Source organism: Agrobacterium sp. Azo12, from assembly GCF_029193765.2.
Taxonomy (GTDB): domain Bacteria; phylum Pseudomonadota; class Alphaproteobacteria; order Rhizobiales; family Rhizobiaceae; genus Agrobacterium.
The window spans coordinates 2,107,424-2,163,478 of sequence record NZ_JARFYO020000001.1 but is presented as its reverse complement, the minus strand read 5'-3'; the positions used below and the strand labels follow the sequence as shown (position 1 = coordinate 2,163,478).

Below are 56,055 nucleotides of genomic sequence, written 5' to 3'. Positions count from 1 at the left end.
CGCGTCATGTCAAACTCCAACGGCCACTGGTTTCGTATAATTATCGATCAGTTAACCACTTGGGTATAGAAGAACCACGTGAACATTCTGCTCGAAGAACTTAACACGAATATCTCCGCCCTGACCAGCAGTCTCGCTACTGCGCCGCGTTCGCTCGCCCGTGAGTGGTTCGCCCGGCATGATTTCTTAGGGCCGGCCTCTACAAATCAGGACACTCACAATCTGCCCTTCCAGCGCTGGTATCGCTTCAAGGAGGCCTTCGCTCCGCGAGCAGTCATCGACGCCTTTAGTAAACTCGAGACGGTGCCCCGAACCTGTATAGATCCCTTCGGAGGGAGTGGCACCACGGCCCTGACCGCGCAGTTCCTGGGCATCCGCCCCACGACTGTAGAGGTTAACCCATTTTTGGCTGACCTCATAGAAGCGAAGTTGCAGTCTTACAACTCGCAGTCGCTACTTGCTTCCTATAACCAGATATTGGACGTCGTTTCCTGCAGCACCACGGAGCCTAGCACGATCCTCGCGAACGCTCCGCGGACGTTGATCGCGCCGGGCGTTAATGGAAGATGGATCTATTCGGCGGCGGTCGCTGAGAGAATCCTGGCATACCGGACAGCAATCGAAGCGTTAAACGATCCGTCGCATGCGAGACTTTTTAAGGTCTTGCTGGGTTCAACGTTGGTAGAGTTGAGTAATGTGATCATCAGCGGCAAAGGCCGTCGCTATCGCGCTGGCTGGGAGCGCAGGATCGTTCACCCGTCGCAGGTGGGGCGAGCCCTCCAGACGGCCTTCCTAAATGCACTAGAGGACGTAGTCAGGTTCGGCGACCGGCCATGTCGAGACTATTCACTCCTGCGAGGCGATGCCCGGACTGCGTTAAACGAAGTCACAGAGGTGGACTTCGCCCTTTTTTCTCCGCCGTACCCGAACTCGTTCGACTATACTGACATCTACAATCTCGAACTCTGGATGCTGGGATACTTGAAGACTGCGGATGACAATCGCCGGCTTCGCACCGCGACACTGAGATCACATGTGCAAGTCAAGCGCTCCTTCGACGCAGTAGCTAGTTCTCCCATACTCGATCGCACCATGGCGCATCTAAGCGCCCGCCGTGGCGAGATGTGGAACAAGAACATTCCTGACATGGTACGCGCCTATTTCGATGACTTAGTCGCCATACTGACCGCCTTGCATGGAAAGATTACCATAGGTGGATCGGTTATGATGGTCGTTGGCGACAGCCGCTATGCCGGAGTGTCGATCGATGTCGGAAAGATTCTCGTTGAACTCGGCGGAGAAATCGGCTTCAAACTTGCGGATTTGTCTTCTATGCGTTCGATGCGATCTAGCGCGCAGCAGGGAGGTACGTATGACCTCGATGAAACTTTGGTGCACCTGATCAAGCGCTGACTGCCTGCGCGAGTTTCTGGCAGGTTACACTGACCTAGAACTCGCACACTCACAACCTGTGTGAATCGGCTTTCAAGGGATATTTCTCCCTTCGTCCTTCTTCGGCGGAGCGCATCAGTCGCCAACGCCACAAGTGGATTTTATTGTCGGTGGCATCCTCTTGGACATGAACGAAGCAAGTCTCGTCGTCGTTAGCAACGTCGCGCATGTCATACACACACAGGGCTCGCTCAAGGCTCTGCTCTATGTTCGAATAGGCAATGGTTTGGCGGACACCTTTGGTAATTGCATCCTCGCTATTCGTTGAACTGGAATTGTCGTTTGTCGTCCGATCAGCCAATGCCTTCAACTCTAACACCCAATCGCAACGCCTCGCCGGGTGCCCCTGCACAGTGCGGTCAGCATAGTGGATGGCGATATCGAGGTAACCGTCAGCGGTCGCACTCTGAGCTTGGGGGTCGTGGTCGGGAAACACCGCTTTTAGATGCCTCAAAAGCATACCTTCAATGGATTCCTCTGGACGAGGTTGAGGAATACCCTTTGAACTCTCCTTCCAAATTCGATCAGGAGAATGCCCGGCCGAGACGGTCATTGGTGTCCTGAGGGTGTTCTCGTAGAAGTCGTCCAGTGTCCCTTTCATGGTGATTTCGTCGATCGGTTGATCACCTACATATAGGGTCACCATTGCATCTAGATCACCACAACCGTTCGGAAAGAACTGGACCTGTGGCGATCTCTCCCTGTCTCTTAGGTCGATTGTAACCGCTGGCAGGTGGCCAAGACCAGCCTCGACGATCATGGCAAGACTGCCACCGGTCTCCCATTGCAACGTCAGTGCATGTGCATTGGCCAACTGGCCATTTACCAGCCACACATGGTCGCTGATTGGGTCGTTGCCGTTGATCAGAGTGGGTCTGGATTGACCATCCCGCCCGTTCATGGCGTCGGAGACCTTTTCAGCTAGCAGGAAGACGGCGCCGGTGCCATCTTCGCCAACCGCCCATCTCCTTGCTATCAAGTCGGAGAGCTTGCGCAAGAAACGAGTGGCGCGGCCGGCGCCCGCGTCGCCAGGAACACCCTTGGCTTCAAAGATTGCTGCGATTTCCTGCTCTGGGATACCCCCTATAAAACCGTTAGGCACCGGCCCTCCGGCGCATCAGGCTCATATATAACGAAGTTTGTTCGGCCGGGGTCAGCACTACACCGTTGGGTGCGTAGGCTTGGAAGCGACGGGCAGCTTCCACCGAATGATTGGGTACGATTCTTCCGGTTGGCGATCGACCATCTAGCTCAATGAAACGCCCCACAGAATTCTCAGGTGCCGACCATGCTGCATCCGCGCGTGCTGCGTCGTCACGCCGTCCTATTGGAATCTCTGCGAAGTTATAAGCCAACTCGGCTAGGAAACCTGCTAGCTCTTGATCTTCATCTGGCATCTGATCGACGATCGCGAGCCAAGCGTGGCTGCTCGCGATATTCAGCGAGAAGGTGATGTCGAGACGCCAACGACCACCACGGTCGTCCGGCGAGAGATGACTGACTGTCACAAGGCCGCGTCCCACGAGAAAATCCAACTCTCGTTGGAGGGCTGGGTAGTGAGGACCATCTTCATCCTTCAGTACGTCCCCCAAGGGCGGTAGATTTCCCCACACTGGGGCCAGCGCATCGGCAAAAAAGGCAAACGCGTGGAAATCCTCAAGCGTCACCTCCTCCATCCCAGCATCAATTAAAGCGCCTATGAGCCGAACAACTCTGATCTGCAGCTCCGTCCTCTCGTCCTCGGTCATGGTGTAGCACCTCTGAATAGCACTTCACTTAACTTCTCGGCGTAGGCGGTTCTGAGTTTTTCCAGTGCCGCCGTTGGCGTGGCGATAGTGAGAAGATCGATTGTACGAGCTGTGCGATCCGCTTTTTTGCGATGATCGTGCAGATAAAACGGTATGAAACCGCCTTCGACGACGTTGCAGGCCACAATAATCTGGCGGGTTGGAGTTGTGTCATCTCCCGACATGGCGAACTCGGCCAACATTGTGCCTGCACGCTCCGCGAAGACTACGTCGACCGATCCCTCAGGGCCGTCGAGCACTATGCTGCACTCTTGTCCGCCGAAGCTCTCCATCACGGACATTCGGAACGCGATGTCGAGGTATTCCCTCTGCGACAACGAGGCCTGCTCGTAGGTTCGGCGTACAAATACAGCCCCGGTCGCACCGCTCGTCATGTCGACTTCGAAGGCCGGGAACTCAAATTTTTGTCCAACTTGCGCAATCTTCTCGATGCGTGGCGCATAAACTAGCTGTATGTCCTCTATGAAGAACGATGTTCCGCGTTGCAGGAACGTTGACTCGATCGATTGCCTATAGCGCGCTACGCCTTCACGCAGCTTGGCTAGGAGCACGTCAACTTCTGTTTCGGCCACCTCGCGGTCATGCTCAAACTGCTCAGCGCTGGACCGAAGGCTATCGATCTCGCTCTCTACTCGCGCTAATTGGGCCCGATCAGACGTCGGCAGTCTTGCTACGAGGTTCCGTCGGTGACGTAGCAGTAGATCAACTTCTTCTCGGCAGCGTCGCAATTTGTCGATCAAATTCTGCTCTTCGCTCGTTACCGCATCAAGTCTCAATTGGCTTTCGGCAACTTTCACTTTCAGTTCTTTCAGCTCGCGATGTGCCTCCTTTGCTTGAGCTATTAGTGCCTCTGTTGTCGTCGTCGCATCCTCGTTAGCGAGCGGTGAACCGCACAGGATACATTTTCCACGAGACAGCCGATTCTGAACCTCGGTCGACATGGCATCAAGCCCGTGCGTGTCACACACTAGGCAATGCCCTTCGTCTGCAATCTTTAGGAACAGGTAATGTACGTCATTACTAACCTTTGGCAGCGCGTGCCTAAGAGCGCGATACTTAAGGTGGGCGTATCTGGCGGCGGCGGCGTCCTCGTCCGTCGTCGCCTTCCAGACTCTCGCTCGCTCATCCGCGACATTGATGCGCTTTCCATCGAGTTCTTGGACCAATCCGATTTCGAACTGCTGTGCGGCCTCGATCCTTGGATCTACTTCGGCGATGGCCGCCAGCACGTCCTCCTCCTTCACCAGTCGGCGAACCTCCTTCTCCCTGCGGTTTCGTAGCTTGTACATCGTAGCACGAATGTTGCGTGCCGCACTGTCAGCGCTGACGATTTGGGACTCGAGTAAACGAAGTCTCCGGGCATCTTCGCTCGACAACAATAGCGAACGGAATACTTCGTACTGGGCACGCCAGTCCCAGAGCAGTCGCTCACGGTTCTCTAGAAAGAAAACTACTCTGTCGCAGAGGCGCAAGACGTCGCCAAAGGAACTTACACCGGCGAGCCGGGCAAGGTCGTCGTTGTAGGAGCCATTGTCCTTGGGTTTCAATTCTTCGCTACCGGTGGCAATGCTATGGTTTATCAGCGATAGGTCGTTGAGGCGGCGCCGGATGCGAAGGCGGCTTGTACCGAAACGAACAATCAGTTCGGCTGTTGCATCAGCACCTCGATCGTCCGCGCGTACTGCGAACATGTTCGCGTCACCACTAAACCAGTCCGCCTGCCGTTCGCCCGCGAAACCTGGTGCACGCAATCTGACTGGCCCCTCAATCATCTGTTTAAGGAGAAGTAACAATGTGCTCTTGCCGAGACCGTTCACGCCTAATACGAGATTTTCGTCGCCCTTGAACGCGAAATCGAAGCCGTTATTGCCGTCGACACCGGGATATAGGTCGTAGTTTCGTACGGAAAGGCTTTCAAAGATTGGGAAATGAGTTGTCATTTGATGGGAGTAATAATTGGTAGGCACTCCATAGATACAAGCAAGTTTGCTAACTCAAAGACTGATGATACTCAAAACATCACATCGTTCAAGCAATTTCTACCTAAGGTATAAATTCTTGATGCAAATAACGTCCATAACCTGAAACGCCGTCATGCATCGATTCCCAGTAATATATCGCGCAAGGAAAGTGGACGAAAACCGATGCGCCTATGGCTCGCAACATCAGCATGTGATCGAAGTACCCGCACGCCACGAGATAGCCGGACTTTGAGGAAAACATCTCTCTCGTGAGCCACCGTCATCCCTCCTACAACGAAACCCAAAGCAGCATCGGCTTCTGGTCGTCTCGGGCGGTGGTGGCAAGGGACTGGATTTGTAACAGCAGGTGTGCTGCGTCATCTTCCGTCATGCCGCGAGCCATTGCCTCTTCCTGCTGAGACCAGGTTCTGGCGGTGGGGCCGAGGCCATCTGCTTTGAGGTTGGCAAGGTGGTCGCGCAGGTCGTTGGGCAGCACGTAAAGCCATGGTCCGTTTGCCTCGTCCTTAAAGGAATGCGGATCAAGCTCTTCAATGGCGATGGCCAGCGCCGATTGGCCGAGCGCTTCGGCAAGGTCTGACAGCACCAGCGCGTCTAGCCCTGTGGTTTGCAGCACTTGCCAGTTTTTTGCGCCGGGCCAGTTTTTCGCGCCGGGCCAGTTGGCAATAATTGCCGGTGCATCTTGTGTTGGGGCAATCAGGATATCCGTCAGAACAGCCATTGAACCTCGCAAGCGATACCTTGCGTGTATTCATAAAGCTTGACCAGCCGGATGCCTAGCAGATACCAGCAGCTTTAAATGCAAGAAAACGGATGATCGGGTGACTGATCTGCCGCGACAATGGAGAGCTGACATGATGAAGATCATGGTATTGCTGCACAGTGCTGTTGGCACGGGTTGGCAGGCACCCCCAAAAGGTTCGAGCCTCAAGACGCTTTATGAGGCGCAAGAGCAGGGTTATGTGGAAATTCGCGGAGAGTTTCAGAAACGGCAATTCCGCTTGACCGAAATGGGTGCGGAAACTGTTGAGCGTGACCGGCGACGCCTGAAGGCGCGCGAGAGCTGAGACCACGGCCTTTGCCGCGCTTGATTATCTGCGACGGGCTTTTGTCTGTGACGTGTTTTTTGTCGCCGGCACCATGTCATGCGGCAAGTCACAGCCTGGAAATATTGAGATGAATGGTCGGCATTGGCATGTACTGCTCCATCAAGTGGCACCACGACGAAAACCAGAAGAAGAAAAACGACGCCCGCGCCGCCCAGCTGGTGGCGGCTGAACACCCGCTTGGCGCGCCGGATGCAGCGGCAGGTGTTCGCTGATAAACCCGCCATCGCTTAAGGTATTGTGAGCCAGCAAAAGAAAACCCCTGTGACGGCCCGTTTACGGCGGTCATCAGGGGTTTTAGAAAACTGCCAGCAAATCTACTGACAATAAAGGCTGATCAAGCCGAAGGCTCTATCAAGCAGACTGGCGCAGTGCAGCCGTGCTTTCAGCGCGCGCATGCGTCGCGTTCAGCTGCTTGGCCACGATATCGTGGTTCAGCCACTGCACCGGACCGGTTGGTGCGGTGGACGAGCGGAAAATCAACTGTCCGGTTGCTTCCACCACCAGCGTGCTGAGATGGTCGCTGATCAGCGCCTTGCCATCGCGGTGCATCTGCGAAATTTCGTGCGAGGTGCTGATGGTCAGATCCGCCTGCGCCTGGCTGTTTGGCATTGGCCAAGCCGAGAAATTGTAGAACGGCGTCATCACATCGCTGGCCTGCATGGTGTGAATCTTGTCCATCACGTCATCAAGCGTAACATTGTCCACCAACAGCGCCTGGCAGGTGTTCCACTGTTCGTCTGCCCATTCTGCGCCACCTTCTTTTTTCAGGGCAGACAGCAGCGGGATCAACGGCAGTTCGATGCCGGTGAACACGTCAGACGAATTTGTGCGGATTTCCGGGCAGTTATAGACAGTGGCCTTGATGCCATTGTCCCATGCCTTTTCGGCAATGCCTTCCAGCCGCATCTTGGCATAGCCCTGCGTATAGTTGGTGTAGGTCTGCCAGCGGTACTGACCATCGATCAGGATTTCAGCGCCGTGGTAACCATAGGCCGTGTAACGAACCTGGTTGCCTGCGGCTTCGACGCGCTGGCGAATGGCAGCGCTGAACTCGATCAGGTGGCCAAATGTATCGGCCGACACGGCGTCGAAGTTCTTCAGGATCAGCTTGCCGAGATCGCTCTCAAGCAGCGCCTGCGACGACATGTGGCGGGCACCGGTACCCTTGTAGATACGGTTTGCGAGAACCAGGAACACCTTGGCCTTGGGAATGCCACCGGCCATGGTGTGGGCAAAGAACACGTTCTGCCCCTGCCCGATCATGCCATCCAGCTCTGCCATGACCTTTTCCAGCGCATCGGTGAAGCGCTTGGTACCAACCTCATGACACTGCTTTACATAATCCCAGTCCAGCTTGTCCTGTTCCCAGCTGCCAATGGTCATGCCGGACAGAAGGTCTGTCGGGGTCTTGCCACCGGCGGGCGCATCGAGATCAAAACCTGCCATCAGCGGAATGTTGATAATCTTGCCGCCCAGTCTTTCTTCTGCAGCGGCCAGTTCTTCGGCATCCAGCGGGCGCAGCGAATTGTCTTCGTTGCGGCGTCCAACGGTGATGCCAACGATTTTCATGCCGGCCTTGCGGGCTTCATCAATCAATCCCGTGGCGTAACCACGTCCAAAAAGTTCTCCGAAAAGAACGAAGACGTCGCCGCTTTTAAAGAGCTTGTTGTGAGGAAGCTGGCTGGGAGAGGACGAATTTTTCATTTTTTCTAACATTCTTGATTCGAGTCTTGGCGTCAGATTGCATTTCTTGGTGACGTGATGCCCAAATTCGCGCGAATTGGAAACTCATATTGGGTTACAAAACATTTCAATGCGTGAGTGAGATGCCTCTGCGACGCAATTTTCCCCAGAAAACCGGCATTCCTGCCACCTTATATGTCCACAACAATTAACGTTGCGTGCTGGTTTGGTCAGGCGGAATGCATCACCCGGCCGCTTGCCTCAATCCTCGTTCACCCAATATGTCTGTTGAAGGCGGGTCATTCGCCGCCAGTGCCGGCCAACTGCCTTGCCTCAACTGCCCACTTCCGCAAGGGCGCGGCGCAGCGGTGTATCACACAAAGCAGCCTGTTATCCTTTGCCACCACGTCTTTCTGACTGATGGGACCGTTTTGGGTGGCGGTGATGTGACTGGCCCGTCAGAATACATGTCTGCGCTCCAGTCCGGAGCGCCATCAATGATGAAATAGATGACATCATCAGGTGTTTCCACGAACCGAGGCGCAGCTTCGAGCGACATATCACCGCCGCTTGCAAGGCGCGCTTGCGAGGCTTCGTATCCAGGTGCTGCCATGAAGCTGGTCATGCCGTTCATGATGAATTTGGCACCGTCGGGCATTTCGATAAGTGTTGGTGAATAGCCCATGCGTATTTCGTACGCACGGCTACTGGCCTCGCGAACCGCGCGCGGCAGCGCAAAGGGACTTTCTTTCACGTCGGCAATCTCGCTGCCAAGACGAAAATTAATGTGGCTGGCCACAGGCGCATCGGCCTGAACACAGAGGAAGGCCTTGTCATAGCGCTCGCCGGAATGCGTTGTGACCTGACAGGGTGTGACGCGTCTTTCGCGGCCGTTGCCATACACATCTGGTGGAGTGGGCCCTATGCTGTCCACTGTTGCCAAGTTTGCAGCCGACAGCGTGATGGCATTCTCATTCCATGCCAGCACAAGTGGCAGCCGCTCGGGTTGGACATGCGTCAGATTGCCTGGACCTGCGTCCAGATACCAGACCTCGTTGCACACGCCACAGCGAAAGAGTTGTCCACGCCGTAATGTCTGCCATTCTCTGAACGTCGCGACGTGGTTCAGCCCATCTGCTGTCCCCCGCTCAATGGCATGGTGCCAGTTGAACGACAGCAACGAATTTGCACCACAAGCCTCGCATGTAGAGGCGGCTCCGAGGCGCGATGTTCTCAATGTTGTAACTGGAGAATCCGACATGCGAAATTTGTACCACCTTCTGTCACTCGCACGACCCGAAAACATGAAGCAAGACAACAGTTTCGGATTCAGAAATTGCGCAACAACTGCCTTGCCTCAACTGCCCACTTCCGCAAGGGCGCGGCGCAGCGGTGTATCCGAAATCTGGATGACGCCCTGGAATGGAATGTCCATGTCCAGCACCAGATGAAATGCGGTGGCGATGAGGCCGGCGCCCACGATAAATGACGTGACTACCACCGTATTGGCGGGTGCCCGGTACCCGAAACTGGCAAAGATAAGGGTGAGCCATGCCGCGACCAGCGCAATCAGCGGTCTTGGAATGGCGCCTTCGGCGTTTTCAACGATGCCCCATCGTTGTTCAACCACCCGGCGATATTGCTGGCGGATGTCCAGCAGCAGGGTTTGATGGAATTGATCCTTGGGTTCGATGGAAAGCAGCGCGTCTCCAACCGCGTCAAGCGCACGGCCTGCATTGTCAGGCATGGCCATGTCGGCCCTGGCTGGGTTGTTGATCGCGTGTTGTAGATAGTCGCGGATCCTGTCTCGCGTTTCCTTGCCCGCCAACCCGTAGGTTCTTAGTGACCTATCGAGAAGAATGACGTTGGTGGAAAAGGCATGCAGGTTATCGTCAATGCTCTCATAGGTGTTTTTGGCCGAGTTGATCATCAGGCCGAACACAAGCGATGACATGACCACGAAGATGTTGGCGATGAGCCGCACGACCGCGCTGGTTTCATCATCGCGATGCCGCAGGTGCATTTTTGGAGACAGCAACATCGCGCCAATGGATGCTGTCGACAAACACCCGAAAATGATCGCGGCAATCCAGACATGGTTCATCAACGCCCCCTCAGACAATGTCGCAACCGGTGCCATACAATTATGAGCAGATTTTTGCCAACCGCCAATAGCGCTCGTTGCAATCGAACCGCAGACAAGGCTACGATTGTCGGGCAGATGCCCAGAATGGCAAATCCACGCCGTGCGGTGACACGTTCACCGTGGCAATCCAACACAGACAGAGCGGGATGCTGACAATAGAGAATGAAGATTTCCACCTGCGCAAGGCACGTCTTGCCGATGCAGACGCCGTTGCAGAGGTTGGTCGTCGCTCACGAAAACACTTTTTACCTTATCTACCAGACCTGCATACCCTAGAGGAGGACAAGGCGTTTTTCCGGGCTGTTGTTCTCAAGGACAATCATGTCTGGCTTGTTGAGGTTGAGAATGAAATCGTCGGATTTTGCGCCTTTAAAGACGGATGGGTAGAACACCTCTATTGCCTGCCCGCGCATGTCGGCAAAAAGCTGGGCTCCAGGCTTGTGACCATAGCAAAGGAAGCCCATCCACATCTGCAATTATGGACGTTTCAGAAAAATACGCGGGCGATCAGCTTCTATCTGCGGCACGGCTTTATGCAGGTTAAACAAACAGATGGCTCCGGCAATGAAGAACGAATGCCCGATATTCTGTTTGAATGGCGAAAGCCATGATGTATCACCGACCGGTGACCATGCCGTTCCACACCAGTTGTTGCGCAGAACGGGCAGCGGAGATTGCATTTGATATTGGCAATCCTCTACGATGGGGCATTGTTGTCGTCTGAGATTGAACATCACCTTGCCAGCTGTGTCTTCTTATCTTTTTGCCCCTGCGGCCATGCTTCTTGGCATCTATCTGCTGGTGCGGTGCATCATCATGCTCGGCCGGATTATCTTTCCACGCTTCCGGGTTCGGTTTGCGGCCCGTGCCGAGCCATTCCAGCTGACCATACCGAAACAAGGGCGTTACGTGATCAATGTCTTGATACCGCCTTTGACCTTTTTTGCCGGCACGTCGCATTTCTCGTCCCGGTTCAGCATTTCAACATCGCCTGAGGGAAAGCTGCTGCCTTACCGGTCCTATCGACGGGGGCTTTTTCAGGTCAAACGCACGGATATGAGCGGTAAACAGGCCATGCCGCTTGGTTCCTTTGAATGCGCAGCACCCGGTGACATCACCGTTTCCTGCGACAATCCCGAGACGATCCGCAGCAATTACCAGCTCGAAGTTTCGCGCCACATTCCGCCGCTCAGGCTCGTATCTCTTGTCGTGGCAACGATTGTCTCATCGACCATGGCAATTGGCGGTTTTGTGATGACCATCCTGTGGATGGGCGGCAAGATCTGAGCGGTATAGGGCGGGCGTTAAACGCCCTGCCCCGACCTCTCCATGAAAATTGCCAGATACTTTTGCGCGTACCGGATGTAGGCTGGCGACGTCTGACATCAGGGAGGCGATGATGCCCCGGTTTCTTGCACTCTACACCATGAAGCACGAAGACTTTGCGGCCTTCCGAAACCTGCCGCAGGCCGAACAGGATGCGATCAATGCCGAAGGCCTTAAACAATGGGGGCCGTGGGAGGAAAAAATCTCCGCCGCCATTGTCGATCGCGGTGGCATGGTCGGAAAAACCACCCGCATTGACCGTGATGGTATTGCCCCGGCCAGCAACAGCATCTGCGGTTATCTGGTTGTGGAAGCGGACACCGCGGAGGCTGCGGCGCAACTGTTCCATGACAATCCGCATCTCACCGTCTTTCCCGGTGAAGCGGTTGAGATCATGCCAATCGTCACGTGATGGTCATCTCAATCAATTGATTTAAAATCATTGTCGAGCTTTTCCACCACCTCAACCCGTACCGGGTTGCGCAGGATTTTTGCATATTTGTATTTGAAAGCGCCGCCGGAGAGATCAACGATCTGATCTGCCGTCCAGCGCGGTTCCAGCATGGTGCTGGTGTCTTCGCCGGTGTGCTTCCAGAACGGTGTCTGGATGCCCGAGGGTGCCACAACCAGCACCTTGCCAAAGCCGGGGTCACGCACCAGCGATGCCCCAAGCATGGTCAAGCCGGCCTTGGTTGCGGCGTAAGCCGGTTCCTGTGGCCGTGGGGTGTAGCCGGAACTTGAGGTAATCAACATCAGTTTCAGCGGCGTTGGTGCCAGAGGTTTCAGCCGTGCGGCCAGCATCATCGGCGCGACAAGGCCGACATTGGTCATGGTCAGCAGCGCGTCATCATCCAGCGTGTCGATGGCGCCGCGCTGCAGAAAACCGGCAGCATAAACAAGCGTGTTGATACCAGTGAAAGACGTAACCAGACGGTCGATGCCCTCGGCCAGATCAGGCGCTGATGCGGTGATCGGCAGCGGGAAAAAGCGCGCATCTGGCAGGTCAGGTTCGGTGCGGCCGGTGACGCAGACATTATGCCCTTCGCTGACATAATGCCGGGCCAGTTCCAGCCCGACGCCTGAACTGCCGCCGACAATAAGGATATTCTTTTTCATCACGTCCCCCCGGTCATTGCTCCCTTAGCAATCACACAACCGGGGGCACTATAACCGGACAAGACAAGGCTGCAACGGCTTTAAAACAGCTGCGGCCGTTGCGATGTCTCAAACGGATTTGTCGAAGGCATCCGCTTCATCTTGCGTGGCGAAGGTGAAGGTGATCAGTTCACTGTCATCGGCCTGGCGGATGCCAATGGCGGTTACAATCAATCGCGCAATCTCATCCTGCGCTTGCGTGCCGGAGCGCGTCATCGTCACCACTTTTTCGATGGCGGGCGCAAAGACCTCGCTGATAACACCAAGGCGCATATTGTGCTTCATGATGATGTCGCGGTCTTCGATAATCGCAGCCTGTTCTTCCTTGGGCAGGCCAGCATTGTCCATGGCTGAAATGGTGGCATTGGTCGCAAGTTTGATCGGACCTTCGGCAAGCCAGCGCTCAACCATCTGATGGAACTGGCGCATGCGCGCAGCGGGAATTGTTTTTTCAACCGTGAAAGACATCAACATTCCTTTGTCCGTTTTCATGCATGCCGACACGCGCCCCTGCAAGGGAAGCTGATATTGCATGCATCAAGAACCTGCGCGAGTAGTGCGTCTGGGCAGGAAAAACAAGCTGCAATGCGTGTTTGCCTGATGTCTTCAACGGCCGCTTTCTGCGCGCCTTATGGTGTGTTCGATAATGATCTGTGCCGCCTCGCGCGACGGGATGGAGGATGTATCGAGATCAATGCGGTTGGGGTGGTCGATATCCAGCAGGCGATATTCCATGCGCTTTTTGGTGGCGGCTGCGACATCGGTCATTTTAAACCGTTCGGCGCGGTCTGGTGAGGGAACACGGCTTGCGTGAACCTCATCAGAGGCCGCCAGTATCACCGGCACAAACACACTGCCGCGTTTTTGCGACAAGGCCAGCGCGCGATCGAAATATGCCCTGTCGCGCGGGTTTCCCTCAATCAGACAATTGGTCAGCACAAAGCTGGCATCGGGTGCGGTAAATTCCTCAATCGCCAGAAAAGCCTGTTCGCGGATGACGCCAATCAGGTTCCAGATACGCTCCGGTATGGTCTTGGCGCCCTCCACGCCAACCAGCGAAAAGACAACATTGTTGGCGAGATGATTGTCAAACAGCTTTGCGCCGGTTGCGGCGGTGATTTCCTTGCCGATGGTATATTTGCCAACCCCGTAGTGGCCAATCAGATAGATAATTGCGTTGTTCACGGGCGCTCCCATTGATGAAACGACATTTGAATTCCGTTATTGCCAATACGTTCCGCGTAGCCTTGAAAATAAGCGGAGAAGAATTGCTTGTCACGCGATAGTGCCGCAAGCGGATGGGGCAGCCCGCATGGCTGCTGCGACACACATCTGGCGTTTTGCCATCGTTTCCATGGTGGAATGTCGCGCAAATCAGACTAATAACAGTGCGATCCCTTACGGGATTTTGCAGCTGGAAATGAAGGTAGATGACGTGAAAATTTGGGGCCGTATCAATTCAACCAATGTCCGCAAGGTGCTTTGGACCACCGAGGAAATTGGCGTAACCTATGAACAAATCAATGCCGGTGGCGCCTATGGCGTGGTCAATGATGCCGCGTATCTGGCCATGAACCCCAATGGTCGTGTGCCGTGCCTGGAAGACGGAGATCTGGTGCTGTGGGAATCCAACGCCATTGTCCGCTATCTCGCCCGGCAATATGGCCGCGAGCCATTTGCACCCGGCGATGCCGCCAGTTGGGCTGCCGCTGACAAGTGGATGGATTGGACATCATTCAGCCTTGCCGCGCCGTTTCGCGACCTGTTCTGGAACCTGGTGCGCTACACGCCGGAACAGCGCAACGAGGAGGAGCTGAAACGCGCCCAGGAGCAATGCGCGCAGCTGCTGGCGGTGGCGGACAAGGCGCTTGGCGAGACACCTTATCTCTCCGGTGAACACCTTGGCATTGGCGATATTCCCTTGGGCTGCATGGCCTATGCCTGGTTTTCGCTGCCCATCGAGCGGCCGGACCTTAAAAATCTCGCGGCATGGTATGAGCGCCTCTGCGCACGGCCAGCCTACCAGAAGGCCGTGATGACGCCGCTGACCTGACAGTCATCGGAATAAGGTGCGGAGAGTTTGCTCCCCGCACCCTGAAAAATTCAGCCGATCTTGATGACCAATTTGCCGAAGTGGCCTGCGTCACGCAGCGCGTCATAGGCGGCTTCCGCCTCGCTGAACGGGAAGACCTGATCAACCTGCGGCTTGATGCCGGTTTTGACCAGCGCGGAAAGCATTGCAACCGAGCCGACATATATGCCCTGCAAGGTGATGCGTTTTGACAGGATGACGGCCGTATCAATGTGGCCGTCAAAGCCGGTCAGAACGCCCATGAGCGAAATGCGACCGTCAAAACGGGTGGCGGCAAGGGTTTTGTTCAGTGTCGCCGGGCCACCCACGTCCACCGCCAGATCTGCGCCGATGCCATCGGTCAGTTTCAAGACCTCGTTCTGCCACTCTGGTGTGGTGCGATAATTGATGACCGCGTCGGCACCCAGCGCACGGGCACGCGCCAGCTTTTCATCGGAACTGGAGGTGATGATGACGCGGGCACCGGCCTGTTTGGCCAGTTGCAGCGCAAAGATCGAAACGCCACCGGTGCCAAGCAACAGCACCGTTTCACCCGGCTGGATTGGCCGGCGTTCAAACAGCGCGGCAAATGCGGTAACGCCAGCGCAGGGCAGCGTCGATGCTTCTTCAAATGTCATGGTGTCGGGAATGCGCACAATACTGTCGGCCGGCACCACGATCTGTTCCGTCAGCACGCCATTCATGCTTTGGCCGCCAAGGCTGGTTGCCTGTTTGGCCGGGGTGATCGGGCCATCCACCCAACCGGTCATGAAACCAATCACCACACGGTCACCGACCTTCCAGCCCTCAACGCCCTCACCCACGGCGGAAATAACGCCGGCGCCGTCCGACAGCGGCACATTGTCCTTGGCGTTTTTGGCAACGATCAGGTCACGGTAGTTGAGCGACGCAGCGCGCAGATCAACGGCGACCTCGCCTCTGACAGGCTGGCGTTGTGCGCCCGAGGTCAGCTTGAGGCGTGGGGTTTCGTTTCCGGTCAATATGTAGTGTTGCATGTGAGGTATCTCCTTTTCAGGACCTCAACATAGGCATATAGATCCTATCCATGAAGTACGTACAAATTGAGCATGTAGTATCATGAATGATAGTACCCCCCTGAAAAGAACACGTCGCCGGGCCGATCGCACCGGCTGCGCTGTCGAGGCCACGCTGTCTGTCATCGGCGGCATCTGGAAACCGGTGATCCTGTTTCACCTGCTGGAGGGCAAGCTGCGCTTCAACGCGCTATGCCGGCTTGTGTCCGCGGCCACACCGCGCATGTTGACGCTGCAGTTGCGAGAGCTGGAAGCCGACGGCGTGATCAAACGCACGGTCTTTCCCGAAGTGCCGCCAAAGGTGGAATATGAGCTGACGCCGCTTGGCGTGTCGCTTGCGCCCATTCTGATCACCATGCGGGACTGGGGCAAAAAGCTTCAGGAGAGTGAAGGTGACGAGCGGGCCAACACGCCTGCGTGTGTCTGAACCAGGGCACAGGAGCGGCATCCGTCACGCTGATGGCCGCTCTTGTCTTGTTCTAACGAGGGGCGATCAGCCCTGCCCGTCCCGGTTTGCCTGATCGAGCTGCAAGGTCAGCGCCAGAATGGTTTCGCAGGTGGGTGTTGGCACACCGGCCAGCTTGCCCAGCGTCACCACCATGCCGGTCAGCGGCATGATTTCCAGCTGTTTTCCGGCCAGACAATCCTGCAACATCGATGTGCGCACCGGGTCATAACCGCCGGGTCGGTCAACCAGTTCATCAAGGCTTTTTTCAAACGTCGCGCCAAATGCTTCACCAACTTTTTTGGTTTCGCCCATGACGTTGCGCACCTGCGCTGCGGTGTGTGGGTTGGCCATGATGGCGTCCATGCGCGAGCGGGTCAAAGCGCTGATCGGGTTAAAGGCGGCGTTGTTGGTCAGCTTCAGCCAGATCTCATCGCGAATTCGTGGCGTCGGCAAAATGTTGAGACCGGCCGATGTCAGCAAGGCCGAGATATCATTCAGATCAGCAGACATGTCACCGGATGGTTCACCGAGGAAAAACCGTCCATTGCCGGACAGCCGCGTGGTGCCGGGCTCAATGACTTCCGCACCTTGATAGGCCACGCAACCGATGACCCGCTGCGGGCCAACAAGGCTCCACAACTGTCCGTCCGGGTCCAGTTCCGGCAGTTGCCGTTCTGCAAAGCGGCTGTGCTCATCGCCATGGAAATACCACCATGGAATGCCGTTCAGAATGTTGATGACGCGGGTCTTTTCATGCAGCAGCGCTGCAATGCCCTTGGCGGCATCCGCCAGTTGATGGCCCTTGAGGCCGGTGATGACAAGGTCCTGCGGCGGCAATTCAAAGGGATCATCCGTGGCATCAACCCGTGCCGTGACTGTCTCAACGCCAGCCTTTTCAATCGTCAGGCCGTTGTTTTTTATGGCAGCAAGCTGCGCGCCACGGGCAATGACCGTAACCTTGACCTGATCACCGATTGTGTTGGCAATGGTTGCGGCAAACGCGCCACCCAGCGCGCCTGCACCGTAAACGCAGATGTTTCGAATTGTCATCAGGGGCCTCATCTTGGGGGTACATGCGGGGCATAGGTAGCAGCAATCTCACCCCATGTCCGTGTTGTTTTTCATGTCAGACAGAGCGGCGAAAAGCACTGATTGCGGCTTTCCTAAAACCCTGTATTCATGACGCCAACAGCAAGGGGGCAATGAATGTCGCCTCCGCCTGCTGATATCCAGGACATACAGGGCAAGACCGCTTCAGATGAGCAACCACCAACGCAACTATATTCTGTTTCTGATTGCCGGTTCCGGTCTGGTGGCGGTGGCGCGTGCCATGACGCTGTCGTTTCTCGCCATCAAGCTGCAACAATCCTTTGGGCTTGGCCCGGCCGTTATCGGTGCCATTCTGGGGGCTGGTCCGCTGGTTGGCGCATTGACGGCACCCTTTGCCGGGGCAATGTCCGACAAGGTCGGGCGCAAGACCATCATGACCATTACCCTCATTTCAATGGCGCTGGCGCTGGTGGGCATGGGCACGGCGGAAACGGTGCTGGCCTTTTGTGTGGCGCAGATTGGCGGCGCTGTTGCGGTTGCGGTTTATGAGCCGATTTCCCGCGCCATGATGAGTGATGCCTGCCCCGAGCCACAACGGCTGAAATATTTCTCCTGGCGGTACACGGCCGCCAATGTTGGCTGGGCGGTTGGCCCGCTGATCGGCATTGCTGCCGGTGCAGCCTCGACATTTCTGTTCGTGATTGCCGGGGCAATGTATGCGCTGTTTGCACTGGCGCTGCACCTCTACAAGACACCTGTCATGACGACGTCAAGGACCGATCAGCAGACCTCATCGCTCTCGCTGTTCGAGACGGTAAAAACCGCGGCGCGCGATCCACGACTGGCATTTTTTATTGGTGGCGGCACGTTGCTGATTGCCGTTTACGGGCAGTTTTCGGCAACGCTTGCGCCCTATCTTGCGGCGAATTTTGAAGGCGGGGTCGAGATCTTTGCCTATATGCTGTCCATCAATGGCGTTGTGGTGCTTGTTGGTAATCCCTTTGCCCGCCGGTTTATTGAACGCACCGGCGCGCTTCGTGCACTCGTCATCGGCTGCATGTTCTTTTGCGCCGGTGAAATCGGCTATCTGCTATCGGGTGAATTCTGGGCCTTTGCCATTTCAATCGTCATCTTCACGATTGGCGAAATTCTGGTGGTGCCATCGGAATACATGCTGGTGGACGGCATTTCCAACGACCGCAACAGAGGCAGTTACTTCGGCGCGCATTCCTTTTCCACTGTCGGCAATTTTGTCGGGCCAACACTGGGCGGTGCGCTTCTAGGCATGCTGGGTGGCCCGGCCATGTTCCTGCTGTTTGCCGGCATGGCCGTTGCAAGCGCCCTTCTGTTTACAATAGGCACAAAAATGCCGCCGCCGGCTATTCGCTCCAAGGCGCTGGCGCCGACATCACCCGCTCTGCTGCAGGACCCGAAGTTCAGAACGTCACTTTCCAGCCGGAGCGTATCCACACGGTTGGGTCATCGCCCTGCGTGGTGACATTGACGTTGAGAGAGGCCGTGCCACCGGCCACATCCATTTCTGCGCCCAAACCACCACGCAGCCAGAACTGGTTGGTGTTCTGGCCAGCGAAATTGAAGCCGGACAGGCCGGTGATGATGCCGCTGGTTGCAGCAGTTTCATCTTCAAACCGGTAGGCCGCTTCGGCCCGCACCAGCAAGCGAATGTTGTTGTCCAACCTGTGCACGCCATCCACACCGGCACGAACAACGGTGCTATGGTCTTTCACCGCATCAAAACTGGCCGGGAAGCCACCGCCGGTCTCACTGTAGGCTTCAAGCTTTGAATGGGCGTAAGTCAGGCTGGCATAGGGCGTCAGGTTCCAGTCGTTGAGGGTCGCAGCATTCAACCAGTCCAGGCGCAGTTTGGCAGCCCATGTATCAAGGTCGGCTTCACCCATGGAATAATCCATGACCCCGCCATTGAGATAACCGCGGGTGACGGTCAATTTGCCCGGCGCGTAATAGCCGCCAATGGTGGCGTAGAGATTGCCAGCAACCGGCAGCGTGACCTCCGGCGCGAGATAAAAACCCTTGTTGATGAAGTTGCCACCGGCATCGATGTCCTGATCGGTGTAAAGACCGCCAAAGGCAAACCGTGCCGTGCCGCCGCCTTCAAGGCCAAGGCCGTAACCGAAATCAGCCACGCCAAATGCGCCATCACTGGCGGAGCCATTGTCATAACCGATATCCGATGTGACCCAGAGGGATTGCTGGCCTGCCTGCAGCAGGTTGCGCATCGGTTCGCCATGTGCGCCGTTTAGAATGGTACCGGCATAGTTGAGGCCGACATTGGCGGAGGGTTTGTTGGCCAGCGAGGCGTAAAACTCGTTGACGTCAATGATGCCGGAGCCGACTGAGGATACGCGGGCGATGAAGGCAGAATTGTTTTGCGTGACCCCAACCACAACATTGCCATCGGCGCTTACCCCCTCAGCAACTAATGTGAAATCAGAGGCAACTGGGACGCCGGCGGCTCGCAACCAGTCTTCAATAGAGATCAGTCCAGTATCTTCAGTCCAACGAAAAGCACGAGTGCCAACGTTGCTTATTGCTGCTTCACCGACGACCACCGATCCGTCCGCGTTAACAGCAAAAGCTCTTGACGCTAGACCCGGATTCAACGGGTTAAGATCAACCATCATGTTTGAAGCTTGTGTCCAGCGGTAGGCACGTTCTATCGAGTTGATGCCAACCGACCATCCCACCACAACAGAACCGTCGGCGTTTACGCCTCTTGCATATGACAGCTGGTCACCAACTAGCGTGCCAAGGCTCGCCATTGTACCCGAAATCGAATCCCAACGGAAAGCGCGATCATTATTGCTTGCGTTACCGTCAGCGGCGTCACCCACGATGACTGAGCCGTCAGCACTTACTGCGTGAGCAACAGACGACGATCCGTTGTTCAGCACACCAAGGTCGGACATGGTGCCCGTCGCTTCCGTCCAACGGAAGGCGTGTTGCCGACCGGAGGTGCTGTTGAGCGAATAGCCGACCACCACTGATCCATCGCCATTTACGCCATAGGCAATTGACAAGATGCTTCCCGGTAGCGCGCCAAGGTTGACCATCGTATTGGTGGCCTTGGTCCACCGAAAAGCCTGTGGAATACCACCAGCATTACTGTCGTTAGAAAAGCCGACCACGACCTGACCATCACCACTCACGCCATATGCGCTGGAAAACGATCCGCCATTTAAAGTGCCGAGGTTTTGCAGCGTACCAGCGTTAAGATCCCAGCGCGTGGCAAAGAAACCTCCGCCCGAAAGGTTTGCATTTCCAACCACAACTGATCCGTCGGAACTGATCGAGAATGCCCCGGAACCGTTGCCTCCCAGCGTGGGGAGGATGTCGTAACCATTTCCGTCTGCAGCGTACGCGATATCAATTGAGAAAAGAGCAGTGCCTGTGAAGAGAAATGCCGTAACGAGATGCTTCACCATTTCAAAGTTCCCAATGCCAAGGATGGTTACGTCAGTTCAACCTGCAACAAATCTCGAAATTTCCTGCTTTCGCATGTAGAAATTCACTATTCTTCACGCGACCAATCAGTAGAAACGGAGATGTTTACTTCCGTCGCGCTGAATTGGTAGCACCACATAGATATCTGACTAATATTCATTATACAAAATACGCTTTTGAAAAATTCCAGTAAGTATCATTCATGCAACATTGCGTTGTGTTGCGCTCTAAATTTGGAATGACGGAATGTATCTGATCACCGTAATTTTTGGTTCGGCGACTTAACCTTGTTGTTTAACCACTTCGCAAAAATGTAGTTGTTTATCATCCATAACAAATGCTAGTGACGCACTGTATATTGTGAGGGGTTTTTAGGTGTGATGTTTGAGCAGGTGTAACCCCGGCCTTGTCGATTGGCTGGGGTTTTATTTGCTGTTTGGCATGCCCCGCCCTGCCCGGTTTTCATGAATCTGCGCGACGGAAGAAGGTCTTTCAGCCCAAGGACTTGGGCTGGCCTGGATTCCTGTGACGGGCACAGGAATGAGGTGAAGGTGGAGCAATATTGCCGCCCAGACCCGCCGTCATTTTCACCCCTAGAAACGAAAACCTCTCACCCAAATTGGGGAGGTTGGCGTTGCCGTCCCGGCTTATGCTTCGGCAGCAGAGTGGGGTGAGCGGGCATCCCCCCTTTACAGACGCCAGGGGATTTTGGGGAACGATGGACAATACGCAGAGTACCGGCTTGCGGGCATGGAATGCCCTCACGTTTTTGAGCGCAATGCTGATGGCAGTTTCACTGCTGTTTGTGCCACAGCAGGCCCGCGCCATGGTTGACGGCATCAATGTGTCGCAAGATCCGCTTGGCAATGCATCCGGTTTTGTCGTGTCGATCCAGGCCTATAAAAACAAGGGAGCCCCGTTGTTCAGCCAATGTCTTGGGGCCGCCATTGCCCCTGACATCATCATCACGGCCGGGCACTGCGTATCGAAGGCGCGGCATGTGTTGGTCAAATTTCTCAAAAGCGCGACCCCGGTTAAAGTTGATACGATAGAGGCAAAAAAATGGGTGGTTCATCCGCTCTATAATGGCGGTTATCCCGAGCCGATGTATTCCAGCTTCACAAGAAGCGAGGCCAGCCAGTATCACGACCTGGCGCTGATCCAGCTTGAAAGACCTTCCGATTATGCCAAGCCGGTCACGATCGTTCCGCCGGAGTGGGACGCAACCTTGGAACGTGCGGATGGGCCGAAATATTACATTTTCGGCCATGGTCGGGATGCCATTTACAAACCAGTTTCCGAAATGTGGTTTGCCGAGATGGCCAGACCTAAAAAGGCGGATGGATTGGACCATTTCATGATGAGCACCCTGGTCCAAAAATCGAGCCTGATGTGCGTTGGTGACTCTGGAGGCCCGGTTACCGTAGCAGGTCCAAGTCAGGATGTTTCCGGCCAGCGTGTCCATTATTTGCTGGGAATTCAGTCATCCGCAGATGGCTACGGCAAGCTTCCTGACGACATGAAGGAGGCGCTGAAATTTTGGAAAAAGGAAAGCAATATTCCGCTGTGTTCCAATGCGCTTTCCTTCTTTCATGTGTCGTATCACCGCGAGTGGATCATGGACACACTGGATGAAATGGGCGCATCGAAAGCCAGATCCTATACAACCTGGGAACCGGATTATGCCGCATGGATGCGAGCAAAAGACCTGAATGCACGTCCGGTAGTGACGCGCGCCGAGGGTGAAAAGGTCTTTCCAAGCTGCATGCTTGGCCCAAGGATGGTCTACACGGATATCGATGGAAAATGCCTTGATTTTACGGCGTTGCAGGACGGCGACGAATTCAAATTCAAGGGCAAGTCAGTGATCTATGACGCTAAACATTCCGGCACTTTTCCGGAATGGGTTCAGGAGCAAACCGCGCAATGACGATGTCTTTTCAAGCAACCTTTAAGACCTGCTTTTGCCTTATAATGTCAGTTTTGCTGACGTCGCCTGTTGCAGCCAGTGAGGTTTGTCAGGACTTCAAAGCCGCACGTCTGGCACTGGAAAAATATGATGCAGATCCGGCTGCGGTGCTCGAGAGCCGTTCAGTGTCTACAAACGCCATGTTTGGTTTTCCGAATTGCCGTGTCCAGTACACACAAAACGGTCTCAATGCGCTGGAGCACGTTTGTGAATATAAGGTGGACCTTCCCCCTGCACAGGCAGGGGAAGACGTTATGGCCGCACAGGATGTATTTCTCACAGATCTCGCATCAGAGCTGAAAAGCTGTACCGGGTTTGACCAATCCGACGAAAGTGTCTCGGGTATGGTTGGTAGCCATTTTGGATATTTCATGTTCCAGCGTTTTGATGAAGGACTTGCCCTAGGTGTGGATATTACCGGCGGGATTGGTGACGACAAATATCAAGCCCAAACTGCGATTACGTACCTCAAGAAAAGACGCAACTGAACCAAGATGGCTGCACTGATGAGATTTGCACTTTGTTCGTTCCTGTCATTGCTTATGGCATCATCCGTCGCGGCCAGGGAGGTGTGTGATGATATCAAGAGCGTGCACGCTACTTTGGTGAAATTGAATAAGGACCCACAGCCGGTGACGGACAATGTAACCGTTTCAGCGAGTGCGGTGTTTGGCTTCCCAAAATGCTTTGTGCGCTGGACGGAAAACGACCTGAACATGCTGGAATATGTGTGTGAATATGGGGTTGAACTTCCCTCCGGAGGAGATGAGGAGCGCGTTATAAATGCGCAAGATATGTATCTCAGCGACCTCGTGGCAGAGATTAAAACGTGCGCAGAATCTAAAGAAACTGAAACCAACCTTGCTGGTTTCCAAGCAAGTGATCGCGCAAAATTCATGACATTATATTTTGACGACGACAGCGTGTTGACTGTGGATGTCAGTGGTTGGATAGGGCAAGGCAAATACAATGCCGATGTGGCCATGATGTATGTTGAGAAACGATGGGACTAAGCCGAAGGGAGAAGTCCTGATTGCGTATAAATTTTCCACATTATGTGCGCCGCGACAGTGTGGATTTAACACTGCCCCAGCCAAATATGTTTCGTTTCACGAGACGTGGTTAGATACTTGTGACAAGCCCAGGTATGACGGCGCACGAGTGACGAGCATGCGGACAAAAAGAACCCCTCACCTGAAAAATCTATGACTTAGCGTAGCTAAGACCATGATTTTTCTTCCTCTCCCACAAGGGTAGAGGTGGGGCGCCAGTGGCGCTACCGACAACAACGTTATCATCAGGAACTCGGTGGCGGCCACAATTTCCCTCATTCCCGCGCTTGTTGCGGGAATCCAGGCCCAGCCCAAGTCTTTGGGCTGAAAAAGACTCTTTCGCCGTGCAGACGCGCGGCACTGGATTCCTGTGACAGGCACAGGAATGAGGATCGGTTGCGGCAACCAAACTCTCCACGTCATCCCTGCCACAATAGTGTCCTGATTTCTATCAGGTGGCAGGTTGCCAGACAGGTTCTTTCACCGGCTTGAACTTGCGCCATGCGACAGACAGCGCAAAAACGCCAGCCATGAACCACAGCACCCCGAAGAAGCGTGGATCGCCATGGAGGCCCATTTCACCGGTGATGGGAATGCCGAAAAAGATGCCAAGGAAGAAACTGCGAATGGCATAACGGAAGGCCGTGCGGATTTTGACCCGGTGCACGCGCTTTCGGAAGGTTGGCAACAGGCGCTTCTTTTCCGGCTTGTAAGACACGCCAGCCCAGATATCTTCCAATATCTTGCCAATCATCTGGCAGCGTTCCGGCATGCCGACATTGATGGCCTTTGGTTCGATGCGGCCGCGAATGCTGATCTTGATGATGTGCTCGTCCCAGCTGTAGCTGGTGATGTCTTCAAAGGCGTGCATTTCCTTGCCGTCAAACACCTGCTGGGTGCGGAAGTTGAACGCAAACTTCGAACAGATAAAAATGCCGTCGCGGTCCCAGCCCTGATCACCGGCGATAACGACCTTGCGGACGATGTTCATGATGCCGCCAGCGGCGGACGCGCCACCGACCACACCTGTGGCAATGCCCGCACTCATAACCGCGCCAGCACCCACTGCATTGCTTGCTTCTCTCGACATACCAAAACCCCCTTTGTTGCCTAGATGGGGAAATAACAAACCAGCCTTTAAACGTTGCAAAAACAAATCGTTACATTTTGAAACGACCGCGTTTTATGTGGCGTATGCACGCGCTGTTACGCCGCACAGCAAGCCCAAGACATTGATTTTTCTAATTCTACACTGTAGAACTCTACGCTGTAGAAGAAAATCAGGACAACGGACAGAGGTGCCAGATGTTGATGCGGGCGCAGATCATAGAGACGGCGGCAGTGCTTATGGAAAGCGTTGGCGAACGCCAGTTCAGCCTGCGCAAACTGGCAGATGCGCTGGGCTGCGATCCCATGACAATTCTCTACCACTGCAAGTCCAAGGACGGGTTGTTGCGCGCGCTTTCCGAACAGCTGGTGGCGCGGCTTGAACCACCCCAGCCTGATTTGCCCTGGCAAGACCGGCTGCGCCATATTGCCTTTGAATATCGCCGTGTTGCGCTGGCCCACCCGCAGACATTCCAGTCCATATCGCGCTTTCTTTCATCCGGTTCTGCCGAATACCGGCACATTGAAACGGTGCAGAGCGCGTTGCAGGATGCCGGTCTGGCCCCTGAAATGGCGCTGCCCATCGGGCTTGGCTGGTATGCCTCGATCATCGGGCTGATCACGGCTGAGATATCCGGCTTCATGGGCCGGGTGGCCGGTGAGGACGCGCAGGCCTTTTTGCAGCTGGATGAAAAAGACTACCCTGCCACACGGCGCATTGCGCCCCTGTTATCAGAAATACCGCCAGATTCTGTCTTCAGCACCACGGTTGATGTGCTGGTTGCCGGCATAGTCCGCATGTCCCACCATGGTGACGTGCCGCTTGGGGCTGACAGTGCAAATCTGGTCCTCACGGAATAGATATTATGAACGAACAATCCCTGCTTAAACTCTCTATTGGCCTGACGGTGATGATGGCCGCCTTCGGTATTATCATCGGTTTCACCTCCGGTTCGGCCGCCATCATGTTTGACGGCGTTTACGCGCTGACCGATGCCTTCATGACTGTCATTGCGCTGCTGGTTGCGCGGTTGATTACGGCGTCCGCCGCGCCGTCGCCCGCAAGCGGCCAAAAGAGCAAGTTCATGGACCGGTTTTCGGTTGGGTTCTGGCATCTGGAGCCGATGGTTCTGGGCCTGAATGGCAGCCTGTTGATGGGTGCGGCCGGTGTGGCGCTGGTGGGTGCGATTTCCAGCATTCTCGACGGTGGCCGCGTGGTCGATTTTGGTCCGGCGATGATATTTGCATCGGTGGCAACCGTGGTGGCGCTCAGTGCCGGTTTCTTCCTGCGGCGGGCCAATGGCGAGGTCAAATCCGGCTTTGTGGATCTGGACGCCAAGGCGTGGTTCATGACGGCGGGTTTGACCGCAGCGCTTTTGGTGGCTTTTCTGCTCGGTTATGCCATTGAAGGCACGCAGTTTGCGTGGCTTTCCCCTTACGTTGACCCGGCGGTGCTGGCGCTTGCCTGCGTTTTCATTTTGCCCACACCCATTGCCAATGTGCGCCAGGCGGTGGCCGATATTCTGCTGGTCGCCCCTACGGAACTGCGCGACGGCGTGGATGTGATTGCCAGGGAAATCGTGGCGAAATACGGCTTTACCGCGCACCGCGCCTATGTTGCCAAGGTGGGCCGCGCCAAGCAGATCGAGCTTTTTTTCATTGCGCCGAAGACCCTGCCGGCCAAAAGTTTGAGCGAGTGGGACGCGATACGCGATGAAATCGGCGCACGCATTGGCGACGAAGGCCCCGACCGCTGGCTGACAATCGTGTTCACCGCCGATCAGGAATGGGCGGATTGAGCGGGGTGTGTGTGATGCTCCAACCGTGACGCCATCGATGTAGTTCGGTGGATAACCCCGACCTCCCTCACTCATGTACTCGTTACAGGAGTCCAGTCATTACCAGTCTTGGGAATGGAAAGGCTCTTTCGCCGCGCAGACGCGCCTCGGCTGGATACCTGTGACAAGCACGAGGTATGAGGAGAGTTTGTTGGGGCTGTTCGCGTCAAACAACTGACGATGAGCAAGTACACAAACCCCTCACCTGAAAAATCTATGACTTAGCGTTGCTAAGACCATGATTTTTCTTCCTCTCCCACAAGGGTAGAGGTAAAGGCGCCAGCCACCCCTAACCCAACGCCTTTGAAAACCCGACGTCAAACGACAGGGTATCACCATTGCCGGCAACCTGACCGATGGCGACGTCCATACGGGTATTGGTAACGCGCACCAGGCAAAAACCGCCCATGAATGCGGCCTTGGCCTTGAACACATCGTAAGCACCAACCTTGTATGCCATCGGCGTATCATGCTCATGACCGTGGAAGATGCCGATGACGTTGTAACCGGCCAGCGTATCCAGCAGCGCCTGACGCTGTTCTTCACCCCACCAGTGCGGCGGGCCGGAACCATCCGGCGTGAAGGTGCTTTTTACCGGGTCCCAATGTTCAAGCGAAAACGGGTCCCAGCCATAATGCTGGAACAGCACCACCGGTCGGCCGTCTGCGGCATAAGTGGCGAGGTCATGTTTCAACCACGCCAGGCTGCTGGCCGTACCCTTGTCGGTATCTCCGCCGTAACGCTGGGCCTGCACCAGATGCAGGCCACCCCAGTTCCAGGAATAATTGTTGGAGGCGGAATCGTAATTATCGGCGGGAACGTCTGGCGTCGCAAAGATGCTCGGCTTGTGGTTCATGCGCACATAGTCGCGCATCTCATCGCGGTACCAGTCAATTTGCGGCGGGCGGTCGTCCTGATCGAGGTCGTGATTGCCAAGCCCAACATAAACCGGGTAACGAATGCGATCCGGCCCTTCGCCCTGACGGTAACGTTTGGAAAATTGTAGCAACTGCGTGCCCTCGCCAAGATCCGGCATCTGGCCGCCGCCATCATCGGTGGCATCGCCGCAGACAATGACGCCGCGCGGTGGGGCGATGGGCTGGCCCGGGGAGATAAAACCGCTTGGTTTGCCCAAAATGTCCTGCGGCCAGTTGTGTTGGTCTATGCCGTTGAGGCCACGAATATGGCGCAGAAGATTTTCATCGGTCTTGCCTTGCGCCGCGCAACCGGGACTGAGGCTATCGCCAATCTGGCAGGCATGGATGTCATTGACCACAAGGAACGTGACGTCAGTGTCCGGTACGGCGGCGCGGGAGATGGATGGCAGGGACAATACCATGCCGGAGGCCAAACCCTGTCTGAGCAGCGATCGTCTTGTCAGCATTGTTGCCCCCCGTTTTTGATCCGCGCGTGATGGATGCAGCACAGACTAAAAGGCAAATCTTAACGGGGTTTCAACGGTGTAGGTGGTGCGTTGGACATGCGGCACACCCTGTCTTTGGGTGGGTAGCCTCGACCTCCCTCATTCCCGCGCTTGTTGCGGGAATCTAGTCATTCCCAGTCTTGGGAATGGAAAGATTCTTTTCGTCACGCAGACGCGTGACGGCTGGATGCCTGTGACAAGCACGAGGCATGAGGAGAGTTTGTTGAGGCTGTTGGTGTAAAACAACTGACGATGAGCAAGCACATAACCCCTCACCAAGAAAATCTACGACTTAGCTGACGCTAAGACCGTGATTTTCTGTCCTCTCCCACAAGGGTAGAGGTAAGGCGCCAGCCGCGCTGTTTCACGTCATCAAAACGTTAGAGATGTGTCGCAATGGGTGCCCCAACCGCCCTCATCCCTGCAGCGGCTGCATGACCGGCCCGTCACAATCCTCTATCTCGCTTTGCAGGCGATAATAATCATCCGTGTCAATGACGGCGACATAGGTTGCCAGCGTGCACAGGTCCATTCCCGAGCAGTAGAATGCGGCGTTGCCATCACAGCCCGGCGGATAGGTGTTGGTGACAAAACCACCAAACCGGTCGCAATAGACCACCGGCGCGCCATCGCGGAATTTTTCAACGCAACCGGCCACCCAATCGCCCGAGATGATGCGGGATTGCTGCGCCAGCGCCGCAGTGACCGGCGACAACAACAGGCCGGCACTGAGAACTGCGCGGCACAACACGGACGACATAGATGACGCAGGCATCAAAGGCATGGGCTCACTCCAGATAAGGGTTGGTCAGTTCGAGTTTGCAGATGCCGCGCTCGATATCGTCAGGCACACATTCGCTGAGAATGGTGACGGTGCAGTTTTTCTGATGGTTCTGACGGGCGAGATATGGGCTGTAGCGTGGCTTTTCGCCCACTTTGATCTTCAGTCTGGCGACACCGCCTTCACAATCCGTGTGGGTAAAGTGAATGTCGTTATTGCAACCATTGACCCAGCTGTCGCCCTGCATGGTCATGCAGCGCACATCGGCGCGGGCACTGGGCAGAAACAGCAACAGGCTGAGGCATTGCGACAGCACAAAACACAGCAATGATATCGATATTTTGCGCAACGCAGTGGCCCCCGAAAACCCTGTGCAGCACGCTAATAAAATCCGCCGCTGTCAGCATCACCCAAACGGGGGATTTCCCGTCTGTTATGGTCATATAGGCTGCTCGTATGTTGCTAAACTGGAGATATTTCTTTGCGATCCACTGGCAAGAGAAGCGCAGATTACACCGCCCAAACAAGCGCAGCCACGAAGGCACGCTGGAGCACTTATCTTTTGTCGTGTGTCGTATTCGGATTCATTTGTTGTGCAACGCTATCTGCCGGAGTCTCCTTCGCGTTTGAGCCTTCATGGTACAAAGAAGACTGGTCGATGGACCCAGAGATACACGCTTTACATCAAAAAATGATTGCTGCAGATCGAGCGCTTGATGCGGCTTCGAATCCCCCGCGGAACCAAGCTGAATTCGCGCGGCAAATGATTATAAACAGCACCTTGCACGAAGAATGGCGCGCGCTGATGCAGCGGAAGGCAAGCGGTTCCGCTGGCAGTGCCACGGCCAAATCTAACGCCCCGGCGGTTGGTAACAGTACGAAAATTGCTTCATGTGTTTCTCACAAAAAGCAACAAGGACTTGATGAATACAACAGGCCAGTTTGCAAAGTGGCGGTTCGTAACAGCTGCAAAGTCGCAGTAGAATGTTCCGCCGACATTAGCGGTACTGATGCAACCGGCACCCGCCATCGCCAACGTTATGCGCTTCATTTACCAGCGGGAAGCTCTGGTGAACGCGGAATAACACAGGTTATCGGATGTGACGAACCTGAAGTCAGTTGCAAGCCCTGGCAACAGTGACGTTGTGATTTGTTGGGCGGTAAGAACTGAAATCCACGTTCTCACTGCGCATTGTCCAAATTGTTGCACACATCTTGCCGACCCTGCCGAAAGACAGGCTTATTGGTATGGACGCAGATAGGTGGTGATGTAATCGCCGCTGTGCCAGGCCTCGGCGCGCACCCGCGCATCGATGCCGGATGGTGTGGTGGGGGTCAGCGCAAACATGCGTTCTGCCAACGCATCACCCGGTTGCATGATGGCGTCGATTTCCGCCAGCTCATCTTCGAGCGCCATATCCTCGGGCATATCGCGGAAACGCTGGTCAGCAACCTTTGCGGCCTCATGCAATTCTGCCTGCAAGGCAAGCAGCGCCTGATCATCCGCAGGCATCACCACCGGCGTAGTGCCGGGCTGTTGCGCAGGCTTGATATCAGCGGGTTCAACGGTTTGCTCTGTCATATGTGCTAGACGTCTCCAGGTGGTGTCATTCACCATGTCATTGATTTGAGGCTGGTTTTCGGTGTTCTCAGGGTGGTTGGTGTGCTGCGTCATGATCAGCCCACCTGCTCGATGCGGCTCGCCAGCAATGCAGCACGGCGCATTTGGTAAGCCGGCTCACTATCTGCGTTTGGCTGGTGATGTTCGCCGGTTTCAGCGTGGCACCAGTCTTCCACCGCCAGCATGTAACGTGTGTATTCCGCGCCGGTATGCGGCCGGGTCGTAAACAGCATTTTGGCAAAGGGGCCGGTCAGCCGGAATGGCCGGTTGGGGGCGATGGTTTCAGCACACCCGCCAAGGCTGAGGCCCGCAGAACGGCCAGCCGCCCCCGCACCAGCCTGCACTGGCGCCTTACGCTCAGGTTTTGGCTGGCGGGTGAAGTCTGCTGCGGCTGGCCGTTGATTTGCGCAATACATCTACAACTTCCTTCTGTAACTCATGGCAGGCATGATAGGGCTTCGCACTGCGCCGGGGATAAAGAAATGTGAATTAATTCCTATTCACCGTCGCAATTTTGCAATTGATGATGGTTTTCAGCGGTTTGGGAGTGATCTACGGTTTCAGGCGCCGGTGAAATTTACCCGCATGACGAGAAACAATGTGGAGCGTTCGGCAAAAGGACTTGGGCCGAAATGCTCTAAGCCCTCTTTTTAGCGCAATGTCCGGACGAGAAACCGGTTCCCACTTTCTCTGGAATTGCTTGGGCAGTCGTCCATGCCCTGCCAGTGACGGGTTAAACCAGCTGTTTGTGCTGCTCCACCGCATCGGCCCATTCGATGGCCGCGTAACGGCCAATCACCGTCTTGTCGTTATGGATGACATTGACGATGCGCTTGAACAGTTCCGTCTCGAAGGGCGTTTCGTCGCTGGCATCGCGGCTTAAGCAGCTGCCGTCTTCCAGAAACACCGCGGTCACGTAAAAATCATCCGCGTCGCCTTCCAGCTCGGCGCGGCCGGAAATCAGAATGCCGCTGTCCATGCGGCCATGGATGGCAATGTTCAGCTCATCAAAATCGAGAAGCGCGGTTATCGGTGCGATGTTGAGCGATGCCATGGGCCAATCTCCTGATTTATCCTGTCTTCACGCATGACCTGCGCGTTAAATTGTACGGCGGCGAAGGCCATCAGCCCGGCCGCAAGCGCAAGGCCGGAAAGGCTCTGCAAAATGACTGATATGTGACCGCCCTCCATTGATCGCAACACAAACACAACACGACAGCAACGCTACAGATACACAAAACCACCGACTGTTACGGCCGGTTACATGCGGTTTGCTTCATTCGCTGACACTAGGCTCGAACAAGGTTGTTGCAATGAAATACTGGAGCCGTTAGAGGCGTTTCACGTAGGTGGTCGCTGCCTATTCTGATGCGGCACTTATACACGTCGCAACATCACCATCAACACTGCAGCAACATAAATCGCAACATTAATCACAACGCTTTTAGTCAGCAGATTGAGCGTCGTTTGGTGTCGCAGCAATGCTGCTGTTTTCTTGCTAGAGGATTGAAAATGAATAAGTGCTGCACTCTTTCCTTCAAAGACTGAAAAGAGACAGAAAACAGCAAGCGGCGGTGCTGCGCTGACAGGTGTTGAGTGCAAGGTTTATGGGCAGCAGGATGCGCCACTTCAACATTATCATGGGTTTGGGTGGGTTTTTGGGGCGTCAAGCCGCTGACAGTGTGGGGTCAAAAGAACCCCTCACCTGAAAAATCTATCACTTAGCAAGCTAAGGTGATGATTTTTCTTCCTCTCCCACAAGGGTAGAGGAAAGGTGCCGAGCGGCAAACCCACCCCATGAACGCTATCCTATGTCGTTCAGTGCAACCAACATACTCCCCCTCATCTCTGTGCTTGTCACAGAGATCTAGGCCAGCCCAAGTCTTTGGGCTGAAAAGAAGCCTTTCGCCGCGCCGACGCGCGTCGGCTGGATTCCTGTGACAGGCACAGGAATGAGGGCCGGTTGGCGCAATATTTGAGCAAGACGAGCATCGACAGCTGACTAACCCCTCACCTGAAAAATTGATCACTTAGCAAGCTAAGATGATGATTTTTCTTCCTCTCCCACAAGGGTAGAGGTAGGAGCGCAATCGGCGCGGTCCCAACCCATGAACGCTATCCTATGTCGTTCAGAGCAACCAACATACTCCCCCTCATCTCTGTGCTTGTCACAGAGATCCAGGCCATCCCCAGTCTTGGGGATGAGAGAAAGTCTTTTCGCCGCGCAGACGCGCGTCGGCTGGATTCCTGTGACAGGCACAGGAATGAGGGCCGGTTGGCGCAATATTTGAGCAAGACGAGCATCGACAGCTGACCAACCCCTCACCTGAAAAATTGATCACTTAGCAAGCTAAGATGATGATTTTTCTTCCTCTCCCACAGGGGTAGAGGAAAGGTGCCGAGTGCCGCCCTAACCTCCCTCTCCTTTGCGCTCGCTGTGGGCATGATACTGCCGTCGGTCACTGTGGCGCGCGGTCGCGCAAGCAATAACCTCAGCGAATAGAGTGGCCCGATCTTATTATTGGACGGACTGTTTTGCCGGTCCCATAGTGTCATCGTCGGATGATGATGATCCTCCCAAGCCTCACTCAATCCGTCGCAAAACAACATGGGGAACAAAATGAACAAGACACTTACTCATCTGCCGATGTTTGCCGCGCTCGCTGTTCTGTCATTCAGCGGCCAGAGCCTTGCGCAGAGTTTCGACACATCCTCCATCAAGGTTGAAGACAGTTTGGCCGCCCGATTGCCGGAAAAAATCAAGGCCAGCGGTGTTCTGACGATCGGCTCCGATACGGCCTATGCGCCCTGGGAGTTTCTGAGCGAAAAGGATGGCCAGACCCCCGAGGGGATTGATGTCGATATTGCCAATGCGATTGGCAAGAAGCTCGGCGTCAAGATCGATTTCCAGACATCGGCTTTTGAAGCCATTCTGCCGGCCCTTGGCAGCAAGTTCGACATTGGTGTTTCGGCATTTTCCGTCACCAATGAACGCATGAAAGCTGTCAATTTCGTCAGCTATGCGGATACGGGCAGCATGTGGGCGGTGAAGGCCGGCAACCCGGCCAAGTTTGATCCCGCTGACCTGTGCGGCCGCAAGATCGCCATCCAGTCGGGCAGCTACCATGAAAAGGCAGTGATTGCTGAAAACGAACTGTGCAAATCCGCAGGCAAGGCCGAAATCGACATTCTGCCGTTTTCCAAACAACCGGAAGCGCTGACCCGCGTTGCGGCTGGCGGTGCGGATGCCACCGTGTCTGGCGAGGCAGGTATCGGTTATGCGGCAAAGCAGTCCAACGGTGCGTTTGAGACCATGAAGCCAGCTGGCGGTGCGTTAAGCAAGCATGGTCCAAACGGCATTGCCGTTGCCAAATCCGATATGGCGCTGACGCAGTTGATCGCCGACACCATCAACGCCCTGATCGCCGATGGTACCTACAAGGCACTGCTCGACACCTGGGGTGTTGGTTCGGTGATCGTTGACCAGGCGCGCGTCAATCCCGAAGTGAAGATCTGAACCGATGGCCACTGATGTCGACAATATCGGAACCGGCTTTACGCCGGTTCCCCTCGAAAAGGCCAGCGTCACGCGCAACATCGTCGTGCCGCGTCGCCATCCCGGCCGCTGGCTTGCCATTGCCATCCTGGCTGTTGTTTCGCTGCAGATCGCGCAGGCCGTTTCGGTCAATCCCAATTTCCACTGGGATGTTTACGCCACCCACCTGTTTTCCCCCCAGGTTATACGGGGGGTCGGCTGGACGCTGATTTTGACCGTGGTCGCAATGACCGTTGCGATTGTGATGGCTGCGCTTTTGGTGATCATGCGCGACAGTGACAATCCCGTTTTGCGCGGCATTGCCTATGGTTGGGTGTGGTTTTTCCGGGGAACGCCGATTTATACGCAGCTGCTGTTCTGGGGTCTGTTTGCAGTTCTGTTTCCCAATCTCAGCCTTGCGATACCTTTTGGCCCCGAGGTCATCAGCGTCGAAACCAAATACATTGTCACGCCGGCCATGGCGGCCATTCTGGGTCTTGGTTTCAACGAGTCCGCCTATCTCACGGAAATCTTCCGGGCCGGTTTCAACTCGCTTGATCGTGGACAGGCTGAAGCGGCGCAGGCACTGGGCATGAAACCTGCGAAAATCTGGTGGCGTATTCTCATGCCTCAGGCGATGCGGGTGATTATACCGCCGACGGGCAATGAGACCATTGGCATGCTGAAAATGACATCGCTGGTGCTTGCCGTGCCGTTCACGCTCGACCTGACCTTTGCGACCAATGCCATTTCGAACCGGCTTTACCTGCCAATCCCGCTGCTGCTGGTTGCCGGCACCTGGTATCTCGCCATCACCAGCCTGCTGATGGTCGGCCAGCATTTCCTCGAACGCCATTTCGGTAAAGGCGTTTCCGTTCACCCGACACGGGCGGAGTAGACCATGAACGCACATGTTTCAGAGTTCTGCGTTGAAATGCAGAACATCCACAAATTCTATGGTCCCGTCCATGCGCTGAAGGGTGTGGACATGCGCGTGCGGCGTGGCGAAGTTTGCGTTGCCATAGGTCCGTCCGGTTCGGGAAAATCAACGCTGCTGCGATGCATCAACCAGTTGGAGAGCATTTCGGCCGGTCGGGTGTTTGTCAAAGGTGAGCTGCAGGGTTTTACCGAACGCAACGAGCGTTTTCACCCGCTCGCCCCGGCGCAGATCGCTGCACAACGCCGCCTGACGGGCATGGTTTTCCAGCGTTTTCACCTGTTTCCGCACATGACCGCCCGCGAAAACGTCATGGAAGGTCCGCGCCACGTCAAAGGCTGGTCACGTGAGCAGGCCGGAAAAAAGGCCGACGATCTGCTGAGACGTGTCGGGCTGGATGGGTTTGGCAGCCGTTATCCCACGCAGCTTTCCGGTGGACAGCAGCAGCGGGTGGCAATCGCGCGCGCACTGGCGATGGAGCCTGAGGTTATGCTGTTCGATGAGCCGACCTCCGCACTCGATCCGGAACTGGTCGGCGAGGTTCTCGATGTCATCAAGGATCTGGCACGCAGCGGCATCACCATGGTGGTCGTCACGCATGAAATCGGTTTTGCCCGGGAAGTGGGAAACCATCTCGTGTTCATGGATCAGGGGCAGATCGTCGAGGAAGGACATCCGCGCACCATGCTCACCAGTCCGCAGAACCCGCGCACAGCCGCCTTTCTCTCCAAGGTGCTGTGAGGCCGCGATGTTCATGACCAGGCCAAAGCACTCAAATCGCGTCGCGCAGCACCCGGATGAAGTCCTCCAGAATTGTGGACGGCAGACGATTGGGCGGCGTGATCAGCAGCGTTCTGAAATGGAGTGCCGGTTCGAAAGGTCTCAAGGTCAATCCGTGGCCTTCGTACGGTTCGGCCGTCAGCGGGTTGACCAGGCCAACGCCGATGCCAGCGGCCACCATGGCGCAGATCGTCGTCGAATACGGCGTTTCCATCACGGTGCGGACAGTAATGCCCGCCTGTGCGAAGGCGATTTCCGCCTCACGCCGGGTGGTGTCTTCGGGCGCCAGTGCAACAAAGGCCTGGCCGGCAAGATCGACCGGGCGAATGACCTCAAGGGCTTCAAGCGCATGTCCCTTGGGCAGTGCGACGGCCACCCGGAACTGGGCGAATTCCTCAACCTCCACACCCGTGCGGTCAATCTCGTCTGCAACAATGCCAAGGTCGAATTGGCCAGATGCCACCAGATCGCGCACGTTGGACGACATGCGCGCCTGAAATGTAACGGCGACATTCGGATTGGCCAACATGAAAGCGTGAAGCGCACGCGGCAGGACATTGGTCGACAGCGCCGACAGACAGGCGATACGGATCTCACCGGAACCGTAGTCCCGGATACGGGCGGCCGCGCCGCGAAGATGGGTCAATCCGAGAAAGGCCTGCTCGACCTCGCGGAAAAACAACTGTCCCTCCTGGGTCGGTTGCAAGCGCCCCTTTATCCGCTTGAAAAGATCAAAACCAAGCGAACGCTCCAGTTCCTGGATCATCTTGCTGATGGCGGGTTGGGAGACGTGAAGCACTTCGGCAGCGCGCGCCGTCGTGCCATTGGTCATCACCACGCGAAAGACTTCCACCTGTCTCAGGTTCACCAGCAGCTCCACCGACAATCAATAACTTTTACGAATAGCAGTAGCGCAGATTTGCCCGTTTCGGAATTGATTTCCGCAAACGCACAGCATTTGTTCCGAAAGGCCTTGCCATGAACGATCTCACCCAATGCGTCCTTACGCCCGCAGTACCAACGGAAGGTTTTACGCCGCTCGGTATTGGTACTCACCGCGCCTCGACGATCGTCTTCAAGGACGCCGCAGCCTATGCATCGCGCGGGGAACGCGGCCATGAGGGTTATTCCTACGGCCTTTATGGCACGCCAACCACCCGGACACTGGAAGCCAAGCTGACGAACCTTGAGGAAGGTGCCTGGACATTTCTGACACCTTCGGGCCAGGCGGCCAATGCGCTGGCAGTTCTGCCGTTTCTGGCGGCCGGTGATCACATTCTGATTGCCGATACCGCCTACCCGCCAATGCGTGATCTGGCAGAAACCGATTTGCGCCGCCTCGGTGTCGAGGTCGAATTCTTCGATCCCCGTTCGCCTGATGATGTCGCCTCCAGAATGCGGCCAACCACCAGGATTGTCTGGTGCGAAAGCCCCGGTTCAACGACGATGGAAATTCTGGACCTGCCACGCATCGCGGCCATCGCCCATGAACATGGTGCATTGGTTGGTGTCGACAACACCTGGGCGACACCGCTCAATTTCAAGCCGCTGGCGCATGGCGCCGATATCGTCACCGAGGCGCTGACCAAGTTCGTATCCGGCCATTCCGATGTGCTGATGGGCTCCATCACCGTGCGCGATGACAGCCTGATCAAACCGATCCGCTCGCTGATCGGCAGAATGGGCATCGGTGTCTCGCCTGATGATGCTTCGCTTGTGCTGCGTGGCTTTGAGACGCTTGGCGTGCGCCTGCGCCATTCAGAGCGGGTTGCGCTGGATTTTGCCCGCAGAATTGAAGGCCATCCTCTGGTGACGCAGGTTCTTCATCCTGCCTTGGAAAGCTTTCCCGATCACGCGGTGTGGAAGCGGGATTTTCTCGGCTCAAGCGGTGTTTTCAGCATCGTTTTCACGCCAGAGGCATCGGCCCATGTCGCGGCATCGCTTGACGCGTTGAAGGTGTTTGCCATTGGCGCGTCCTGGGGCGGCACCCGCAGCCTTGCCGCGCCCATGTCCATCACAGGTTTTCGCAGTGCGACCGACTGGAGCGGTCCGGACATCATATTGCGCCTCAGCATCGGCCTGGAAGATGAAGGCGAACTCTGGGAAGACGTGACCCGCCTGCTGGCTTTCCTCGACGACAAGTGCAGCGACACTGCCAGCGACACATCCCTGAAAACGGCCCGTCATGGCTGATTTCGGCCGCGATATTTCAACACTGCTGGAAGGACAAAACGTGCCAAAGACAGAAGACGTGCTGCGCGATATCGACGACAGGTTTGACATCACGCTCAGCAAATTGCTTGAACTGGTTTCGATCCCGTCGATATCGAGCGACCCTTCCGGCAAACACGGGATTGAACGGGCAGCCGAATGGCTGAAACATGAACTGTCGTCGATGGGTCTTGCGGCCGATATTATCGCCACCAAGGGGCACCCGGTGGTTCTTGCCCGCTCCTTTACGGCTTCGACTGGCACCGCCTCGACTGGCACCCTTTCAGCTGGCAAAAAACCGCGTCTGCTGTTTTACGGGCATTATGACGTTCAGCCCGTGGGCGATGAAGGCGCGTGGAAACACCCGCCCTTTGCGCCTGATATCATTGAGGAAGATGGCGTCCACAGGTTTTACGGACGCGGCACATCCGACAGCAAGAGCCAGTTGTGGACGTTCATCGAGGCGTTGCGGGCGTGGAAAAACGTGCATGGCGAACTTCCTGCAGAGATTATCGTGCTGCTGGAGGGCGAGGAAGAGTGCGGATCTGCCAGTTTGCCGGCCTTCATTCAGGCACACAGGCATGAACTGGCCTGTGATGTCGCCTTCATTTGTGATGCCGAGATGTGGACCGCCACCCAGCCGGCCATCACCACCCAGCTCAAAGGGCTGGTGCATGAACGTGTGACGATCCGTGCGCCCAATGCGGACCTGCATTCGGGACATTACGGCGCGGTGGCCGCCAACCCGATAAGGGTGCTCAGCAGCATTCTGGCAAGCCTGCATGACGACAAGGGCCGTGTCACCATCCATGGTTTTTATGATGGGGTTCACGATATTCCGGACACCATACGCCAACAATGGCAGGACCTTTCCCGGCAACCGGAACTGTTTGCCGATGTCGATCTGACCGGTGGCATTACCGAGGAAGGCTACGCGCCGATTGAAGCGATGTGGGGCCGCCCAACTGTCGATATCAACGGCATAACCGGCGGCAATCAGGGCCCGGGTGAACGGTCCGTCCTGCCGGGGTCGGCAACGGCGCGGCTGTCGTTTCGGCTGGTGGCCGGACAATCGCCAGAGGCAATCCGCCAGCAATTCCGCAGCCATGTCGAACGGTTGATACCGAGAGGTTGCCGCGTTGAGTTCGAGGGTGACGGTGGCAGTTCGGCGGTCGTGCTGTCGCAAGACAGCCCCTACCTGAAAGCGGCGGCCCGCGGCCTTGAAAAGGAATGGCAAAGCCCGGCCATTTTGCGCGGCACAGGTGGTGCCATCCCGCTGGTTGAACAACTCGGCAAGGCACTGCAGACAGAATGCGTGGTCATCGGTTTCATTTTGCCGAGCGATGCCATCCATGCCCCCGACGAACACTATGACAGCGAGCGCCTGCGCCAGGGCGCACGCAGCTGGATTCGTATTTTCGAAGAGATTGAGGCTGCGACAGATTTTCGGACTTAGGCAGCCTATGACACAGACAGAACCGCCCCGGCACAATCGACCCTCCACCCCATCATCGTGCAGCGTTACCGGCGTTTGGCGCGCGGCATGTGAGGGGGTGCGTCAAAAAGACCGCTCCTTATATCTTGCAACGAAGGCTTCGGAGGCGCATTCCGAGTGGGCGCTATCCTTGCGGATAGACAATTCCAAGCAACAGAATGGAAGTACTCGAAATGTCTGACGGTTCTTGGGTAGAATTGTTTCCTTACATCTTCTTCCCGTTCAAGATCATAGTGCTCGGCATAGGCATGTTTTATGCCATCAAGTGGCACCGCGATCAGGCTAAGAAGGATGAGGCGACCAAGGGACACTGAGCGTCAACTGGCGTCCGCTTGCTTCAAGTCCACATGAGCTTAGAAGCGATAAGGGCCCGCTCCCAGGCCGCCACGACTAAACGTTGGGGGCGACTTGCGTAGCAGAGTGTTGAGGACAACCTCGCCTCGTGCACCGGGTCCACACAATTTTGCCGAAAGCCTGTAGGCAGGAAACTCTCCCCAACTCGACACCCCACCCGCCCACGAATGATGGGCGGCGCAACCCGCATGACAAAACAAAGCCGCCTGGAGTAATCCAAGGCGGCATTGCATTGCCGTTGCTATCCCTCGCAAGCCGCCTCACGTAGGATTAGCCCCTGATTAATCGAATGGTTTATTTCTCTGTTCGCAATTCGTCTTTGGCGATTTCATGCAGGCGTTCGAATAAAGCGGTTTCGATATCAGGTTGAACGAAGAGCGCCGGATCAAGTGCGGCCGCCTCCAATGTTCGGTCGGCAATCTTTCGCTTCTTCCACCTATTTGACGTGTATAGGGATGCTCTATCGTAAAGAGCCTGTCGCACTTCAAAACGACTATCCTTGCGCGACGAAGGGTCCATGATGCTCCTCCATTATTCGCTGCTAGAGGATTATTTTAGCCATAACTAAATAGGCTGTCGACTCATAAGTCAGCGTATTGTCGTGCTTGAACGAGCCACCCCATCATCATCTGATCGCAAATAAACAAAGCCGCCTGGAGTGATCCAAGGCGGCCTTTTGTTATCGCAATCCGTTCCTCACAAATCAGCGAACAACTTGTCAGCGGTATCTTCGCCGTTGCGATAGCGCTGCAAAATCAAACTGCAATGTGGCAGCAATTCTTCCGCGTTTCGGTCGTTTTTTTCGCACCACACAAGAAAAAGGTCGATTAGCAGTTCAAGTTCACCGGCTTCCACCTGCTCGGCGTGGCGTACAGGGTTATTTTGCACTGCTACCCCTCCCGTTGCCAAAGCTGATGTCCAATTGGACCTGGCTGGAACATGCTTTTGCTTATTTTTAGCTCCACAACGGCGGTCTCGTGCAGTAACCGTGCGAGCGCTATGTCGATGGAATCATCCTGCAAGATGGAGGGATCGCTCGTCGCCTTGAAAATTGTCTTTTCAACTATGCGCTGACGCATTTCCATGGACGATGTATAGAGCGCCACCCTCTTGGTGAGGAAGGGGCGTAGGTGAAACTGGACTACTGGATTTTCAATGGAGGGGATGGTCATGTGCCTCTCTCCGGTCCGGTAGGCTAGAGCACAGATCAACCCTCAGTCGTCAGCGCCTACGTGTTCGGTTGCTGACGATGGGCGATAATACGCCCTATTCTGCGGAGAGTCTAACAACCATTGCGGCCCGGTTACGAACCGCCGCCCCATCATCAAAGGTAGAGGCAGGGCAGAACCCCTCACCTGAAAAATCTATCACTTAGCAAGCTAAGGTGATGATTTTTCTTCCTCTCCCACAGGGGTAGAGGAAAGGGCGCGAGTGGCGCGGCATCCACCCGTTACGCCGTCGTCAGTCACTCAGTGGCAAACCCAACCTCCCTCTTTCCCGCGCTTGTTGCGGGAATCCAGGCCCAGACCAAGTCTTTGGGCTGAGAAAACTCTCCCGCAGCGCCGACGCGCAGCGGCTGGATTCCTGTGATTGATCCTCGGGTCAGGCCCGAGGACTGATCATGAGGGTCGGTTCGGTTGGATGGTGGCGTCGGACCGCTGGTATCGAGTACACCATTCCCTCGACGTCATCCTCGCCCTTGTGGCGAGGATCTAACCACGCCAGCCAAATATGTTTCGTTCGATGAGATGTGATTAGATCCTAGGGATGGGCCCTAGGATGACGCCGAGCGATTGGGTCAGTGCGCGCTACAACAACACCCCTCACCTGAAAAATCTATCACTTAGCAAGCTAAGGTGATGATTTTTCTTCCTCTCCCACAAGGGTAGAGGTAAGGGCGCGAGTGGCAAAGCCGACCTCCCTCACGCCTGTACTTGTTACAGGAGTCAAGGCCAGCCCACGTCTTTGGGCTAAGAAAACTCTCCCGCAGCGCCGACGCGCGTCGCGCGCTGGATGCCTGTGACATCCCCTGTAAGCGGAACATCATCAAAGCTCCCTCAGAAGGGAACATCGGCTATGCAATAACGGCTTGGATTTTACTCTTCCTGTGTCTGGCCCAGTCGATCTTCAGGTCTTATAAGATGCAATCTCCATGTCCGGGCTGTGCTTCGCACAGACACTGCACGGATGCGGTTTATTGCAAGCCTGCGGACATATTCTCAACAATCCAAACGATATGACTGATCGCCGTTTCCAATGCTTCGCTTTACGAAATTGAAAATGGCACCGTTTTTTTTCTTGAGCAAATTTTGAAAGGTTATTTGATGAGTGTGAGTTGGACCGATGCTGCTATTCTTGGTCTGCTGCAGGGACTGACGGAATTTCTTCCGGTTTCCTCCAGTGCGCATCTCAGGATTGCCGGTGAGTTTCTGCCATCAGGGGCAGATCCCGGCGCTGCCTTTACGGCAATTACCCAGATTGGTACCGAAGCAGCAGTCATCGTGTATTTCTGGAAGGATATCATGAACATTGCGGCTGCCTGGCTTCGTCAGGTGTTTCGCATGGGCGCTTATGATGAGGACAATGCGCGGATGGGCTGGCTGGTGATTGTCGGTTCCCTGCCGATCGTCATCCTTGGTCTGCTTTTCAAGGACAACATCGAGCATGGCTTGCGCAATCTCTACATCACCGCGGCCATGCTGATCATATTCGGCATAGCCTTGGGCGTGGCAGACCGCATCGGTCGCAAAACCCGCACCCTTCGTTCGCTTGGCTGGAGAGACGGCATCATATTCGGTTTTGCGCAGGCCATGGCGCTTATTCCGGGTGTTTCGCGTTCTGGCGGCACGATTACCGCCGGTCTGCTGATGGGCTATACGCGCGAAGCTGCGGCCCGATATTCCTTCCTTCTCGCAATTCCGGCGGTGTTCGGCTCCGGTTTCTACCAGCTGTTCAAGACGATGGGAGAAGAGACACCCGTTGCAGCAGGACCAACGGCGCTTGCAACCTTGCTGGCGTTTCTGCTTGGTTATGCCGTCATCGTGGTGTTTCTGAAACTTGTGTCGACCAAGAGCTACATGCCCTTCGTCATCTACCGTATCGTGGTGGGCGCTCTCGTCATTCTGGGCCTGACAGCCGGCTGGTTGATGCCTCTGTAACGCCACACACGTCTCAGCGTTTTACGGAGTCCATCCGGGTTCCGTAAAACGTTACCGTACGTGGCGTATCACCACGTATCAAAATCGTCGAAAAACGCCTGCAGCTGGCGGTTTACTCTGGGCCAGACGGCCAGCACATAGGGCAGCACCACCACATATTGGTAGGCCAGAACCAGAAAACCGGACAGGACAAAGCCGCCAATCACCGCCAGCAGAATGCTGCTGGACACGCCATAAAGGCCAAGCGCCACCAGCGCCAGCGCAATAACATACGACTTGTTGGTCAGGAACACCTGCGGTTTGAATATGCCAAGCATGGAACACACGCGCTGCAAACCATTGCGGTCATAGGTGAAATGCTGGCTGATATTATGGTTCTGGGCGGCGACCGTATAACCATCTCCCTCCAGCCGGTAGAGGCTGATGACGCTCATCATATCATCTTCACCAACGCTGACGGCAAATGGCAGCTTGAACAGCTTTTCCTTGCCATCTTCAAAGCGCAAACGCACTTCGCTGGTTTCCCATTGTTCGCTCTGAACCGTGGAATAAACGTGGTTGTCGCCATTGGCCATGTAGTTGTTATGGTGTTTTGTATAGATCTGGCTGTGCTGCTTGACGCGGGAGCCGACAACCCGGCCGGAGATACGCTCCGCGTTAAATTCCACGCCATTGATGAAAACACGCTTTTCTTCGTCGCGTGGCATGACAATGCCATCACGATAGGTCGGCGTTGGTTGTGTAGTTTGAATTTCAGGCGCGAGAACTGCGGACATTGATTTAGCTACCCCTCTGATGTTGACAGTTTCGGATGCTCCCAAACGAAACTGTCCAGCCGAGGCCATTTACTCAGCCACAAAGGTTAGCGTTTTGAAAATCGCGCAGGGGGAAAACCCCTGTTACGGCCCTTGAATGTGCCAAACTGATTTTTAGCGTTAAAAAAAAATGGCTTTATTGCTCACAAATGAATGAGTTGTGGGGTAAGTGCGGCACCAACCAACACACGGGATCATGAACCCCTCACCTGAAAAATTGATCACCTAGCAAGCCAAGATGATGATTTTTCTTCCTCTCCCACAAGGGTAGAGGTAAAGGCGCGACGCCCTAAGCTGGACCGCAACACCCCAATGTGCTAGGTGAACGCCAGCAACAGCGTTGTTGCTCCCTCCGGGACGGCCCGGATGCGGCATTGTGTGATCGGGGACGGCCCCAAAAGAGGTCGCATGACATGCCACGTATCCCCTCCCTTTCCCGGTTCACCCTGACCAAAGGCGTTGTCCCCAAGCTGATCATTGCCTGGGCGGTTGTTGCGGCGTTTCAGCTGCAGTTCCACGCGCAGCTTGGCCCTGACATGTCCACCACGGTTGCCGTTATCAGTTTTGCCGTGCTGTTTGCCACCATTTTGATGGCGGCTTTTGGCGTGGTGCATGAGGCCGATGAACTGGTCCACCAACTGGGCGAGCCCTATGGCACGCTGATCCTGACGCTGTCGATCGTCTCCATTGAGGTGATCTTGATTGCCGCCGTGATGATGGGACCGGGTGAAAGCCCGACCATTGGCCGCGATTCCATTTTTGCCGTGATGATGATCATCATGAACCTGGTGACCGGCATCTGCCTGCTGGCAGGCGCGATGCGCTATGGCGAGCAGGAATATAATGCGCCGGGTGCGATAACCTTCATCAGCATGATCCTGGTTTTGGCCGGCATTGCGCTGCTGCTGCCCAATGTGATTGGCGCGCGTGACGGCACCTTTACCAACGCACAGGCCATCATGATAAGTCTGCTGACGGTGGCAGGTTACGGCGGTTTTCTGGCGCTGCAAATGGGCCGGTACCGCAGCGATTACATGCAGCCGGAGGCCGGGCAAATGTCCATTCTTTTGGCGCAGGCGCCACGCCGGTCAACGGGTGGTGACGACGCCAATTCCGCCGCCAGCAGCGCCAAAAACCTTGGCCATGCGGTAAAGCTGGTGGCGCTGATGTTGCCCATCGTTTTGCTGGCGCATGACCTTGCCATCATCATCGATTACGGCGTGGTGAAAGCCGGCGCGCCGGTGGCGGTTGGTGGTGTGCTGATTGCCATTATCGTATTTACGCCGGAATCGATCACCGCCGTCAAAGCGGCGCTGAACAATGAAACGCAGCGCGCCATTAACCTCTGCCTCGGTGCTTTTGTGTCCACCGTCGGGCTGACGGTGCCGGCTGTGCTGACGGTGGGTCTGTTGACTGGCAAGGTGGTCATCCTGGGCATTTCCGCGGTGGAAACCGTGCTGTTTGCGCTGACGATTGGCCTGACGGCACTGACCTATCTTGGCCACCGCACCTCTGCCACACAAGGGTTGCTGCACGTTCTGCTGTTTGCGGTGTTTGGGCTGATGTTGTTTACCGCGTAATACTATAATCGCTGCCTCACGTAAGCACATGTTACGTAAGGGCATCAGGGGCAAATGGCCGTTGCAATCTGCCCCTTCTGCGGTTAAGACACCAGCGCGCGGGACGACCCGTGCCGCTGAAACGTTCCGGGGACGGCCCCTTTTTCCAACATGGAAACAGGCCGCCCGCATGAGCATTTTCACCCCTTTTATCCAAATCATTGGTCCGCAGTGTGTGCGCGCCCGGCAGTGCTGTGGCGCTGGCGAATTGCGTGATCACGCTGCCATGGCCGCAGCACAGAGGAAGCCCCGTGGCCGGACCTGTTGAACAATTTGAAATCAAAAAAATCGTCGAAATCAGCCTTGGTGGCGTGGACATCAGCTTCACCAATGCCTCGGCCTCGATGTTTCTGACGGTTGCGTTTGCCACCGGTTTTCTGCTGCTGGCCACCGGCCGCAGGTTGCTGGTGCCCAGCCGCTGGCAATCGGGTGCGGAAATGCTGTTCGAGTTCGTGTCACGCACTTTAAAGGACAATGTTGGCAAACAGGGAATGCACTTTTTTCCCTTCGTTTTCACGCTGTTCATGTTCATTCTGACCGCCAATCTGCTCGGCATGTTTCCCTATGCCTTTACGGTGACGGCGCAGATCATCGTCACCTTTGGGCTAGCGGCCCTGGTGTTTCTGACAGTGACACTTTACGGCTTTTACAAACACGGATTTGGCTTTCTGAAACTGTTCAAGCCGGAGGGCGTGCCAGCTGTGCTGGCGCCCATCATCATTCCCATCGAGCTGATTTCTTATCTGTCGCGCCCGGTCAGCCACTCGGTGCGTCTGTTCGCTGTCATGCTGGCTGGCCACATTACGCTGAAGGTGTTTGCCGGTTTTGTGGTGTCACTGGGCAGTTTTGGGGCGCTGGGTGCAGTTGGTGCCATCATGCCGCTGATGATGACCGTGGCGATCACTGCGCTGGAGTTTTTGATGGCGGTTATTCAGGCCTATGTGTTCACCATGCTGACCTGCATGTATCTGAACGACGCGCTGCACCCCGGCCACTGAGGCGGGGTTTGCTGATGCCCGGCGCGTGGAAACGACGCCGGGTTTTCAGGCTGGCAAAAGTGGTTTGTCGAAATCGACCGATGTGTCGGTGCGACCATTGGCGGGGTAAGAAAACCGGCCAAAGTCCCTGTAATTGCAACGCTGCCAGAAGCGCAAAGTCGCGTCCGCCAGCGCATCGGCGTGCAGATAAGAGGTGCGGTAGTTCAACTGCGCGGCGCGCTGTTCCAGCAGGGCCACGATGCGGGTGCCAAGCCCCTGCCCGCGCAGTTGCGGCCGCAGATAGACCCGCACCAATTGGCAGACCTCGTCGTGGTTCTGGTAGCGCTGCCCCAACCGTTTGGCCGTGCCGGGTTTGAGTGAAAATGCGTGCAGACCACCGGTGGCAATCAGCCGGTTTTCAGCATCATACACCAGACAGAACGCGCCACGATTTGCCGCGCTGTACCAGTTTTCTTCCGCCGGTTTCGTGAGGGAATCCAGATCGGCGTGCCAGACGGGGTTATAATCAATCGCGTAGGTGTCGCGGATCATCTCAAGACAAAATTCTCGCGCCGCTTTGTAAACTGCGCGGTCTTCGCTGCCTTCAAGGGTTTTTAGTGTCAGGCGGGAAAGATCGGTTGGCATGGCAGGCTCCGGCGTTTTGCCCTGCTTTACTGCGGGTTGTGAGGTGGGGCAAGGATTTGTGGTGGGGTGGCGACCGCTGGTGGTGAAGCACATAACCCCTCACCTGAAAAATCTATCACTTAGCAAGCTAAGGTGATGATTTTTCTTCCTCTCCCACAAGGGTAGAGGTAAGGGCGCGAGTGGCGCGGCCTCGCTTCACCAGCACTGTTTGCCATATGTCTCAATGGCAGCTGACTTGCTGGAGTGGCACGGCGCCCACCCATCTCTCCCCTTGTGGGAGAGAAAGCGATTTCAACATCTTGGGGCGAACGGCCGCAAGTGTTAGAAATCGCAAGTGAGGGGTTTCTCCGCTGCTTCATCATCACCAGCCCCAACGAGAAAACAGGTTGCGCAACTCCAAAAACACAACTTATTTTTCAAACAACTCTTTAAACCACCAAACGCACCACTACCTGCAATGGTATCAGGTGTGCCGACCGCGCGCTGTCACCACAGGTTTAAGATGGACCAGAAAAAGCCCGGCCTATTCGAAGGTATTCAAACGTTTGTTTGGAAATGCTGGTGCATATTCATCCTGCCCGCCAGCCCAGCTATCGGCGCTTACATTGGCTTGCATACGCATGGCATTGGCGGCGCAATTGGTTTGGGACTCGTTGGGGTGATTGTTGGTGTCGTTCTCGCCATTGCGCCTCGCGCCACTCTCGAACTTTTAGGCTGAGAACTCACGTCATCCAGCTATTGTTAATCTCCGGAGATCGCGCATGATCAATGACCACGCCGCAAAAGTCCTCGACGCTTATCTCGATGCGGAACAACTGTCTGTTCCTCACGCGGTATTAATTGAGGGACGTTGGGGAAGCGGCAAAACTTACTTCCTGCAGAATGTATACGAACCAGCTCGCAAAGAACGGATGCGGACAGAGCGTCGACATCACACGCCATTTCTTTTTGTCAGCTTGTTTGGCGCGAACTCGGCCAGCGATGTTGAAATGCGGATATATAAGGCCGCCTGCCCAGGAGAAGCTGTCGCAGGCGCTATTGCCGGCACGATTGCTCTTGGAATTGGAGAGTTCTTCCGGGTTAAAGATGCAGCCAAAGGTACGGTTGATAAGCTAGGAAAGAAAGCGATCAGACGTCTAAGCGACTACGTCTTTGTCTTCGACGATCTTGAACGGATCGAAAAACAAGCTTTCGGTGAAGTGATGGGCCTCATCAACTCATTTATCGCAGAACATGGTCGCCGTGTGATCTTGGTGACTGATGAGAAGAAACTGTCTGCCTCTTTAGATAATGGTCTTTGGAAGGAACAAAATGAAAAGATCATTGGAAGGAGGGCTCATATTGAGGCTGACTTCGAAAGTGTCATTCAGAATGCGATAAATAATCTACCGGATGGACTTACAAAACAGCTTATGTCGAACCAGATATCCGACTTTCTTAGGGTAGCATCGGCAGCAAAAGTAGAGAACTTACGTAACCTCAGTTGGGCAATGCACAATACGATAGCATTCGTGAATTGCCTTACCACTGATCAAGACATTCCGGAGAAACATATATTATCGACTATGCTGGTTGTTCTTGCAACAACCCTTTGGATGAGGTCGGGCCTGCTTGACGCTGACGTATTAGAGAAAATTCCGGGGCTTTCTAGAACACTTGCTCTGCGTTCTTTTAAACGTAACAAAGAGGATACTCCATTGGATCCTGTATTGGAGACAGCCAAGAAGTTTTCCGATACGTTTCATTTCCTTTCAATCGATGCACCACCTGTGGACTATGGTCTAATCAATGGATTTGAAAACAGTGGTGTTCTTAATCCCGACAAAGTTAAGTCGTGGATTAAATTCGAGCTCGGAATCGGAGAGGAGCACGCTGAGCCCTCATGGCGAAAACTCTGGTACAGTTTTGAAAGGCCAATAGCAGAAACAGAGGGGGCCATCGCGACACTGCAAGCGGAACTGCACGAACGCAAATACACAGAGTATGGACCTATTCTCCATTCCGTCGGCCTAGCTATACAGCGACAAAATTTGAATGATAAGCGGCTTACAGACGGGGAAGACGTAGTATTATTTTTTAAAAAATACATAGATGACATTGCAGAGAAAGGCGTCCTAAAAAATAGAACAGGTGAATTTCTCGTATTTGTTGAAAGCCATGCGGGAATGGGTTTCACTTCAAGAGAAACACCAGAATTTGAGGAGATTTGTAAGTACTTGGATCAAAAGTCCCAAGAGCTTCAAATCCTGGAACTCAGGGATGCCGTGGATGCAATTGTGCAGGAAGCAGAGAATAATCATCCTCAAGCGTTAATGAAGTTGGTGGACACTGATAAAGTTTTTTCAGTTCAACCTTTGTTGCAAAGTATATCCTCCGATCGAATTGCCACGCTTATGGCGCAAGATGCACCAGCTCTAAATGTTGGTGCAAAAATGCTTGCCTACAGGTATCACCGTGCGCGGAATGGAGATGAACTTCTACAGGAAATTCGCTGGGCACGAGAAGTGTATGCATCTGTTATAAAGAAGCTTGAGGGCTGGGATGAACCTTACAGAACGATGGGTGTAGAGCATTTAAACGGCCTGATCAGACATTACGAACGCGGCAAACAACCTGATGACATGATTATTCCACCCGAAGCAGATTGATTGCCATACAACCATTCACACCGACAACCATCTGCCCGCTAATACTGCCGCCCAAAAGAGGCGTGCGACCCGATGGAAAATGTGACGGCTGATCAGGCCGGTTTTGCCGAACATGATGCTGATGACCGCAAGGCAACGCAGGGATCGCAACATGCCAATTATGGTGCGGACAGAAGCGGCGCTGCCGCCGCCTCCCAGCCCGCCGTTGATGCCGACTGGGTGCTGGCGCGGCTGGCCGAGCAGGCTGAGGCTGACATTGCCGACCTCTATGATGACAATGGCGATCTTTTGCCCGTCAAGGACTGGCCGGCGGTGTGGCGCACCGGGCTGGTGTCCGACGTGGAAATTACCGCGGTTTACGAGGGGCGTGGCGATGAGCGCAAGCTGGTTGGCCATGTGAAAAAACTGAAGCTGGTGGACCGCACCCGCCGCCTGGAAATGATTGGCAAACATGTGCGGGTCAATGCGTTTCAGGACGTGGTCAAACATCGTGGCCTGAAATCGCTGGCCGACCGGCTGGAGCGGGCCCGCAAGCGTGATGCCGAGGCAGACCCATGACCGGAAAAGCCGCGTGCAGCCGTCCGGACACGGCCGGTTTGTGCGCCATCACTATCCCGCTTTTTCCAAGGTAAAACCCATGCTTTTTTACCGCATATCACCGGTTGAAGATAAATTGCGTTCCTATCCAAAAACCATGTTAAAACAGTATTTTACCACCGTAAAACTTGCCGCCACCATGCGGCCATTGGCTGGCGTTTTTCGCGCATTTCCCGCCCATATCCCCAGCCGGAGACACTTATCATGACCGGTGATATGGATCAGGGCGTTGACCCCGATGATGAGATCATCACGCTGGCTGCCGCCTGCCAGTTCAACCCCAGGCGCTGGAGCCGCATGGCCTGGGACTGGGGTGTGGGTGAGTTGCAGGGTTATGACGGGCCGCGTGGCTGGCAGGACGATATTAACGAGGTTATTTCGCGGCATTTGCAGGACCCGCAAAGCCGTTATCAGCCGCTGCAGATAGCGGTGGCGTCCGGCCACGGCATAGGCAAATCTGCCGCCATGGGCATGCTTTCCAATTGGGCAATGTCCTGTTTTGAAGACTGCAAGATTGTGACGACAGCCAATACCGAGGGGCAGTTGCGCACCAAAACAGCGCCGGAAATTGGCAAGTGGTTTCGCATGTCGATTACCGCCCACTGGTTTGATGTGCAGGCCATGGCGATTAAAAGCCGCGACCCGGAGCGTGGCGAAAGCTGGCGGCAGGACTTTATTTCCTGGAGTGAAAACAACACGGAAGCCTTTGCCGGCCTGCACAACAAGGGCAAGATCATTTTGCTGCTGTTTGATGAGGCCTCAAAAATTCACGACAAGGTGTGGGAGGTGGCCGAAGGCGCGCTGACCGACGAAAACACCATCATCATCTGGGTGGTGTTTGGCAACCCGACGCGCAACAGCGGCCGGTTTCGCGAATGTTTTCGCCGGTTTCGGCATCGCTGGATTGGACGGCAGATTGACAGTCGCACGGTCCCAGGCACCAACAAGCAGTTTTTGCAGCGCATGGTCGATGACCACGGCGAAGACAGCGATTATGTGAAGGTGCGCGTGCGCGGGCAGTTTCCCTCGCAATCTGCCATGCAGTTCATTTCCGCTGATGATCTGGACCGGGCACGCGCCACGCACCTGCGGCCGGCGCAATATGCCTTTGCGCCCGTGATCATTGGCGTGGACCCCTCCTGGACGGGTGAGGACCCGACGGTCATCATGCTGCGGCAAGGGCTTTATTCCAAACGGCTGGCCACCATTCCGCGCAACGACAATGATGTGGAGGTGGCCATGCTGGTGGCACGGTTTGAGGATGAATATCAGGCCGATGCGGTGTTTGTGGATGCCGGTTATGGCACCGGCATTGTCAGCGCCGGCACCACCATGGGCCGCACATGGCAGCTGGTGTGGTTCGGGTCTACCAAGACAATCGACCCCGGATATTACAACATCCGCGCCTATATCTGGGGCCAGATGAAACGCTGGATCAAGGCTGGCGGGGCAATCGATCCGCACAATGAAACGCTTTACCAGGACCTTGTCGGACCGGAAACCGTGGCGCGCATGGATGGCAAAATCCAGCTGGAAAGCAAGCAGGACATGAAGGCGCGCGGCATTCCATCGCCCAATGAGGGCGACGCGCTGGCGCTGACCTTTACCCAGCCGGTGGCCAAGAAAACACGCAGCCCCAAACCGGTAATGCTGCCGGATGGCACTGTTGTCTATGACAAAGGCGTTGCCCGCGCGCAGATGGACTATGATCCGTTGGGTGGGTGATGTGAGTTTGAGTTGGGCTGCAGGTCTCTCGACGTCATCCTAGCCCTTGAGGCGAGGATCCAATCACGCCAGTCAAACATGTTGCGCTTGCTGAGATGTGGTTGGATCCTAGGGACAAGCCCTAGGATGACGATGGCAGTGGATATAGGCGCCGCCGCACGCGGCATTGATGCAATACTGCTATCCTGCTAAACCTTTGGTTATGACTTGTTACCCAAAACCACACAACATTCGGAAACGATACGCGGCGGGCGAACGGCACTTTTCGGATCTCGACGACGACGATGACTGCTATTACGATTTAACGGGCGCTGATCTGCGTGGCGCTGTCTTTTGTGGCAGCCGCTTTATTGCAGACTTTACAAATGCCAACCTTGAAGGTGCCGATTTTTCGGGCTGCCCAATCAAAACCAGCAATTTCACGGGTGCAAAGCTGGCCAACGCCACATTCTATCAGGCGTCGATTTGTGGCACCAATTTCCTGGGCGCAGACTTGCGCGGCGCCAACTTTCTGGAAGCTGATTATTACGGTTACAGGTTTAAAAGCGGCGATCTACCAGAACATTGAGATGGGATAAGCCACGATGGATGCCGCGACCTCCCTCTTCTCTGTGCCTGTCACAGAGATCCAGTCATCCCCAGTCTTGGGGATGGAAGAGTCTTTTCGTCACGCAGACGCGTGACGGCTGGATTCCTGTAACGAGTACAGGAATGAAGGGTGGTTGGGGTGGCCCTCAGTGGCAAACAATGAGCAGTGCGCAAAAACCCCTCACCTGAAAAATCTATGACTTGGCAAGCCAAGACCATGATTTTTCTTCCTCTCCCACAGGGGTAGAGGTATGGCGCGAGTTGCGCTGCCGTGCACCACCTCAGTCTCGAAGTTGTGTTGGCTTGCTGGCTGAGTGCCCTAACCTCCCTCTTCTCTGTACTTGTCACAGAGATCCAGTCGTCGCGCGTCCGCGCGGCGGAAAAGTCTATTCAGCCCAAGGACTTGGGCTGGCCTGGATTCCTGTGACAGGCACAGGAATGAGGAGCGTTTGGAGGTGACGTCGACGTCAAACACTGAGAGGTGTGAGCCAAACGCCCGCCCAAAAAACAACCGCTTACAGCGCAGAAACCCGATTATGGCCGGCGTGTTTGGAAAGGCAGCCCCCACCCAAACAACCGCCTACAGCGCAGACACCCGGTTTCGTCCGGCGCGTTTGGAAAGGCGGCCTCCACCCAAGCAAACCGTGCTTACAGCGCAGACACCCGGTTGCGGCCGGCGCGTTTGGAAAGATACAGCCCCTCATCCGCCCGTTTGAGGATTTCGCTGGACAGCCGGTCCGGCAGGCCGAATTCGCTGACACCGCCGCTGATGGTGGATTCGTAGCGCAGGTTCTGGCGGAAGGTAATCGGCACGTTCTTGCGCAGCTGTTCGGCAATTTCCAGTGCGTCCGGCTTGCGGGTGCCGGGCATGACGACGACGAATTCGTCGCCACCGAAACGGGCAATCATGTCGCTCTGTCGCAGGTTCTGGCGACACAGGCGGGCAATTTCCACCAACGCCGCATCCCCGGCATGGTGGCCCATTTCGTCATTGAGGCGTTTGAAATTATCAAGGTCGAACACCAGCACCGAGGTCTGGTCGCGCTCCCGCTCAAAAATCGCCAGACGGTCATCCAGCGTTTCAATGAGCTTGCGGCGGTTATAAAGGCCAGTCAGTGCATCGGTTTCGCTGAGCAGGCGCAGCTTGCACTGCACCTCGTTTTTTTCGGTAATGTTGCTGGCCACCCAGACAACGGCGTCTTCACCATCAACCGGAAAACCCAGGGCCTGAACGCGGCCTTCAAAACTGATGGCGTAATCAGGGCCATCGCCGCTGCCCTTCACGTCGCTGCCGCACAGCTGATATTCGACAATATGCAACACGCGACTGCGCAGTGCCTTTGCCACTTCGTCTGCAAACCACTGGGCCTTTTCCTGTTTCAGCACGTCAAACATGCTCATGCCGACAAGACCACTGCCATCATGGTAATGGCGAACGTCCTTGCCGCCGAACACTGCGGCGTAACGACCACTGCGCGTCAGAATAAACGCCGGGTCTGGCAATGAAGACAGGATGGAAGCCAACTGCTGCTGCGTAAACAAAGAATTTCGTTCCCAAGTTACCTGACGACACGGCCGCCACCGAAACACCCGTATGTGCTAATCTGCACACGGCGTGTATTGGACTGCGAACCAGCCTTCCGATTGATCGAAATTAACACAACACTATTTCGTTTTTCTAAATAACCGTTTACGACCCAACAAAATAACCTTGAAACAACCTGTTTTCGGGGTGCTGGCAGCCAAATATTCTCGCGCTGGTTAGGTCGACAGACGCTCGACAATCAGCCGTATATGCTGCTGATCCAACATCTTAGGGTTCATGGCGTTGTGAATGGTGATTCCTTCAATCATCGCGTCCAGCGCATTGGCCTGCTGCACGGTGAAATGCAGCTGTAGCGCCCGGCGGCTGGCGGCCATCCAGTCCAGCATGACGGTTTTCAAAAGGGGGCGGCGCGAGGCATAGGCATAAAGCTCGAAGCTGAGAATAAGGTCCATGGTGCGCACCGGCCCGTCGTCACACAGATAATCCACCAGCGAGGTCCGCGCCGCAGCCTGGTCTGGCGCAGCCACCATGATCTGCATGAGATGGTCCGACACCTGAACGGACAGCTGGCGAAACGCCGCGGCAATAATGTCGTCCAGCCCGGAGAAATAATAGGTGAGAGAACCCAGCGGCAGACCGGCCGTTTCGGCAATGCGCCGGTGGGTGGTATCGGCCACGCCAACACGGCCTATTGTTTCCAGCGCCGCTGTTATGATTTTTTCCCGCCTTTCGGGATCATTGGCAGGCCGGCGGCTTTTGGCTGGGGCTTTTTCTCGGGTCATGTCCAATCTCGAATTCTTGACTTTGTGTACGTACGTACATATACGCATGGTCTCGTTCACGGACCAAGAGCTATCATGCCATCGCTTAACCAAAGACGTTTCGCACTTTTTGTTTTTTTCTTCATCCCCGGCGTTGCCATGGCCTCGTGGGTCACGCGCACCCCTGCCATTCGCGACCGGATTGATGTTTCGATTGCCGAAATGGGTCTGGTGCTGCTTGGTCTGTCTATCGGGTCGATGAGCGGCATTTTGATGTCTGCTTTTGCCGTTGGTCGGTTTGGCACCCGCGCCGTCATGCTGGCCGGCACCTGGCTGGTGGCCAGCAGTGTGGCCTTCATGGCGCTTGGCACCATAACTGCACAGCCGATTGTCGTTTCCGTCGGGCTGGCCTGTTTCGGGCTTGGCATGGGCCTGGCCGAAATTGCCGTCAATATTGATGGCGCGATGGTGGAGCGGGAATCCGGCCGGGCGGTGATGCACACGCTGCACGGCTGTTTCAGCCTTGGCACGGTGCTGGGCGCACTGGCGGGTCTGGGTGCCAATGCGCTGGCCGTGCCTGTCGAGGTTCATCTGGCGACCATTGCCATTTTCATCGTGCCAGCCATTGTCTATTTCATTCGCCATATTCCCGCAGGCACCGCCAAGACCGACAAAAACCAGACGGTGGAAACGACAGGCGCACCGAAGGACGACTACTGGCGTGACCCGCGCCTGCTGGCCATTGCGCTGATCGTGCTGGCGGTGGCGCTGGCGGAAGGTGCGGCCAATGACTGGTTGCCAATCCTGATGGTGGATGAGCACGGTTTTTCCAAAACGGCAGGTTCCCTGGTGTTTCTGGTGTTTGCATCTGCCATGACCTTTGGCCGCTTTGCCGGCGGTTATTTTCTGCACCGGTTTGGCCGCTCTGCGGTTATCCGCACCAGTGCGGTGTTTGGTGCGCTGGGTTTGGCCTGCGTGATTTTTGCCGACCATCCGATCCTGGCCGGTGCTTCCGTGCTGCTGTGGGGCCTTGGCGCATCGCTTGGTTTTCCGGTGGCCATTTCTGCGGCCGGTGACTCCGGCGCCAATTCCGCAGAACGGGTGAAAA

General features: G+C 55.5%; 59 protein-coding genes (1 of these 59 running past the window's edge). 31 read left to right on the top strand and 28 right to left on the bottom strand.

Going from position 1 to position 56,055, the window contains the following annotated elements; translation table 11 throughout:
• The first annotated feature begins 78 nt into the window (after positions 1-78).
• The gene (locus PYL13_RS10230) at positions 79-1,413 is read left to right on the top strand and encodes a hypothetical protein (RefSeq protein ID WP_275641233.1); all 1,335 of its coding nucleotides are present in this window, start codon (positions 79-81) and stop codon (positions 1,411-1,413) included.
• Positions 1,414-1,462: 49 nt separating this feature from the next.
• On the opposite strand, the gene PYL13_RS10225 is transcribed toward PYL13_RS10230, so the two are convergent.
• From PYL13_RS10225 to PYL13_RS10210, 4 genes are all read right to left on the bottom strand, one after another.
• The gene (locus PYL13_RS10225; RefSeq protein ID WP_275641232.1) at positions 1,463-2,554 is read right to left on the bottom strand and encodes a hypothetical protein; all 1,092 of its coding nucleotides are present in this window, start codon (positions 2,552-2,554) and stop codon (positions 1,463-1,465) included.
• Positions 2,547-3,200: a hypothetical protein gene (locus PYL13_RS10220; RefSeq protein ID WP_275641231.1), complete on the bottom strand. Its 654-nt coding sequence runs from the start codon at positions 3,198-3,200 to the stop codon at positions 2,547-2,549. The genes PYL13_RS10225 and PYL13_RS10220 overlap by 8 nt, the downstream gene beginning before the upstream one ends.
• The gene (locus PYL13_RS10215; RefSeq protein WP_303299028.1) at positions 3,197-5,227 is read right to left on the bottom strand and encodes a hypothetical protein; all 2,031 of its coding nucleotides are present in this window, start codon (positions 5,225-5,227) and stop codon (positions 3,197-3,199) included. The genes PYL13_RS10220 and PYL13_RS10215 overlap by 4 nt, the downstream gene beginning before the upstream one ends.
• Before the next feature lie 283 nt (positions 5,228-5,510).
• Positions 5,511-5,960 (bottom strand): hypothetical protein, encoded by a 450-nt coding sequence (locus PYL13_RS10210; protein WP_275641229.1) that lies wholly within the window; start codon positions 5,958-5,960, stop codon positions 5,511-5,513.
• 145 nt (positions 5,961-6,105) lie between these two features.
• Here PYL13_RS10210 and PYL13_RS10205 point away from each other — a divergent pair, with 145 nt between their 5' ends.
• Together PYL13_RS10205 and PYL13_RS10200 are read left to right on the top strand one after the other, a co-directional pair.
• The gene (locus tag PYL13_RS10205; protein WP_192491211.1) at positions 6,106-6,306 is read left to right on the top strand and encodes a hypothetical protein; all 201 of its coding nucleotides are present in this window, start codon (positions 6,106-6,108) and stop codon (positions 6,304-6,306) included.
• 113 nt (positions 6,307-6,419) lie between these two features.
• Positions 6,420-6,560: a hypothetical protein gene (locus PYL13_RS10200; RefSeq protein WP_275641228.1), complete on the top strand. Its 141-nt coding sequence runs from the start codon at positions 6,420-6,422 to the stop codon at positions 6,558-6,560.
• A 139-nt stretch (positions 6,561-6,699) separates the two neighbouring features.
• On the opposite strand, the gene PYL13_RS10195 is transcribed toward PYL13_RS10200, so the two are convergent.
• The 3 genes from PYL13_RS10195 to PYL13_RS10185 all read right to left on the bottom strand — a co-directional run bounded on the left by PYL13_RS10195 (position 6,700) and on the right by PYL13_RS10185 (position 10,135).
• Positions 6,700-8,052 (bottom strand): enoyl ACP reductase FabMG family protein, encoded by a 1,353-nt coding sequence (locus tag PYL13_RS10195; RefSeq protein ID WP_275641227.1) that lies wholly within the window; start codon positions 8,050-8,052, stop codon positions 6,700-6,702.
• A 352-nt stretch (positions 8,053-8,404) separates the two neighbouring features.
• Positions 8,405-9,292, bottom strand: coding sequence for a hypothetical protein (locus PYL13_RS10190; RefSeq protein WP_275641226.1), 888 nt, complete (start codon positions 9,290-9,292; stop codon positions 8,405-8,407).
• A 96-nt stretch (positions 9,293-9,388) separates the two neighbouring features.
• Positions 9,389-10,135, bottom strand: a complete 747-nt coding sequence (locus PYL13_RS10185) for a bestrophin-like domain (RefSeq protein WP_275641225.1) — start codon at positions 10,133-10,135, stop codon at positions 9,389-9,391.
• Between the two features lie 161 nt (positions 10,136-10,296).
• Here PYL13_RS10185 and PYL13_RS10180 point away from each other — a divergent pair, with 161 nt between their 5' ends.
• The 3 genes from PYL13_RS10180 (at position 10,297) to PYL13_RS10170 (ending at position 11,915) form a co-directional block, all read left to right on the top strand.
• A complete protein-coding gene (locus tag PYL13_RS10180; protein ID WP_275641224.1) occupies positions 10,297-10,788 on the top strand; it encodes a GNAT family N-acetyltransferase in 492 nt (163 codons plus the stop codon).
• Between the two features lie 127 nt (positions 10,789-10,915).
• Entirely contained in the window at positions 10,916-11,464 is a 549-nt protein-coding gene (locus tag PYL13_RS10175; RefSeq protein WP_275641223.1) for a hypothetical protein, read from the top strand.
• A 112-nt stretch (positions 11,465-11,576) separates the two neighbouring features.
• Entirely contained in the window at positions 11,577-11,915 is a 339-nt protein-coding gene (locus PYL13_RS10170) for a hypothetical protein (protein ID WP_275641222.1), read from the top strand.
• Positions 11,916-11,923: 8 nt separating this feature from the next.
• Here PYL13_RS10170 and PYL13_RS10165 read toward each other — a convergent pair whose 3' ends face one another.
• The 3 genes from PYL13_RS10165 to PYL13_RS10155 all read right to left on the bottom strand — a co-directional run bounded on the left by PYL13_RS10165 (position 11,924) and on the right by PYL13_RS10155 (position 13,843).
• Entirely contained in the window at positions 11,924-12,619 is a 696-nt protein-coding gene (locus PYL13_RS10165; protein WP_275641221.1) for an SDR family NAD(P)-dependent oxidoreductase, read from the bottom strand.
• Positions 12,620-12,727: 108 nt separating this feature from the next.
• The gene (locus tag PYL13_RS10160) at positions 12,728-13,126 is read right to left on the bottom strand and encodes a hypothetical protein (protein ID WP_192491175.1); all 399 of its coding nucleotides are present in this window, start codon (positions 13,124-13,126) and stop codon (positions 12,728-12,730) included.
• A gap of 138 nt (positions 13,127-13,264) precedes the next feature.
• On the bottom strand, positions 13,265-13,843 hold the full coding sequence (locus PYL13_RS10155; protein WP_275641220.1) for a hypothetical protein: 579 nt from the start codon (positions 13,841-13,843) through the stop codon (positions 13,265-13,267).
• Between the two features lie 235 nt (positions 13,844-14,078).
• Here PYL13_RS10155 and PYL13_RS10150 point away from each other — a divergent pair, with 235 nt between their 5' ends.
• Entirely contained in the window at positions 14,079-14,711 is a 633-nt protein-coding gene (locus PYL13_RS10150) for a glutathione S-transferase family protein (protein WP_275641406.1), read from the top strand.
• A 50-nt stretch (positions 14,712-14,761) separates the two neighbouring features.
• On the opposite strand, the gene PYL13_RS10145 is transcribed toward PYL13_RS10150, so the two are convergent.
• Positions 14,762-15,745 (bottom strand): zinc-dependent alcohol dehydrogenase family protein, encoded by a 984-nt coding sequence (locus PYL13_RS10145; RefSeq protein ID WP_275641219.1) that lies wholly within the window; start codon positions 15,743-15,745, stop codon positions 14,762-14,764.
• An 82-nt stretch (positions 15,746-15,827) separates the two neighbouring features.
• Here PYL13_RS10145 and PYL13_RS10140 point away from each other — a divergent pair, with 82 nt between their 5' ends.
• Positions 15,828-16,211 (top strand): winged helix-turn-helix transcriptional regulator, encoded by a 384-nt coding sequence (locus PYL13_RS10140; RefSeq protein WP_192491178.1) that lies wholly within the window; start codon positions 15,828-15,830, stop codon positions 16,209-16,211.
• Between the two features lie 66 nt (positions 16,212-16,277).
• Here the strand turns inward: PYL13_RS10140 and PYL13_RS10135 are convergent, their stop codons facing one another.
• Positions 16,278-17,282: a ketopantoate reductase family protein gene (locus tag PYL13_RS10135; RefSeq protein WP_275641218.1), complete on the bottom strand. Its 1,005-nt coding sequence runs from the start codon at positions 17,280-17,282 to the stop codon at positions 16,278-16,280.
• A 208-nt stretch (positions 17,283-17,490) separates the two neighbouring features.
• On the opposite strand from PYL13_RS10135, the gene PYL13_RS10130 reads away from it, so the two are divergent.
• On the top strand, positions 17,491-18,780 hold the full coding sequence (locus PYL13_RS10130; RefSeq protein ID WP_275641217.1) for an MFS transporter: 1,290 nt from the start codon (positions 17,491-17,493) through the stop codon (positions 18,778-18,780).
• Here the strand turns inward: PYL13_RS10130 and PYL13_RS10125 are convergent.
• Entirely contained in the window at positions 18,719-20,746 is a 2,028-nt protein-coding gene (locus tag PYL13_RS10125; protein WP_275641216.1) for an autotransporter domain-containing protein, read from the bottom strand. The genes PYL13_RS10130 and PYL13_RS10125 overlap by 62 nt on opposite strands.
• Positions 20,747-21,483: 737 nt before the next feature.
• On the opposite strand from PYL13_RS10125, the gene PYL13_RS10120 reads away from it, so the two are divergent.
• The 3 genes from PYL13_RS10120 to PYL13_RS10110 are packed head-to-tail and all read left to right on the top strand — an operon-like array spanning position 21,484 to position 23,747.
• Positions 21,484-22,695, top strand: a complete 1,212-nt coding sequence (locus PYL13_RS10120) for a trypsin-like serine protease (RefSeq protein WP_275641215.1) — start codon at positions 21,484-21,486, stop codon at positions 22,693-22,695.
• Positions 22,692-23,222 (top strand): hypothetical protein, encoded by a 531-nt coding sequence (locus tag PYL13_RS10115; protein ID WP_259146317.1) that lies wholly within the window; start codon positions 22,692-22,694, stop codon positions 23,220-23,222. Before PYL13_RS10120 ends, PYL13_RS10115 begins: the two co-directional genes overlap by 4 nt.
• Positions 23,223-23,228: 6 nt before the next feature.
• On the top strand, positions 23,229-23,747 hold the full coding sequence (locus tag PYL13_RS10110; RefSeq protein WP_259146319.1) for a hypothetical protein: 519 nt from the start codon (positions 23,229-23,231) through the stop codon (positions 23,745-23,747).
• A gap of 490 nt (positions 23,748-24,237) precedes the next feature.
• Here PYL13_RS10110 and PYL13_RS10105 read toward each other — a convergent pair whose 3' ends face one another.
• A complete protein-coding gene (locus PYL13_RS10105; protein ID WP_275641214.1) occupies positions 24,238-24,876 on the bottom strand; it encodes a hypothetical protein in 639 nt (212 codons plus the stop codon).
• Between the two features lie 221 nt (positions 24,877-25,097).
• On the opposite strand from PYL13_RS10105, the gene PYL13_RS10100 reads away from it, so the two are divergent.
• Together PYL13_RS10100 and PYL13_RS10095 are read left to right on the top strand one after the other, a co-directional pair.
• Positions 25,098-25,754 (top strand): TetR family transcriptional regulator, encoded by a 657-nt coding sequence (locus PYL13_RS10100; RefSeq protein WP_303299025.1) that lies wholly within the window; start codon positions 25,098-25,100, stop codon positions 25,752-25,754.
• A gap of 5 nt (positions 25,755-25,759) precedes the next feature.
• Positions 25,760-26,692: a cation diffusion facilitator family transporter gene (locus tag PYL13_RS10095; RefSeq protein ID WP_275641212.1), complete on the top strand. Its 933-nt coding sequence runs from the start codon at positions 25,760-25,762 to the stop codon at positions 26,690-26,692.
• 328 nt (positions 26,693-27,020) lie between these two features.
• Here PYL13_RS10095 and PYL13_RS10090 read toward each other — a convergent pair whose 3' ends face one another.
• From PYL13_RS10090 to PYL13_RS10080, 3 genes are all read right to left on the bottom strand, one after another.
• Positions 27,021-28,115, bottom strand: coding sequence for a metallophosphoesterase (locus PYL13_RS10090; RefSeq protein ID WP_275641211.1), 1,095 nt, complete (start codon positions 28,113-28,115; stop codon positions 27,021-27,023).
• Between the two features lie 454 nt (positions 28,116-28,569).
• Positions 28,570-28,938, bottom strand: a complete 369-nt coding sequence (locus tag PYL13_RS10085; RefSeq protein ID WP_275641210.1) for a hypothetical protein — start codon at positions 28,936-28,938, stop codon at positions 28,570-28,572.
• 4 nt (positions 28,939-28,942) lie between these two features.
• A complete protein-coding gene (locus PYL13_RS10080; protein WP_275641209.1) occupies positions 28,943-29,284 on the bottom strand; it encodes a hypothetical protein in 342 nt (113 codons plus the stop codon).
• A gap of 309 nt (positions 29,285-29,593) precedes the next feature.
• On the opposite strand from PYL13_RS10080, the gene PYL13_RS10075 reads away from it, so the two are divergent.
• Positions 29,594-30,076 (top strand): hypothetical protein, encoded by a 483-nt coding sequence (locus tag PYL13_RS10075; protein ID WP_192491636.1) that lies wholly within the window; start codon positions 29,594-29,596, stop codon positions 30,074-30,076.
• Between the two features lie 99 nt (positions 30,077-30,175).
• Here PYL13_RS10075 and PYL13_RS10070 read toward each other — a convergent pair whose 3' ends face one another.
• The 3 genes from PYL13_RS10070 to PYL13_RS10060 form a co-directional block, all read right to left on the bottom strand.
• A complete protein-coding gene (locus PYL13_RS10070) occupies positions 30,176-30,610 on the bottom strand; it encodes a hypothetical protein (protein WP_275641208.1) in 435 nt (144 codons plus the stop codon).
• Positions 30,611-30,612: 2 nt separating this feature from the next.
• A complete protein-coding gene (locus PYL13_RS10065) occupies positions 30,613-30,972 on the bottom strand; it encodes a hypothetical protein (RefSeq protein ID WP_275641207.1) in 360 nt (119 codons plus the stop codon).
• A 317-nt stretch (positions 30,973-31,289) separates the two neighbouring features.
• Positions 31,290-31,610: a hypothetical protein gene (locus PYL13_RS10060; RefSeq protein ID WP_275641206.1), complete on the bottom strand. Its 321-nt coding sequence runs from the start codon at positions 31,608-31,610 to the stop codon at positions 31,290-31,292.
• A gap of 1,566 nt (positions 31,611-33,176) precedes the next feature.
• Here PYL13_RS10060 and PYL13_RS10055 point away from each other — a divergent pair.
• From PYL13_RS10055 to PYL13_RS10045, 3 genes are read left to right on the top strand one after another with little or no spacing between them, the layout of a single operon-like run.
• The gene (locus PYL13_RS10055; RefSeq protein ID WP_275641205.1) at positions 33,177-34,073 is read left to right on the top strand and encodes an ABC transporter substrate-binding protein; all 897 of its coding nucleotides are present in this window, start codon (positions 33,177-33,179) and stop codon (positions 34,071-34,073) included.
• A 4-nt stretch (positions 34,074-34,077) separates the two neighbouring features.
• Entirely contained in the window at positions 34,078-34,989 is a 912-nt protein-coding gene (locus PYL13_RS10050; protein ID WP_275641204.1) for an amino acid ABC transporter permease, read from the top strand.
• Between the two features lie 3 nt (positions 34,990-34,992).
• Positions 34,993-35,769: an amino acid ABC transporter ATP-binding protein gene (locus tag PYL13_RS10045; protein ID WP_250985945.1), complete on the top strand. Its 777-nt coding sequence runs from the start codon at positions 34,993-34,995 to the stop codon at positions 35,767-35,769.
• A 31-nt stretch (positions 35,770-35,800) separates the two neighbouring features.
• Here PYL13_RS10045 and PYL13_RS10040 read toward each other — a convergent pair whose 3' ends face one another.
• Positions 35,801-36,676, bottom strand: a complete 876-nt coding sequence (locus PYL13_RS10040; RefSeq protein ID WP_275641203.1) for a LysR substrate-binding domain-containing protein — start codon at positions 36,674-36,676, stop codon at positions 35,801-35,803.
• Between the two features lie 110 nt (positions 36,677-36,786).
• On the opposite strand from PYL13_RS10040, the gene PYL13_RS10035 reads away from it, so the two are divergent.
• The 3 genes from PYL13_RS10035 (at position 36,787) to PYL13_RS10025 (ending at position 39,828) form a co-directional block, all read left to right on the top strand.
• Entirely contained in the window at positions 36,787-38,001 is a 1,215-nt protein-coding gene (locus PYL13_RS10035) for a trans-sulfuration enzyme family protein (RefSeq protein WP_275641202.1), read from the top strand.
• The gene (locus tag PYL13_RS10030) at positions 37,994-39,475 is read left to right on the top strand and encodes a M20/M25/M40 family metallo-hydrolase (protein ID WP_275641201.1); all 1,482 of its coding nucleotides are present in this window, start codon (positions 37,994-37,996) and stop codon (positions 39,473-39,475) included. The genes PYL13_RS10035 and PYL13_RS10030 overlap by 8 nt, the downstream gene beginning before the upstream one ends.
• A gap of 212 nt (positions 39,476-39,687) precedes the next feature.
• Complete coding sequence (locus tag PYL13_RS10025; protein ID WP_192491646.1) at positions 39,688-39,828, top strand: hypothetical protein; 141 nt, start codon at positions 39,688-39,690, stop codon at positions 39,826-39,828.
• Between the two features lie 334 nt (positions 39,829-40,162).
• On the opposite strand, the gene PYL13_RS10020 is transcribed toward PYL13_RS10025, so the two are convergent.
• The 3 genes from PYL13_RS10020 to PYL13_RS10010 form a co-directional block, all read right to left on the bottom strand.
• On the bottom strand, positions 40,163-40,387 hold the full coding sequence (locus PYL13_RS10020; protein WP_192491647.1) for a hypothetical protein: 225 nt from the start codon (positions 40,385-40,387) through the stop codon (positions 40,163-40,165).
• A 177-nt stretch (positions 40,388-40,564) separates the two neighbouring features.
• Complete coding sequence (locus PYL13_RS10015) at positions 40,565-40,777, bottom strand: hypothetical protein (protein WP_275641200.1); 213 nt, start codon at positions 40,775-40,777, stop codon at positions 40,565-40,567.
• The gene (locus tag PYL13_RS10010) at positions 40,759-41,040 is read right to left on the bottom strand and encodes a hypothetical protein (protein WP_259146340.1); all 282 of its coding nucleotides are present in this window, start codon (positions 41,038-41,040) and stop codon (positions 40,759-40,761) included. Before PYL13_RS10010 ends, PYL13_RS10015 begins: the two co-directional genes overlap by 19 nt.
• 1,152 nt (positions 41,041-42,192) lie before the next feature.
• Between PYL13_RS10010 and PYL13_RS10005 the strand changes: the two genes are divergently transcribed.
• Positions 42,193-43,026 carry an undecaprenyl-diphosphate phosphatase gene (locus PYL13_RS10005; RefSeq protein WP_275641198.1) on the top strand — a complete coding sequence of 278 codons (834 nt, stop codon included), beginning with the start codon at positions 42,193-42,195 and terminating at the stop codon, positions 43,024-43,026.
• Between the two features lie 68 nt (positions 43,027-43,094).
• Here the strand turns inward: PYL13_RS10005 and PYL13_RS10000 are convergent, their stop codons facing one another.
• Positions 43,095-43,802: a hypothetical protein gene (locus PYL13_RS10000; RefSeq protein WP_275641197.1), complete on the bottom strand. Its 708-nt coding sequence runs from the start codon at positions 43,800-43,802 to the stop codon at positions 43,095-43,097.
• 452 nt (positions 43,803-44,254) lie between these two features.
• Between PYL13_RS10000 and PYL13_RS09995 the strand changes: the two genes are divergently transcribed.
• Together PYL13_RS09995 and PYL13_RS09990 are read left to right on the top strand one after the other, a co-directional pair.
• Positions 44,255-45,421, top strand: coding sequence for a calcium:proton antiporter (locus tag PYL13_RS09995; RefSeq protein ID WP_275641196.1), 1,167 nt, complete (start codon positions 44,255-44,257; stop codon positions 45,419-45,421).
• 290 nt (positions 45,422-45,711) lie between these two features.
• Positions 45,712-46,458, top strand: coding sequence for a F0F1 ATP synthase subunit A (locus PYL13_RS09990; protein WP_275641195.1), 747 nt, complete (start codon positions 45,712-45,714; stop codon positions 46,456-46,458).
• Between the two features lie 45 nt (positions 46,459-46,503).
• On the opposite strand, the gene PYL13_RS09985 is transcribed toward PYL13_RS09990, so the two are convergent.
• Positions 46,504-47,082, bottom strand: a complete 579-nt coding sequence (locus PYL13_RS09985) for a GNAT family N-acetyltransferase (RefSeq protein WP_275641194.1) — start codon at positions 47,080-47,082, stop codon at positions 46,504-46,506.
• Positions 47,083-47,584: 502 nt separating this feature from the next.
• On the opposite strand from PYL13_RS09985, the gene PYL13_RS09980 reads away from it, so the two are divergent.
• The 6 genes from PYL13_RS09980 to PYL13_RS09955 all read left to right on the top strand — a co-directional run bounded on the left by PYL13_RS09980 (position 47,585) and on the right by PYL13_RS09955 (position 52,620).
• Positions 47,585-47,800, top strand: a complete 216-nt coding sequence (locus PYL13_RS09980; RefSeq protein WP_275641193.1) for a hypothetical protein — start codon at positions 47,585-47,587, stop codon at positions 47,798-47,800.
• 43 nt (positions 47,801-47,843) lie between these two features.
• The gene (locus PYL13_RS09975) at positions 47,844-49,730 is read left to right on the top strand and encodes a P-loop NTPase fold protein (protein WP_275641192.1); all 1,887 of its coding nucleotides are present in this window, start codon (positions 47,844-47,846) and stop codon (positions 49,728-49,730) included.
• A gap of 72 nt (positions 49,731-49,802) precedes the next feature.
• Complete coding sequence (locus PYL13_RS09970; protein ID WP_275641191.1) at positions 49,803-50,288, top strand: terminase small subunit; 486 nt, start codon at positions 49,803-49,805, stop codon at positions 50,286-50,288.
• Between the two features lie 13 nt (positions 50,289-50,301).
• Positions 50,302-50,535, top strand: coding sequence for a hypothetical protein (locus tag PYL13_RS09965; protein ID WP_275641190.1), 234 nt, complete (start codon positions 50,302-50,304; stop codon positions 50,533-50,535).
• Complete coding sequence (locus tag PYL13_RS09960) at positions 50,532-52,052, top strand: terminase (RefSeq protein ID WP_275641189.1); 1,521 nt, start codon at positions 50,532-50,534, stop codon at positions 52,050-52,052. The genes PYL13_RS09965 and PYL13_RS09960 overlap by 4 nt, the downstream gene beginning before the upstream one ends.
• 169 nt (positions 52,053-52,221) lie before the next feature.
• Positions 52,222-52,620, top strand: coding sequence for a pentapeptide repeat-containing protein (locus tag PYL13_RS09955; protein ID WP_275641188.1), 399 nt, complete (start codon positions 52,222-52,224; stop codon positions 52,618-52,620).
• Between the two features lie 668 nt (positions 52,621-53,288).
• Here the strand turns inward: PYL13_RS09955 and PYL13_RS09950 are convergent.
• The gene (locus PYL13_RS09950; RefSeq protein WP_259146360.1) at positions 53,289-54,182 is read right to left on the bottom strand and encodes a GGDEF domain-containing protein; all 894 of its coding nucleotides are present in this window, start codon (positions 54,180-54,182) and stop codon (positions 53,289-53,291) included.
• Between the two features lie 219 nt (positions 54,183-54,401).
• Positions 54,402-54,968 (bottom strand): TetR/AcrR family transcriptional regulator, encoded by a 567-nt coding sequence (locus tag PYL13_RS09945; RefSeq protein WP_275641187.1) that lies wholly within the window; start codon positions 54,966-54,968, stop codon positions 54,402-54,404.
• Between the two features lie 75 nt (positions 54,969-55,043).
• On the opposite strand from PYL13_RS09945, the gene PYL13_RS09940 reads away from it, so the two are divergent.
• Positions 55,044-56,055, top strand: the 5' portion of a protein-coding gene (locus tag PYL13_RS09940) for an MFS transporter (RefSeq protein WP_275641186.1). The gene runs 191 nt beyond the window's last position; the window shows 1,012 of its 1,203 coding nt (coding positions 1-1,012); the start codon lies at positions 55,044-55,046; its stop codon lies beyond the right edge, outside the window.

Excerpts from the sequence above, each read along its gene's own strand:
- PYL13_RS10220 (WP_275641231.1), bottom strand. The coding sequence starts at position 3,200 with ATGACCGAGGACGAGAGGACGGAGCTGCAGATCAGAGTTGTTCGGCTC.
- PYL13_RS10210 (WP_275641229.1), bottom strand. The coding sequence starts at position 5,960 with ATGGCTGTTCTGACGGATATCCTGATTGCCCCAACACAAGATGCACCG.
- PYL13_RS10205 (WP_192491211.1), top strand. The coding sequence starts at position 6,106 with ATGGTATTGCTGCACAGTGCTGTTGGCACGGGTTGGCAGGCACCCCCA.
- PYL13_RS10200 (WP_275641228.1), top strand. The coding sequence starts at position 6,420 with ATGGTCGGCATTGGCATGTACTGCTCCATCAAGTGGCACCACGACGAA.
- PYL13_RS10195 (WP_275641227.1), bottom strand. The coding sequence starts at position 8,052 with ATGAAAAATTCGTCCTCTCCCAGCCAGCTTCCTCACAACAAGCTCTTT.
- PYL13_RS10190 (WP_275641226.1), bottom strand. The coding sequence starts at position 9,292 with ATGTCGGATTCTCCAGTTACAACATTGAGAACATCGCGCCTCGGAGCC.
- PYL13_RS10185 (WP_275641225.1), bottom strand. The coding sequence starts at position 10,135 with ATGAACCATGTCTGGATTGCCGCGATCATTTTCGGGTGTTTGTCGACA.
- PYL13_RS10170 (WP_275641222.1), top strand. The coding sequence starts at position 11,577 with ATGCCCCGGTTTCTTGCACTCTACACCATGAAGCACGAAGACTTTGCG.
- PYL13_RS10165 (WP_275641221.1), bottom strand. The coding sequence starts at position 12,619 with ATGAAAAAGAATATCCTTATTGTCGGCGGCAGTTCAGGCGTCGGGCTG.
- PYL13_RS10160 (WP_192491175.1), bottom strand. The coding sequence starts at position 13,126 with ATGTCTTTCACGGTTGAAAAAACAATTCCCGCTGCGCGCATGCGCCAG.
- PYL13_RS10150 (WP_275641406.1), top strand. The coding sequence starts at position 14,079 with ATGAAGGTAGATGACGTGAAAATTTGGGGCCGTATCAATTCAACCAAT.
- PYL13_RS10145 (WP_275641219.1), bottom strand. The coding sequence starts at position 15,745 with ATGCAACACTACATATTGACCGGAAACGAAACCCCACGCCTCAAGCTG.
- PYL13_RS10140 (WP_192491178.1), top strand. The coding sequence starts at position 15,828 with ATGAATGATAGTACCCCCCTGAAAAGAACACGTCGCCGGGCCGATCGC.
- PYL13_RS10135 (WP_275641218.1), bottom strand. The coding sequence starts at position 17,282 with ATGACAATTCGAAACATCTGCGTTTACGGTGCAGGCGCGCTGGGTGGC.
- PYL13_RS10130 (WP_275641217.1), top strand. The coding sequence starts at position 17,491 with ATGAGCAACCACCAACGCAACTATATTCTGTTTCTGATTGCCGGTTCC.
- PYL13_RS10125 (WP_275641216.1), bottom strand. The coding sequence starts at position 20,746 with ATGGTGAAGCATCTCGTTACGGCATTTCTCTTCACAGGCACTGCTCTT.
- PYL13_RS10120 (WP_275641215.1), top strand. The coding sequence starts at position 21,484 with ATGGACAATACGCAGAGTACCGGCTTGCGGGCATGGAATGCCCTCACG.
- PYL13_RS10115 (WP_259146317.1), top strand. The coding sequence starts at position 22,692 with ATGACGATGTCTTTTCAAGCAACCTTTAAGACCTGCTTTTGCCTTATA.
- PYL13_RS10110 (WP_259146319.1), top strand. The coding sequence starts at position 23,229 with ATGGCTGCACTGATGAGATTTGCACTTTGTTCGTTCCTGTCATTGCTT.
- PYL13_RS10105 (WP_275641214.1), bottom strand. The coding sequence starts at position 24,876 with ATGTCGAGAGAAGCAAGCAATGCAGTGGGTGCTGGCGCGGTTATGAGT.
- PYL13_RS10100 (WP_303299025.1), top strand. The coding sequence starts at position 25,098 with ATGCGGGCGCAGATCATAGAGACGGCGGCAGTGCTTATGGAAAGCGTT.
- PYL13_RS10095 (WP_275641212.1), top strand. The coding sequence starts at position 25,760 with ATGAACGAACAATCCCTGCTTAAACTCTCTATTGGCCTGACGGTGATG.
- PYL13_RS10090 (WP_275641211.1), bottom strand. The coding sequence starts at position 28,115 with ATGCTGACAAGACGATCGCTGCTCAGACAGGGTTTGGCCTCCGGCATG.
- PYL13_RS10085 (WP_275641210.1), bottom strand. The coding sequence starts at position 28,938 with ATGCCTTTGATGCCTGCGTCATCTATGTCGTCCGTGTTGTGCCGCGCA.
- PYL13_RS10075 (WP_192491636.1), top strand. The coding sequence starts at position 29,594 with ATGGACCCAGAGATACACGCTTTACATCAAAAAATGATTGCTGCAGAT.
- PYL13_RS10070 (WP_275641208.1), bottom strand. The coding sequence starts at position 30,610 with ATGACGCAGCACACCAACCACCCTGAGAACACCGAAAACCAGCCTCAA.
- PYL13_RS10065 (WP_275641207.1), bottom strand. The coding sequence starts at position 30,972 with ATGTATTGCGCAAATCAACGGCCAGCCGCAGCAGACTTCACCCGCCAG.
- PYL13_RS10060 (WP_275641206.1), bottom strand. The coding sequence starts at position 31,610 with ATGGCATCGCTCAACATCGCACCGATAACCGCGCTTCTCGATTTTGAT.
- PYL13_RS10055 (WP_275641205.1), top strand. The coding sequence starts at position 33,177 with ATGAACAAGACACTTACTCATCTGCCGATGTTTGCCGCGCTCGCTGTT.
- PYL13_RS10050 (WP_275641204.1), top strand. The coding sequence starts at position 34,078 with ATGGCCACTGATGTCGACAATATCGGAACCGGCTTTACGCCGGTTCCC.
- PYL13_RS10045 (WP_250985945.1), top strand. The coding sequence starts at position 34,993 with ATGAACGCACATGTTTCAGAGTTCTGCGTTGAAATGCAGAACATCCAC.
- PYL13_RS10035 (WP_275641202.1), top strand. The coding sequence starts at position 36,787 with ATGAACGATCTCACCCAATGCGTCCTTACGCCCGCAGTACCAACGGAA.
- PYL13_RS10030 (WP_275641201.1), top strand. The coding sequence starts at position 37,994 with ATGGCTGATTTCGGCCGCGATATTTCAACACTGCTGGAAGGACAAAAC.
- PYL13_RS10025 (WP_192491646.1), top strand. The coding sequence starts at position 39,688 with ATGTCTGACGGTTCTTGGGTAGAATTGTTTCCTTACATCTTCTTCCCG.
- PYL13_RS10020 (WP_192491647.1), bottom strand. The coding sequence starts at position 40,387 with ATGGACCCTTCGTCGCGCAAGGATAGTCGTTTTGAAGTGCGACAGGCT.
- PYL13_RS10010 (WP_259146340.1), bottom strand. The coding sequence starts at position 41,040 with ATGACCATCCCCTCCATTGAAAATCCAGTAGTCCAGTTTCACCTACGC.
- PYL13_RS10005 (WP_275641198.1), top strand. The coding sequence starts at position 42,193 with ATGAGTGTGAGTTGGACCGATGCTGCTATTCTTGGTCTGCTGCAGGGA.
- PYL13_RS10000 (WP_275641197.1), bottom strand. The coding sequence starts at position 43,802 with ATGTCCGCAGTTCTCGCGCCTGAAATTCAAACTACACAACCAACGCCG.
- PYL13_RS09995 (WP_275641196.1), top strand. The coding sequence starts at position 44,255 with ATGCCACGTATCCCCTCCCTTTCCCGGTTCACCCTGACCAAAGGCGTT.
- PYL13_RS09985 (WP_275641194.1), bottom strand. The coding sequence starts at position 47,082 with ATGCCAACCGATCTTTCCCGCCTGACACTAAAAACCCTTGAAGGCAGC.
- PYL13_RS09980 (WP_275641193.1), top strand. The coding sequence starts at position 47,585 with ATGGACCAGAAAAAGCCCGGCCTATTCGAAGGTATTCAAACGTTTGTT.
- PYL13_RS09975 (WP_275641192.1), top strand. The coding sequence starts at position 47,844 with ATGATCAATGACCACGCCGCAAAAGTCCTCGACGCTTATCTCGATGCG.
- PYL13_RS09970 (WP_275641191.1), top strand. The coding sequence starts at position 49,803 with ATGGAAAATGTGACGGCTGATCAGGCCGGTTTTGCCGAACATGATGCT.
- PYL13_RS09960 (WP_275641189.1), top strand. The coding sequence starts at position 50,532 with ATGACCGGTGATATGGATCAGGGCGTTGACCCCGATGATGAGATCATC.
- PYL13_RS09955 (WP_275641188.1), top strand. The coding sequence starts at position 52,222 with ATGCAATACTGCTATCCTGCTAAACCTTTGGTTATGACTTGTTACCCA.
- PYL13_RS09945 (WP_275641187.1), bottom strand. The coding sequence starts at position 54,968 with ATGACCCGAGAAAAAGCCCCAGCCAAAAGCCGCCGGCCTGCCAATGAT.